A 56103-nucleotide genomic window follows, 5' to 3' on the forward strand; every position below is an offset into this window, starting at 1 on the left:
GTCTGACGAAGAAAAAGCAGCAGGCATTAAACAAGCAAAGAATACATATCTGTATAACTTAAAAAGAGGCTTTCTAGTCGTTAAAAATCATCATATTTTATTTGCACTGACCCTTTATTGTATTTTAATGAATGTCGCCGCAGCTCCGTGGCAGGCATTATCCGCTGTATATGTAGCAGAAGCGCTGCAAAGTGATTCAATGGTGTATTCCATTTTAAGAGGTGTCGCCGCAGTCGGTGCGTTTATGATGGGCTTTGCACTGGCGAAGGTGAAAATCAAAAGGTTTGGCTTGTTCTTTATTGTCGCAGGCATGATTGAAGGAGCTGCATTCTTTATCACTGGAATGAGTACATGGCTTCCAGTCGTTCTTCTAGCTTCCTTTATTTTTGGTGCAGCCGTCAGTGCAATCAATGTCCCAGAGATGGTCATTATTCAAACGTCTGTTGACCAAGAAGATCAGCCGCAAGTATATGCCGTGATCAATGCGTCATCAAATGTCTTTCTCCCGCTTGCAGCCGTCATATCGGGCGTCCTGGCAGAAAGCTTTGGAGCAGGACCTGTCATTGCGGGGGGTGGTGTGCTTGAAATTTTATCGGGCATCGCGATCTTCCTGTTCACAGGGCTAGCGAAAAGCCATTTGTCAGCAGACAAACAGAAGTCCGAAACGGTTGAGGTGTAACTCAAAAACCCCCTGTAATTGACGGCAGGGGGTTTTAGCGTGCCCTCTCAACTTCTGGTCATCATTCTGAAAAAAAGAAAAAGAGCTAACCTCAAATCATTAGCTCTTTTCCAGCAATATTAAGAATGTTCTGTTGAACTTTCTGTTTCTTTCATTGGACTTACTTCAGCAAAGATGAATAAAATAACCGTAAACACTATGGCAAGAATGGAAGTTAACGTAAAATCATAAGCAGCTCCATTCATAGATGCAACGATGTAACCAGCCATATGTGTCAGCAGAAAAGTCCAAATGAGGGTGATAATGTAATGCATTATTCCACCGTCCTTTATGTAACAATCTATTGACTATCATACCATAGATACGAGTTCAGAGAAAAGACTGTTTTCCGCCTTTATGTGACCATTTTGAGACCTTCTACTATAAAAATAAAAAGAATTCTTCTGTCTTTAGGGGATTTCCTTATTCCTACAAGAGTTGTTGTTCATATCATAGAAAGCAGAATCACTGAAAGGAGGCTGGCCATATGGGTGTAAGCGAACGTTTTTTCCAGCTTGGTTCCCAGTGGAACGTCATTCACCTTCCTCAAAAACCAAATGGCTTTGGCATTCTAATCCTCGGTGACCGAAATCACTTTGTGCAGGAAAATACATCATTCTGGCTTCAGCATTACGGAAGAAACCAGCTTTTAACTGCTTTAAAGGATGAAGGATATACATTGTTTAATAGTCATCTTCATGGGAATCACTGGGGATGTGAAGATGCTGTTTTTAGTGCGAAACAGCTTGTTCATCACACATTAAAACAAGAAATATTAAACCGGGAAATTCATGTGCTGGCAGAGGGAATGGGAGCACTTGTCGCCATGAGTCTTGCCGAAGAAATGCCAGAAGTGCTAAGGTCTATAGCCATGATGAATCCATGTTTACACCTGCAAGCACAAAGAGAAAGAGAAAAGGAACACAAATTTTTCTACAAACAGTTCATGAAAGAACTCGCACAGAGCTATGGGTGCTCTGCAAAGGAAGCGGAAACGTATCCACTTCCTTCTTGCCCCGTTCATTCAGCTCATGTACCGATTCATATATGGCAGAGACTAAACGGCGCACCGTATGCCTATGAACTACACGCAAAGCCTTTTATTGATCAGCATATGATGAATCCAGACCATTGTCAGATGGACCTTACCTTGCATATGTTTGATCATCCAAGAAGAATCTTTCAGTCCATTCACAAGTTTTATAAATCGCATGAAAGAGAATTGTAATGAATAGGATGATAACAGCCCTTCATGGAAAGGGCTCTTCTTTTTATTCGATATGCTAAAAAAGGGGACATGAACATGGAAACAGGACTGATCATAGGTGCAGATGAATTTTTTGGCCTGACACTTTGTGAATATATGATGAAAGAGGGCATACAAGTGGATATCACATATCCTAAGGAGCAGTCAGAGGAGCAAAAAATGTTATTAGAAGAGCGAATGATGTGGCTCGGCCGCAATGATCTTGTCCGCGTTCTTGATGGTCAAGATAGGAAAGAGGCATATGACCTGATCTTTTTTCAATCAGATGATTCAATGAACAGAGAGACAGACCTCGAAGCGAAGCATGGCATATACCACTTGTTTTACGAAGAACCCGAAAGCCATTCGCATGAACAAAGCGTTTCGGCTGTTATCCTTCCACGCATGTTTGGTCCGTGGACACTCCATGAAGAGAGACGAATAAAGGATGATCACACATTTTTTGTAGAAGATGTCGCAAAGGAGCTTTTAAAGTGGGCACGCACCGATCAAAGGCAGGAAATGATCCATCAATTAAAGGTAGAAAGACAAACAGGTGACAAACAAGCAGAAGAAATCATAGCAGAATGGAAAAGACAAAACTCAACATTTTTCGACAAAAAGCAAGAATGATCTTCCATCTTATCTTTTTTCAGTATAAAATAAACCTATATTTAACATACAGGTTCATGCCTGCGTGTTGCAAAGGGAGTTGAACATGGCATGAAGTACCAGCGGCTTGTCATGATCTTTTCGTTCCTTCTTCTTATGCTATCTGCCTGCTCGCAGGCGCCGTTAAAAGGACATATTGAGAAGGTGGGTTTACTCGTCCCCGATACGATTAATGATCAAGTTTGGGGAACGAAAGGTTATAAAGGCTTATTAAATATCCAATCAACATTTGGTGTAGATGTTTATTATAAGGAAGGGATGGTCGACAAGGAGAAAATCGTTGATGCCATTGAAGAATTTCATAAAAAAGGAGTCAATTTGATTATTGGCCATGGCAATGAATACAGCGAAATTTTCAACTTGATCAGTGAAGATTATCCGAAAACACAATTTATCACGGTCAATGGAGGCAAGCCTCAAGCTGATAATGTCACAAACGTCACGTTTAAAGGAGAAGCAATGGGCTTTTTCGGAGGCATGACAGCAGCACATATGTCCAAAACAAAAAAGATTGGTATTCTGGCTACATATGATTGGCAAAGTGAAGTAGACGGTTTTATCAAAGGTGCAAAATATCAGGACGAACATGTGCAAGTCCTAGCGGAATTTGTCGAAAACTGGGATGATGCTGACAAAGCGGTGAACCTCTATCAAAAATTGAAAAAACAAGGTGTAGATGTTGTGTATCCAGCAGGTGATGGTTATAATATCCCTGTCATTGAACAAATCAAAAACGACAATTTATCTGCGATCGGATATGTCACTGATCAATCCAACCTTGGAAGCCATACGGTGTTAACTAGCACAGTCCAGCATGTCGATAAAGCGTACAGTATCATTGCGAAGAAGTTTAATGAAGGCAAGCTAAACGAACAAGGTGAGTACTCCTTTGACTTTAAAGAAGGAGTGATCGAAATGGGGAAATTTAGCTCAACCATAGACCGCGCTTTTGTGAAAGACATTGAGAAGGATATTGCGAATTACAAAAAAACAGGCAAATTGCCAAATGAAAAGTGAGGACGTTGAACATGCAGCACGAAAAATCGATGGAGTTTTTGCAAATTGCGATGAAGTATTTTCCACAAGCAAAAGAAGAATTAGATAAAGCAGGAATTCAGCTTGATCCACAAGCACTTCAGCCGCTTCTCTCTTTGTTTACATCTGTCATGCAAGAGGCATATGAGCTTGGAAAAGCAGATGCAGCATCAGAAAAAGCCACAGAATAGTGGCTTTCAGCGTGTAGACAAACCCTCGCATTCTTTGTCAGTCCTGCGTGCTGGTGCTCACGAATGTGAAACTCGCTCCGCGCCAGTACTCGTCCTTCCTAGGGTTGCAAAGGTTTTCTATCACGCTGAGAAGAAGACAAAGGGCTAAAATATTTTAGCCCTTTGTCAACAATCAAAAAAAGCCACAGAATAGTGGCTTTTTTTTATGATAATTTTTTCTTAAAGGCACTGATCATAGGGCCGACATCTTTAAACACAGGCTTCAGCTCATCGATGGAGTTCATAATGTTTCCAATTTGATTCATGACATGCATGTAGTCAATGGAGTCATCACTTGAAGAAGTCTCTGCACGCTCCTCCTTTTTTTCTGTCTTGCTTTTCTCCTTTTCAAGCGGCTGACCAAACATCATTGCTGAGAAAATATCCTTTTGCGCCATATCACATGTTCCTTTCTACTATTGGTATATCATTAATCTATGAAAAAAGTGAGAGGAAAGGTTAGACGTTTGTATTGCCAAGGAGAAAAAAATAAGGTAAAATTAGTACCAGATACTAATATAAGATCACAATATCACATGCTCGTATGAGTAAAAGGAGTCTTATTCAATGAATGCTGGAATTATTGGCCTTGGCCGCTATATACCTGAAAAAGTATTAACAAATCGTGATTTAGAAAAAATGGTTGAAACTTCTGACGAGTGGATTCGTACTAGAACAGGTATAGAAGAAAGAAGAATTGCATCTGATGATGTCAATACATCTCATATGGCGCTTGCTGCTGCAAAAAAAGCATTAGCTGACGCAGATGTGGCTGCAGAAGATATTGATATGATTCTTGTAGCGACAGTTACGCCAGATCAAGCATTTCCGACAGTCGCTTGTATGATTCAAGAGCAGCTCGGTGCACATAAAGCATGTGCAATGGATATTAGCGCTGCATGCGCTGGCTTTATGTATGGGCTTGTTACTGGAAAACAATTTATCGAATCTGGCACTTACAAACATGTGCTTGTCGTTGGTGTAGAAAAGCTTTCTCGCATTACCGACTGGGATGACCGCAACACAGCTGTTTTGTTTGGAGATGGAGCAGGTGCTGCTGTACTAGGAACAGTCAGCGAAGGCAAGGGAATTCTATCATTTGAGCTTGGAGCCGATGGAAGAGGCGGGAAGCACTTGTACTTAGATGAAAAAGATCATACAATCATGAATGGAAGAGAAGTATTTAAATTTGCTGTGAGACAAATGGGCGAGTCAAGCGTAAACGTGATAGAAAAAGCTGGACTATCAAAAGAAGACGTAGACTTCTTGATTCCGCATCAAGCAAACATTCGCATTATGGAAGCAGCACGCGAACGCTTAGAGCTGCCAGTTGAAAAAATGTCGAAAACAGTCCATAAATATGGAAACACATCAGCAGCATCCATTCCAATTTCACTATGTGAAGAAATCGAAGCCGGAAAAATTCATGACGGCGATGTGATTGTAATGGTTGGTTTTGGTGGAGGATTAACGTGGGGCGCAATCGCTATGCGATGGGGCCGATAAAAGAGTGGGGTGCACAAATTAATGGATAAGAAACGAGTAGTTGTTACAGGATTAGGTGCTTTGACACCTCTTGGCAACGATGTAGAGACAACATGGAAAAATGCTGTAGCAGGTGTATCAGGTGTTGGCCCGATCACACGTGTTGATTCAAGTGAATATACAGCAAAAGTAGCAGCAGAACTAAAAGATTTTAACATCGAAGATTACATGGAGAAAAAAGAAGCGAGAAAGATGGCACGCTTCACACAATATGCAGTCGTTGCTGCTCAAAAGGCTTTAGAAGATTCACGCCTCGAAATTACAGATGAAAACGCACCTCGTGTTGGGGTATGGGTTGGATCTGGTATTGGCGGACTTGAAACATTCGAAGAGCAATTCGAAGTGTATTCGAATAAAGGAGCAAGACGCGTAAGCCCGTTCTTCGTTCCAATGATGATTCCAGATATGGCAACAGGCCAAATTTCAATTGCTCTTGGCGCAAAAGGGGTTAACTCTTGTACTGTAACAGCATGTGCAACAGGAACAAACTCCATTGGTGATGCCTTTAAAGTCATTCAGCGTGGAGATGCAGATGCGATGATTACAGGTGGAACAGAAGCACCGTTAACGAAAATGTCGTTTGCTGGCTTCTGTGCAAACAAAGCCCTTTCGACAAATCCTGATCCAGATACAGCAAGTCGTCCATTTGATAAAAACCGTGACGGATTTGTCATGGGTGAGGGAGCGGGAATTGTTGTACTTGAAGAATTAGAGCATGCGTTAAAACGTGGTGCGACCATTTATGCAGAAATCGTTGGCTACGGCTCAACTGGAGATGCATACCATATCACAGCACCTGCTCCAAACGGAGAAGGCGGCGTACGTGCAATGAAAGAAGCCATTCGTGATGCAGGTTTAACAGTGGAAGAAATTGATTATATCAATGCCCACGGAACAAGCACACCGTATAATGATAAGTTTGAAACAATGGCGATTAAAGAAGTGTTTGGAGAGCATGCGAATCAGCTTGCGATCAGCTCGACAAAATCAATGACAGGTCATTTACTTGGCGCAGCAGGCGGAGTAGAAGCGATTTTCTCTGTTCTGGCGATTAAAGACAGTGTCATTCCGCCAACGATTAACCTTGAAACACCAGATGAAGAATGTGATCTTGATTATGTAGCAAATGAAGCACGTTCAAAAGAAGTACAAGTTGCTTTGAGCAACTCACTTGGTTTTGGCGGGCACAATGCGACAATTATCTTCAAAAAATACGAAGCGTAATATGTCTTAAGAAGGCGGCGATCTATAAACAGATCGCCGCCTTTTTGCATATGATGAAAATGGAGGTGTTCAGCGGTATGGGTCTGATCAATACACAATATCTCATCCAACAATCATCATCATTTCAGGAGCTGGCGGCGCGTTTTGTCCCTTATTTTAAAGGAGCGGAGAAAAAAGAAGGATCATCTATTCTCGCCCATTTACAACATCACGGAATGGTTCGATCATGGAACGCCTGCCAGGAAATGATCGACAAGATCAAAGAAAAAGGGTATTTCAAGCTTGTGATGAAAGAATACAAAGCGTTGCAAAAAAAGTGGGGAGGTCCTGATGTCCCTGTCTTTATTTTCCCTGTTAATGAGAGCAGCAAAGAGATCAGAGAACAATTTTACTTTCAATCCGGCATGGCATTTGATGACAAAATCTTTCTTTTTTTATCCCCGCATGCACCGAAGGAGCGAATCGGTACGTTGCTGACGCATGAATATCACCATGTATGCAGGTTGCATTTTCTCACGAAAGAAGAAAAAGATTTTACATTCCTTGATACAATCATGATGGAAGGGCTCGCTGAATATGCTGTGTATCATAGATATGGAGAAAGCTATACAGCAAAGTGGACGACTTTATATGACGAATCGCAGCTGCAGCGCATGTACAAGAAATGGGTATCCAGTCACCTTTATCAGAAAGTGCAGGACGACGAAAGGCTGATACAGAATCTCCTTTATGGAAAAGGGAACTACCCCAAAATGCTTGGCTATGCCACTGGATTTTATATCGTGAAAAAGTATTTCGATGAGCACCGAATCAGCGAGGAGTCTATGATTGCGGAGCCAGCGGAAACGTTTTTAAAGGCGATAGAATCATAAAGACAATCATTCACAAAAAAAGTGACATATTACAATTTTACTAAATACTTCTTGATTTCGTCATGCTGATGTAATAATATACAAATATAAATTTTGATAATTCTTTTTATTCTAAAAAGACGGAATTTTTCGATTCGGTTCATTTGATCTATGGAGAAAGGGGCGAATGCATGAGCACACTGCTTGAAGTGCAAAACTTAAAAACCTATTTTTTTCGAAAAAAGGAACCAATACCTGCTGTTGATGGCGTTGATTTTAGTATCAAAAAAGGGGAAACAGTCGCATTAGTCGGTGAGTCTGGGTCTGGTAAAAGTATTACGTCTTTATCCATCATGGGTCTGATTAATGGGACTGGTGGGAAGATTATGGATGGTTCCATTATGCTTGATGGAAAAGACCTTGTTACATATAGTGAAAAGGAATTGTGCAGTATTCGCGGTAATGATGTATCCATGATCTTTCAGGAACCCATGACCTCACTTAATCCCGTCTTAACCATCGGGGAACAAATAACAGAAATCCTCATTTACCACAAAAAACTTTCAAAAAAAGAAGCGACCAAAAAAGCGATTGACTTGCTAAAGCTTGTAGGCTTTTCTAGGCCAGAACAAATCATCAAAGATTACCCGCACCGTTTATCCGGCGGTATGCGTCAACGAGTCATGATCGCCATTGCGCTAAGCTGTGATCCGAAGCTCCTCATTGCGGATGAGCCGACTACTGCTCTCGATGTGACCATACAAGCCCAGGTGCTGACCTTAATGAAAGATTTATGTTCGACCTTTGGTACATCTATACTTCTCATTACGCACGATTTAGGTGTTGTGTCGGAAGTAGCAGACCGTGTCATTGTCATGTACTGCGGACAGGTTGTTGAAAATGGAACCGTTGAAGAGTTGTTTGATCAGCCGCTTCACCCATACACAGAAGGACTGCTTGAATCCATTCCGGTCATTGACGGAGACATTCAGCCATTAACGGCGATAAAAGGAAATGTCCCTGCGCCAGATCAGCTTCCCGCAGGATGCCGTTTTGCGCCTAGATGCCCGAAAGCCATGGAACGCTGCATAGGTGAATTGCCCAAACTGACAACCTTTGAAAATGGTAGAAGCGTCAGGTGTTTCTTATATGAGGAGGCAAGCCAAACATGACACTTGCTGAAAATCAACCATACATGACAGATCGATCTGAGAAAGAAACCATCCTGGAATTAAAAAATATACGAAAACACTTTCCGATTAAAGCTGGCGTGCTGCAAAAGAAAGTAGGAGCAGTCAAAGCGGTTGACGGCATCGACTTAAACATTTATAAAGGCGAAACGTTAGGCATCGTTGGAGAGTCTGGATGCGGTAAATCCACATTAGGACGGACGATGATTCGTTTATATGAACCAACAGAAGGACAAATTCTATTTAAAGGGCAAGATATTTCTCATGTATCTGAATCAAAACTAAGACAATCAACAAGGAAAAACATCCAAATGGTTTTTCAAGATCCCTTTGCATCACTCAACCCTAGAAAAACACTTCGAAGTATCATCAAAGAACCCTACAAAACACATCACTTATATTCCTTAAAAGAAAGAAATGAAAAAGTAGAACAGCTTTTATCCAAAGTCGGCCTTCACCCAAGTTTTGCGAATCGATACCCGCACGAATTCTCCGGCGGACAAAGGCAACGGATCGGTATCGCTCGTGCACTTGCCATGAATCCTGAAATGATCATAGCAGATGAGCCTGTTTCAGCGCTTGACGTCTCCATTCAGGCGCAGGTCATCAATTTGATGGAAGAGCTTCAAGAAGAGTTTGACCTCACCTATCTATTTATCTCTCACGATCTCAGTGTGGTCCGCCACATTAGTGATCGAGTGGGCGTCATGTATCTTGGCAAAATGATGGAACTTGCGGATAAGCACAGCCTGTACGATGATCCGCTTCATCCGTATACACAGGCGCTTTTATCTTCCGTTCCAGTCACCCGTAAAAAAGGTCAGGTGAAAAGGGAACGGATTATGCTGCAAGGGGATTTACCAAGCCCTGCAAATCCGCCAAAAGGCTGTGTGTTTCATACAAGATGCCCGCATGCGAAAGAAGTCTGTAAAGAAAAAGTACCAGAATTTCAAGAATTAAAAACGAACCACTTTGTGGCCTGCCACCTCTACGACGCTTGATCACGCTTGTATGATCTCATCTTTGAGAGGGGGGATGAAACGGGCTTCTGTCATCATTTTTTAAAAAAGATAGGGGGAATTGTCTATGAAAGATAGAAAGAGAAAGTCCATTTTGGTCAGTTTGCTGCTGATCTTTACATTGATCCTTGCTGCTTGTTCTGGTGGAAATAAAACGTCTGGAGACAGTGAAAAGAAATCCACAGGTAAACCTGTACAAGGTGGCGATCTTGTCATTGGTTCGATTGCAGAGCCTACATTATTTAACTCACTTTACTCAACAGACGTGGCAAGTTCTGATATTGAAGAGAGAATCTATAGCTTTTTACTGCAAACAGATGGAAAGCTTAACCCACAGCTGGCGTTGGCAGAAGATATTAAAGAATCCGATGACGGCAAACAGTTTGATGTGACCATTAGAAAAGGCGTGAAGTTTCATGATGGAGAAGAACTGACTGCTGATGATGTTGTGTTTACATACAGCATTCCGATCAATAAGGATTACAATGGTGAGCGTGGATCAGGCTTTGAAGTATTAGAGTCTGTCAAAAAAACAGGGGACTATTCGGTCGAATTTAAGCTGAATAAAAAAGATCCATATTTTTATAACGTCACGCTAGGAAGCTATGGCATTTTACCAAAGCATATTTTAGGTGATGTCCCTATAAAGGATCTTGGCGAAAATGAATTTAACCGAAAAAATCCAATCGGCTCTGGCCCATTTAAATTTGCCGAGTGGAAAGAAGGAGACTATGTCAAACTTGAAGCATTTGATGACTATTGGGATGGACGGCCATACCTTGATACAGTCACCATTAAAACGATTCCTGATCAAAATGCAGCCATGGCTCAGCTATCCGCAGGTGATATTGATTTCTTTGCAGTGCCTGGAGCAGAACTGCAAACAGCTGAAAAAGTTAGTAACATCAAAATCGAATCTGATCTAGGGCTTAATTATTCATATATTGGCTGGAATCAGAAAAACGAACTGTTCAAAAGCAAAAAAGTCCGCCAAGCGCTTACCCATGCCATTGACCGTCAAACGATTGTCGATCAAGTGTTAGATGGAGACGGGAAAGTAGCCAACATCCCAGAAAGCCCGCTGTCATGGAACTACCCTAAAAATGAAAATGTCCCAGTATTTGAATTTGATCAAGAAAAAGCGAAAAAGATGCTGAAGGAAGAAGGCTGGGAGGATACAGATGGAGATGGTTATCTTGATAAGGACGGTAAGAAGTTCTCCTTCGTCTTGAAGACGAACCAAGGAAACAAAGTCCGTGAAGATATTGCTGTCGTTGTCCAGCAGCAGCTCAAAGAAATTGGCATTGAAGCAAAACCGCAAATTGTGGAGTTCAGTGCATTAATCGAACAAACAACTCCGCCAAAATGGGATTATGATGCGTTATTACTCGGCTGGAGCTTAGCGACATTCCCTGACCAATACAGCATTTTCCATTCAAGTCAGTCTGAAAAAGGCTTAAATAACATTTGGTATAAAAATGAAGAAGTCGATAAGCTGCTAGTTGATGCCAAAAACTTGAGTGATCGTAAAGAGTATTCAAAGGCGTATGAAAAAATTTATGAGCTGATTGCAGAAGACCAGCCGTATACGTTCCTTTATTATGCCAACTCACATCGCGCGATGCCATCTAATCTACAAGGCTACTCTTACCACCCGAAAGATGAATATTACAAAATCGAAAAATGGTGGATTGAACAGTAGTCTGCAAGTGAAGAAGGGGAGGTGTCTCCCCTTTTTTCATCATAGTATGGCCATCCGATGAAAAAGGAGTTGTGCACATGGTTACATATATCATTAGAAGGACATTGCTTTCCATCCCGATTTTGTTTGGTATTACGATTTTGTCCTTTGCGATTATGAAAGCAGCACCAGGCGATCCGATGTCACTCATGATGGACCCGACCATTAGTGCCGCAGACCGGGAAGCCTTTATTGATAAGTACGGCTTGAACGATCCTGAATATGTGCAATATATGAAATGGCTCGGTAATATGCTTCAAGGTGACTTTGGCACATCCATCGTAAAAAAAGGAACGCCCGTGGCTGATTTGATTTTTGCCCGGCTGCCAAATACCCTCATCCTCATGATCTTTTCTACATTAGTTGCCCTGATCATTGCCATCCCATTTGGTGTTCTTTCAGCAAAACGTCCGTATACAAAACTTGACTATGGTATTACGGTTACATCATTTATCGGACTGGCTATTCCGAATTTCTGGTTTGGCTTGATCCTTATAATGGTGTTATCAGTGAATTTAGGATGGTTTCCGACCGGGGGTGTCTCTACCTTAAATGCAGATTTTAATCTATTTGACCGGCTTCATCATATTATTTTACCGGCCTTTGTTTTAGCAACGGCTGATATGGCCGGCCTTACACGTTATACAAGGTCAAGTATGCTCGATGTGATGCGGCAGGATTACATTCGTACGGCGCGAGCGAAAGGTTTTAGAGAGAACAAAGTCATCTTCAAACATGGATTGAGAAACGGTCTCATGCCTGTTATTACGATCTTTGGACTCATGATTCCATCCTTTATTGGCGGCGCAGTCGTGGTGGAACAAATCTTCACATGGCCAGGGCTTGGGAAACTGTTTATCGATTCTGCTTTTTCAAGAGATTATCCCGTCATTATGGCGATGACTGTTATCTCTGCTGTGCTCGTGGTCGTTGGAAACTTAATAGCGGATATTCTCTATGCGATCGTTGATCCGCGTATTGAATATTAGAAGGGAGCTGAAGCACAATTGGCACAACCTAATATGGGAACACCTTCTGTTGATCTCAAATTAAAAGAAGGCCTTCCGCCAAAACCAGAGACGATGCTTCGTTTATTTTGCGAGAAATTTTTCAAAAATAAATTGGCGGTTGCCGGCTCCGCTATTTTATTGGTCATTATCTTTTCCGCTATTTTCGCCCCGGTGATCGCACCTTACGCACCGGAACAGCAAGACTTATTGAAACGGCTACAGCCTCCAAGTGCAGAGCATTTTATGGGAACCGACAAGTTTGGCCGAGATATTTTTTCAAGGGTGCTATACGGAGCGAGGGTGTCTCTATTAGTTGGCTTTGTCTCAGTAGTCGGAGCCATCACCATTGGTACCGTCATTGGGGCGGTAGCGGGATACTTTAAAGGCTTTGTCGATTCTGTGCTCATGAGAATGGTGGATGTGGTATTGTCTATTCCAGATATTTTTCTCTTGATCACGCTAGTGACAATTTTTAAACCGGGTATTGATAAATTGATTTTAATCTTTGCGCTGACTGGCTGGACAACAACCGCCAGGCTGATCCGCAGTGAATTCTTGTCACTTCGCACAAGAGAATTCGTACTCGCAGCAAGAACGATCGGAACGAAAAACCATGTCATCATCTTTTCGCATATTTTACCGAACTGTATCGGCCCTATTATTGTGTCTGCTACATTAAAAGTCGGTTCTGTTATTTTAGCTGAGTCGACACTTAGCTATCTAGGGTTCGGCATCCAGCCTCCAACGGCGAGCTGGGGAAACATGCTTCAAGATGCACAAAATTTCTCCATTATGGTGCAAGCATGGTGGTATCCACTGTTCCCAGGTTTACTGATTCTACTTACCGTTTTATGCTTTAACTTCTTAGGTGATGGATTGAGAGATGCCCTTGATCCTAAAAAGCTAAAATAAGGTTCTGCTTATAGAAAATCGTGAAAGGACTCTGCGAGACGTTCTCCTTTTCCCAGGAAATAAAGCCGTCCTTCCGTCAGGGAGAAGTTTTAATAAAGTTGGAATAATTTCTCTATCCCTTGCCCATACTGTGGACAACAGTTTTTAAAAAGTGAGGGATTGGTTATGTTATTTCTTCATGACGTATGGGTGAATTGGTTTGAAGGGGAAGAGAATGGCTATAATGTGTGCCATTTTCATGAGTGGCGCAAGGAGGACAGCGTGGAGCTGTTAGATCAAGTACCTTTACTCAAGGTGCAGAGTCCTTTGTTTGATTACATAGAGAATGATCTATCAGAGCTGCCGAAGACGCTGCTAGAGTCTGTATTTGAGAAATCATATATTCGAAAAAATCATGAACGCCGTAAATTAGAGTATTGCTTTGTGGTCACGGACGGGATTAGAATCATTGCTGTGGATACGATTGGTTATTCCATCCCTGTGAGAAAGAGCCGATTGATTCCAAGACAGGAGCAATTGGTGTATGAAATGGTGAAAGATGTGAAGGCAGAGGAGTATGAATTCACAACAGACAGCCTTGAATCGACGAAAGAATATCACATCCTATCATTACCACCGCAGCATATCAGCGGATTAACGAGAAAAGAAAGACAGCTGAAGCAGCTGATGTTTATGGCGTTAGATCAACTAAAGGGGCTTCAAAACCGGGCAGAAATTGCCTATTGGTATACAGAATGGAATCCGCGCATGTACAACCAGATCAAACGAATGTCTTTCGAGGAGATTTGGAACATGCTTTATAACGAAACCATTGATGGATGGTCAGAAAACCATTTAGCCTTTTGTGAAAAAATGATTAAAGGACAGCCATTTTTTGAAAAACTTTGGGAAATGGAAAACGAATCGAAAGTCAATTAGAAAAAGCTTGCAGCTGAATATGCTGCAAGCTTGTTTTATTTGCGTTTCCGGCCAAGACCCATCGCATTCTCCATTTTTTTCAGCATTTTGTTTGCCGCACGGTTAGCCTTTTCAGCACCTTCATCTAAAATGCGGTCAAGCTCATCTGACTCAATGAGTTCATAATAGCGATCTTGAATCGGTTTTAAAGCATCCACGACAACGTTCGCAAGATCTCCCTTAAATTCACCATAACCTTTGCCTTCGTATTTTTGTTCAAGCTCCGCAATCGATACGTTCCCTAATACAGAATAAATCGTCAGCAAGTTGGCAATTCCAGGTTTGTTTTCTTTGTCATATTTGACGATGCCTTCTGAATCAGTCACAGCACTTTTGATTTTCTTTTCAAGCTGCTTTGGCTCATCTAATAAGGTAATGAAGGATTTTTGGTTCGGATCAGATTTGCTCATCTTTTTCGTTGGGTCAGTTAAAGACATAATCCGAGCGCCTTCTTTTGGAATTTTGACTTCAGGTACAGTGAAGATGTCATTGTACTTTCGGTTAAAGCGTTCAGCAAGCGTTCTCGTTAATTCAAGATGCTGCTTTTGATCTTCTCCTACAGGAACTAAGTCCGTACCGTATAACAAAATATCGCCAGCCATTAATGGCGGATACGTTAATAGTCCTGAAACGACTGCTTCCTTACCAGCAGATTTGTCCTTAAATTGAGTCATTCTTTCTAATTCCCCAATATAAGCGACACATTGCAGCATCCATCCTGCCTGGGCGTGGGCAGGTACCTCTGATTGGATAAACAATGTTGCCTTCTCTGGATCAAGCCCCACTGCCAAATAAAGAGCGGCTAAGCTTCTAATATTTTGTCGAAGGGCTAAACGATCCTGACTCACCGTAATGGCATGCTGATCGACCACACAAAAGTAGCCGTTGTAATCATGCTGAAGATCGACAAATTGCTTCATCGCTCCAATGTAGTTCCCCAATGTCACAGAACCGCTAGGCTGAATGCCTGAGAAAATCGTCTTTTTTGTCATACTAAAACCTCTTTTCTTCAATATAAAAAGGCCCACCCATCACTTTTCAACAGAAAAGGGACGAATGAACCGTGGTACCACCCTTGTTATTTCAATCCGAAATCACTCAAGACGTTGATATCGGAGACTGCTCCGTCTAAGCCTACTGACTCTGTCAAGTGTTCGGTTAGCTGCTCCAAAGCCCATTCCATACATGCCATTATCTGCTTGCACCAACCGCAGACTCTCTGTAAATGGTGAATATATGTACTCTTCTTTTTCATCGCAAAAATGTAATTTCATTCATTATAAATAAGCAAAAATCAAAAGTCAAAACCTACATATAATAAATCAAGAGCAATATTAACATTTCAATGAGTAAACTCAAACCTAATGTTCTTAAGGTTGAAAAGTTACTTTGAAAAGATGATGATAAATGTTTGTTTAAACTGTCATCAACATGGTCCTTTTGCTTATTTAAAGAATCAAACACCTTTCGGAAGCTGTAAGATATTTGATCAAAAAATCCACTTTTTAAAGTGATGAACGATAACCACACTAGCAAAGTGCCAGAAGCTAAATAAAATGTGATGTTAATCATGCTTAAGAAAGATATGTGCCCATAAAAGAGGAAGCTTAAAATGAAAACAAGGCCATTAGAACTAAGTAAAAGAATAAAAAATCTAATAACAATCACTCCTGCGCATTAAAACTTTACTGTACTAAAATAGCAATAAAAACATTTAATTCAAGACTTTCACTATATAAGAAAAACGAAACAAGGAACGAAGCTGTTGTTTTAATCAATTTCTTGATATCAGTTTACAATGAATCATGAAGATTGCCAATTGTATAGACAGGATTACCTCTGATTAGGTATTTAAGATCACAAAATCTCAGAAAAATAACCAAATTATTTCAATTTTTTAATAAAAATATTAAAAAACAGTGGAAATATGAAAATTTTCTTAAAAAAATGAATGCACAATTACTTATTTGCTAGTATAATAGTTCCTGTAGTTCATTTATGAAGGGGAGGTCAACAACTAGATGAAAAAGTCTAAATTTTCACTGCTTTTAGTTTTTTTATTGGTGCTGACTATTTTTGTATCTGCATGTTCAGGTAAACAAAGTAGCGACAAGGGCACTGCATCCAAAGATTCAAAACAAGAGGCTACAATTTTAGAATCACAGGAAATGCCTGCAATGGATACAATCCAAGCGAGTGATACAATCAGTTTTACGACTATGAATAACGTGTTTGAAGGTTTGTATCGTTTCAACGATAAAGAAGAATTAGTGCCTGGTATGGCTGATGGGGAACCAGTTGCTAACAAAGATAAAACAGTTTACAACATCAAAATTAAAGATGCAAAATGGTCTAATGGTGACCCAGTTAAAGCTCAAGACTTCGTATATGCATGGCAACGTGCTTTAGATCCAGAACAAAAGTCTGAGTATGGCCCATATATGATGGTTGGTAAAATTAAGAATGCTGATAAAGTATACAACAAAAAAGCAAAGCCTGAGGAACTAGGAATTAAAGCTGTAAGCGATAAAGAACTGCAAATTACACTTGAAAAACCAATTCCTTACTTCCAATCTCTGCTTTCATTCCCAACATTCTACCCAGTGAATGAAAAGTTCGTTAAAGAACAAGGTGACAAATATGCGAAGACTGCAAAGAACCTTGTATACAACGGACCATTTGAACTTTCTTCTTGGGATGGCCCACAAGCAACTACTTGGGAATACAAAAAGAATGAAGAATATTGGGACAAAAAGAACGTCTCTATGACAAAACTTACTTTTAAAGTATCTAAAGATCCACAAGCAGCTGTTAACGCATTTGAAGCGGGAGAAGCTGATATTACACCTAAATTATCAACACCTGCCATCATCTCTCAATACGAAGGTGATAAGCGGATGAAAAGATTACTAGAACCTACTGTGTTCTGGTTGAAAATGAACCAAGGAAATAAATCTTTAAAGAATGAAAACGTTCGTCGCGCAATTGCAACGGCAATTGATAAAGAAGCGTTTGTAAATGATGTGTTGCAGAATGGTTCAGTTGCTGCATACTATCAAATTCCAAAAGATTTCGTACATGATGAAAGCGGAAAAGACTTCCGTGATGGAATGCCTAAATACTTAGAAACTAATAAAGATGAAGCGAAAAAGCTTTTTGAAAAAGGGTTGAAAGAATTAGGAACGTCTAAAGTAACGCTTAATTACTTAGGTGATGATTCTGAGACAGCTAAAACAATCGGTGCTTTCATTAAAGATCAGCTCGAGAAAACTTTACCTGGCTTAGATATCAATATTCAAAGTGTTCCTTTCGCTACTCGTATTGATCGTGATAAGAAAGAGGATTACGATCTTCAGATGGCTGGATGGGGTCCAGATTACCTTGATCCGATCACGTTCTCTGACTTGTTCATCACAGGTGGCGGAAACAACCACATGGGTTACTCAGATAAAAAATATGATCAGTTGTTAAAAGATGCATCTGGCAAATTAGCTGCAAAACCTGAAGAACGCTGGAAAGCTTTACAAGAAGCTGAAAAAGTATTATTACAAGATGACGCAGCACTTTCACCAATTTATCAGAGAGCAACTAACTATCTGATTAATAACAAAGTAAAAGGATTTGTCATTCACAAAGTTGGACCTGAATTCAGCTACAAATGGATGAAAATTGAAGGATAATTAACAATCTTATAGAAAAGAGAGTGTATTCTCTGAATATACTCTCTTTTTCACTGAGAGAAATATGTCGAAATATACAGAAAAGTCAGTTTTATCAGGAGGTGCAAGTATGCTGAAATACTTAATTAGACGGGTTGCCTACATGGTTGTTACCCTCTTCATCATTGTTTCAATCACTTTTTTCTTAATGAAACTTATTCCGGGTTCTCCTTTTGTTAATGCGCAAAAGTTGTCAGAAGCTCAACAAGCTGTACTTAATGCAAAATATGGACTAGATCAGCCAATTCCTGTTCAATATTTTCATTACATGATTAATACATTCACTGGGGATTTAGGTGTTTCATTCCAATTCAACAATACCTCCGTAACAGAACTTCTTTCATATCGAGTAGGACCATCTGCTGTCCTAGGCCTTCAAGCGATTATTTTAGGAACGATTGTTGGTATCTTTTTGGGAGTAGTTGGAGCTTTAAGACAGAACACATGGGTGGATTACTCTGCTACTTTCTTGGCAGTTATCGGTAAATCAATTCCGAGTTTTGTATTCGCTGGATTACTTCAGTACTATATTGCGGTGAAATTGGGGTTATTACCAACTCAATTTTGGAATGGGTTTGAATATACAATTTTACCTACTATAGCGTTAGCAATGTTCCCTATCTCCATTTGTGCTCGTTTTATGAGAACAGAAATGGTTGAAGTACTTGAGACAGATTACATTTTACTTGCAAAAGCAAAAGGAGCAGGCTATTTTGAGATCGCATTTAAACATGCAATGAGAAATGCTTTAATACCTGTTGTCACAGTACTTGGTCCATTGACTGTTAGTTTAATGACGGGATCACTAGTAATAGAAAAAATCTTCTCAATTCCTGGAATTGGTGAGCAGTTTGTTAAAGCCATTACAGTAAATGACTATCCAGTCATCATGGGTACAACTATCTTATTTGCCGTTCTTTTTGTAGTGGTTGTATTTATTGTCGATATTCTATATGGAATTATCGATCCTAGAATTCGTGTAGCGGGAGGTAACAAATAATGAAACAGCAAGAAGAAAATATTGATAAAAGTCTGTTTGAACCCGCTGGTGTTGATACATTATCTGCTGAAAAAATTGAAAAACCAAGTCTAAATTATTGGCAAGATGCATGGCTTAGAATTAAAAAGAATAAAGCCGCTGTTGTTAGTATGGTGATTTTATTTTTAATTGTATTCATGGCGCTCGTCGGACCATTAATTAGTGGCAAAGACTTTAGTACTCAAACAACGTCTGAAGCGAACTTACCGCCGCGAATCCAAGGGTTAGAGCATGTTAGTTTCTTACCTTTTACTGGTGAAAGAACATTAAAAAATGGTGATGTGGTCAATCCATATGAACAAAAAGGGATTGAACATTACTACTGGTTCGGTACCGATAATCTTGGGAGAGATCTATTTACACGTGTGTGGAAAGGAACTCAAATCTCACTGCTTATTGCTGTTGTTGCAGCTGTGATCGATTTAATTATTGGTGTTGCCTACGGCGCTATTTCTGGTTATTTCGGTGGGAAAATTGATAATGCGATGCAGCGTATTTTGGAAGTTCTAATGGGGATTCCAAACTTAATCGTTGTCATATTAATGATTCTCGTCTTAAAACCAGGGATTATTCCAATTATTATTGCACTAAGTATTACCGGGTGGATCAGTATGGCTAGGGTCGTGCGTGCTCAAGTCATGAAGCTGAAAGAACAGGAATATGTACTAGCCGCTAGAACTTTGGGATTAAGTAACTTTAAAATTATCTTTAAGCACATGTTGCCAAACTTAACAGGTGTGATGATTATTAATACAATGTTCACTATTCCTAGTGCGATCTTCTTTGAAGCTTTCTTAAGCTTTATTGGATTAGGTCTGCAAGAGCCGCAAGCTTCACTAGGGACATTAATTGAAGATGGGTTTAAATCAATGATCGCTTTCCCATATCAGATGGTTTATCCAGCAATTATCATTAGTGTTATCATGATCGTCTTTAACCTTGTTGCCGACGGTGTGAGAGATGCACTTGATCCAAAAATGAAAGATTAGTACGGGGCGGTGATGTTGATGAATAAACAAGAAACGATTTTAAAAGTAAATGACTTAAATATTTCATTCCACACATTTGCTGGCGAGGTTAAGGCAATTCGAGGTGTGAATTTTGAATTGAAAAAAGGTGAGACGCTTGCCATTGTTGGAGAATCAGGCTCTGGTAAATCGGTAACTTCTAAATCAATCATGGGTCTGCTTCCTAAATCTAACTCCGAAGTGAAAAAAGGAGAGATTTTGTTTCAAGGTAAAAACCTAACAAAACTTTCTGACAAACAGATGCAGAAAATAAGAGGGAAAGATATTGCCATGGTCTTTCAAGATCCAATGACATCTTTGAATCCGACTATGACAATTGGCAAGCAAATTATAGAACCCATCTTAAAACATCAAAATGCAAGTAAAGAAGAAGCTAAAAAAAGAGCACTTGAGCTTTTGAGTCTTGTAGGTATTCCGAAACCGGAACAGAGGTTCAAGCAATACCCTCATCAATTTTCTGGTGGGATGCGACAAAGGGTTGTCGTTGCAATAGCTCTTGCTTGTAATCCGAAAATTTTAATTGCAGATGAGCCAACTACTGCTTTAGATGTAACTATTCAAGCCCAAATCTTAGAACTGATGAAAGATCTTCAAAAGAAGATTGAAACATCTATCATCTTTATCACACATGATTTAGGGGTCGTTGCGAATGTAGCAGATCGTGTAGCAGTTATGTATGGTGGTCAAATTGTTGAAATTGGCACCGTAGATGAGATCTTCTATAACCCAAAACATCCATATACTTGGGGATTACTGAGCTCTATGCCAAGTCTTGATGCAAAAGAGGAGAAATTGTTTGCCATTCCAGGCACGCCGCCTGATTTGCTGAATCCTCCAAAAGGAGACCCGTTTGCGGCTAGAAATCAATTTGCAATGAAAATTGATTTTGAACAGCAGCCGCCTTTATATCAAGTATCAGAAACTCATTTTGCAGCTACATGGCTTTTACATCCTAACGCACCAAAAGTAGAACCTCCTGAATCAATTAAGCAAAGAATGCGACAATTTAATGCGCAAAAAGGGGGGGATCACATTGAGTGAAAAAGATGTTATTTTACAAGTGAAAAATCTTAAGCAATATTTTAATGTGGGTAAACCTAATGAAGTAAAAGCTGTTGATGATGTCAGCTTTGACATTTATAGAGGTGAAACATTGGGCCTTGTAGGTGAATCTGGTTGCGGGAAATCCACTACTGGGAGAACCATCATTCGTCTATACAATGCAACAGGTGGCGAAGTTATTTTTAACGGGCAGAATGTGCATGATAAAAAATCAACAACAGATCTTAAACAATTTAACCGAAAAATGCAAATGATCTTTCAGGATCCATATGCCTCCCTCAATCCAAGAATGAAAGTTGTGGATATTATTGCAGAGGGTATCGATATTCATGGTCTTGCAAAATCAGCACAAGCACGTAAAGACCGTGTGTATCAATTGCTTGAAACGGTTGGTTTGAATAAAGAGCATGCGAATAGATACCCGCATGAATTTTCAGGCGGTCAAAGGCAGCGTATTGGGATTGCTCGTGCGTTAGCTGTTGAACCGGATTTCATCATTGCCGATGAGCCAATTTCTGCACTAGATGTGTCGATCCAAGCGCAGGTCGTCAACTTAATGAAAGAACTGCAAGAAGAAAAGGGCTTAACGTATTTATTCATTGCCCATGACCTTTCCATGGTGAAATATATCAGCGATCGTATCGGTGTGATGTATTTTGGGAAATTGGTTGAGCTGGCACCAGCGAATGAATTATATGAAAACCCGCTTCATCCATATACAAAATCATTACTATCTGCGATTCCGCTTCCAGATCCTGATTATGAGCGTAACCGCAAACGGATTAAATACGATCCATCTGTTCATAAAGGAACAAATACGGAATTTCGTGAAGTTAAGCCAGGTCACTTTGTCAGCTGTACTGAGGAAGAATTCAAAGAGATCAAAGCAAAACAATAAGAACAGAGAAGAAGCACTGCGATATCAGTGCTTCTTTTTTTATTTTACAAAAAAACAAGTTGATGGTAATTTTTATGTAAAATGAGTAAACCAGGAGGAAATCAAATGTTGTTATGGAAGACGTTTCGCTATTCCTGTCTTCACTTTTTTATCGTCACGATGCTTTTCTCAATGTCTTTTTTAACGAAACCAAACGGAGGAAAGTGGATGATCGCATTTTTAGTGCTCATTTGCATCATTTCGTTTTCGGTTGAATTTGCTGTGTATCGGCGCACGAATAAACAGAAGGAAGAAGTCCGGCGTATGAAGTACCTTTATTTCATCATGTTTCAGGTCGCAATGACACTTCTTTTGTTTGCTTGCTTTCAAATGCTCATGAATCGTTCGATATAAAACTTTTTTGCTTTCTCTTGAAAAAAAGTGAAACCACCAATGGCATTGCTGCGTCTTACTAGTACAGGCGTTTAAATAGCAAGAAATCGGGAATAGATAAGGAAGTGGTTCTTAACTACATCATAAGGAGCGGATCCATGAATTGGTATGAAAAGCTCAGTGAATACTTCCCGATAGAAGAAATGAAGTCAAAAGAGCATATGGAAGCTTTATTAAAGGAAAGAAGTGATATTTATCATAAAGAAGAAGGGCCTCATCATGTGATGATGTACGCTGAATTTGATTCTTTCATCTTTATTGATTATTTATTTGTTTCCAAGGATGCAAGAGGTGAAGGCCTCGGCTCAAAGCTCATTCATAAGCTGAAGGAAAAAAGAAAACCGATCTTGCTTGAGGTCGAGCCTGTAGATGAAGATGATGCAGATACTGCAAAACGCCTAAAGTTTTATCAGAGAGAGCACTTCAAGCATGCTGAATCAATTGGTTATAAACGCAGGTCACTTGCAACGAATGAAGTGAACCGCATGGAAATTCTTTATTGGTCGCCTCGTACAGATAATGAGGAAGAAATGATGGAGGCCATGAGAAAGACGTACGAAAGAATCCATACGTATAAAGACGAAGAATGGTATGGACAATCGTATGAGGATGTTGACGATGTGCTGAAGGTCATTGAAAATAAAAAACAAAAAAATATTTTCGATCACTTCGACTAAATGAGAATGTTCAGACTTCAAACATCAGCACAAAAAGAATGAAATTGTCTAGTTTTTGTCACAAAAATTGCAAGAAAATCTGTTCACACTTACTTTTTTATAGTATAATCACTATAAAGATTACTTATTTAGAACAATTTTAATTTAAGAATACAGATCAATATTCATTCTACAAATTGAGGAGTGAAGATTTATGGTAACATTATACACATCACCAAGCTGTACATCATGTAGAAAAGCAAGAGCGTGGTTAGAAGAGCACAATATTCCATACCAAGAGAGAAATATCTTTTCTGAGCCTCTTTCAATCGATGAAATCAAAGAGATTCTTCGTATGACGGAAGATGGTACAGATGAAATTATCTCAACACGTTCTAAAGTATTCCAAAAACTAAATGTAAATGTTGAGACAATGCCACTTCAACAATTGTATAAACTAATCAATGAGCACCCTGGTCTTCTAAGACGTCCAATTATTTTGGATGAAAAAAGACTGCAAGTTGGGTACAACGAAGATGAAATTAGACGTTTCCTTCCTAGAACGGTTCGTACATTCCAACTTCGAGAAGCTCAGCGACTTGCTAACTAATAGACAACACGAAAAGCTGCCGATCATTTGGCAGCTTTTTTTATTTATTTTCAGCCGTTTGTTCGTAAAAGAGACTGGCTAAAATAACGGTTGCGACGGTTAAAAAAGGAAGCAACAATTCAAGTGTAGTATGCTGCGCCATAAATTCATTCAGTTTTACATCACGGACAATCATTTCTCCGCCAGTAAAAGCTAAAAGGGCACTCCCTCCGTATAAAAGAATCGGAAACTTGGTTAGTGCTGCATGAATCAGCTTACTCCCCCAAATAATAATCGGGACTGAAATCATTAAGCCAAAGGCAGTGAGCACCATGTTCCCCTTAGCTGCCCCTGCAACAGCAATCACATTATCAAGTGACATAAAAAGATCTGCAATCACGATGGTCTGAACAGCACGCCAAAGGGAGCCGCTGCTTTTAATCCGAATGGATTCTTTCTTTTGTTCTATTAACAAATTGTATCCGATATAAAGGAGAAAGAGACCGCCGATAAATTGCAAATAGGGGATGGTCAATAAATAAACGGCAGCACCAGTCATGGTGATTCTCATCAGCACTGCCAAAAGTGTGCCGATCCATATGGCTTTGTTTCGTTTTTCATTTGATAAGCTTCGACTGGCCATCGCAATGATTAATGCATTATCTCCGCCTAATATGAGATCTATGCCAATAATCATCAGTAAGGATACGATCCACTCTGTTTCCATCCAGTTCACCTCATTTCACTAAAATAGCTCGTACAACCAATATATGAGGACAATTCAAATATATGTTTCTGCAAGTTTTCTCTGCAAAAAATGCGTTTTTATTTCTTTTATTCATGTTTTATCATAAAATAGACAGTACACAGCAATACCTCATTTCTTTAAATGGTTAACATGTAGACGGAACGGGTAAAGTGTAGTAAAGTACTATTAATTGGGAGCTTGTATGTCCCTTCAACATCTTATATAGAAGGGAAGGTTGGCAAAATGGAAATCGAAAGAATAAATGAACATACAGTCAAATTTTATATTTCCTACGGTGATATTGAAGATCGCGGTTTTGACCGTGAAGAGATTTGGTATAATCGTGAACGCAGTGAAGAGCTGTTCTGGGAAGTGATGGACGAAGTGCACGAAGAAGAAGAATTTGCAGTAGAGGGACCACTTTGGATTCAAGTACAGGCACTTGATAAAGGTCTTGAAATTGTCGTGACAAAAGCCCAACTTTCTAAAGATGGACAAAAGCTCGAATTGCCGATTCCAGAAGATAAAAAAGATCAAACAGATGAAGAAAGTTTAGATGCTCTGCTTGATGATTTTCATAAAGAAGAGCAAGATCAAGAAGATCATAATGAGAAGGACAAAAAACTTCAACTTCAGTTCGTATTGAAAATGGATGACTTTGAAGATTTGATTGCACTTTCTCAATTAAATATGCAGGATTTTACGACAAGTTTATATTCGTTTGAAAACCGTTATTATCTATATGTTGACTTCCACGAGGATTTGTCAGATGAGCAGGTGGAGAATAAGCTTAGTATTCTGCTTGAATATGCTCATGAATCAGTGGTCAGCATCTACAGACTGCAAGAATACGGTCAGCTGATTGTCAAAGAGAATGCGCTTGAAACGATTCAACAGCACTTCTCGTAACAACCAAAAGTCGATTTCTATAGAGGAATCGACTTTTTTATCTGAATGAAAAAGTAAACAAAGTGATCGGCAAGGAGAAAATGAAATGAGAAATGTAGTCAAAGTTCTATTTTTTCTTATCATTACGATAGGTGCTTATTTGATTATCCAAATTTTTGCCGGTGATCTAGCGGTAAGTGTATTAAGTTCCGTCAGTGTTCTATTCACTTTATCGATTATCTTCATCGGGTTTGTCATTTTCTTAGAAAACAGAAACCCCTCTCAAACGATTACGTGGCTTGTGCTGCTTGGGAGCTTTCCGCTTTTCGGGTTTTTGTTTTATATTTTCTTTGGACGCAATATTAAAAAGCGCAGACTGTTTGAAAAGAAAGCGGTACTAGACGAACAGCTTGTCCAGGAAGATGAACGTATCCACAGAGAAGCGATTGAAAAAATGACTCATATGGGTGACCATCAGCAGCTCTTATTTAAGCTGGCCCACAGACTTGGACATACCCCTATTACGTATCGCACATCCTCTAAAGTTCTGACCAATGGAGAAGAAACGTTCTCTCATATTTTTGAAGAAATCAAAAAAGCAACACATCACATTCACCTAGAATATTATATTCTCCGTCATGATGATCTGGGACAAGAATTAAAGGACATTTTAATCGAGAAAGCAAAAAGTGGTGTGATTGTCCGCTTTTTATATGACGATGTAGGCAGCCTAAAACTTTCCCGTCAATATATTGCTGACTTAGAAAAGGCTGGCGTGCAGATCGTTCCGTTTTTACCAGTGAGACTCCCTTTATTAAATAATAAAATCAATTTCCGAAATCACCGGAAAATCGTGGTGATTGATGGAGAAGTAGGATTTGTCGGCGGGCTAAACATTGGGGACGAATATATGGGCAGAAGCAGACAATATGGATTTTGGCGTGATACCCACCTGATGATTAAAGGTGAGGCCGTTCGTGATTTGCAGCAGATTTTTATGCAGGATTGGTATTACATGACCAATGAAAGATGCTCGGGTGTGGATTATTTTAAAGATTTCAGCCATATGGAGAGTCGAGCAGAAGGCGTACAAATGATTGCGGGTGGTCCTGATAAACAGTGGGAAGTCATTAAAAATCTCTTTTTCTCCATGATTATCTCCGCCAAAAAATCAATTTGGATTGCTTCACCATATTTTGTACCTGATGATGATATTTTGTCCGCACTGAAAATTGCTGCTTTGAGCGGAGTCGATGTGCGAATCATTGCGCCGAAAAATCCAGATAAACGCATCGTATTTCATGCGTCCCGTTCATACTTCCCCGAACTTTTAGAAGCAGGTGCGAAGGTATACGAATATGATCAAGGCTTTATGCATAGTAAGTTTATCATTGTGGATAGTGAGCTAGCATCAATTGGTACAGCAAATATGGATATGAGAAGTTTTCATCTGAACTTTGAAGTGAATGCTTTCCTCTATAAAACAAAAAGTACAGAGAAGCTGGTCAACGACTTCTTAGGTGATTTAGAGCAGTCGCATGAAATTGTTCCAGAAGAATTTGCGAAGAGACCTTTGAGGGTGAGGTTGTTTGAATCAACAGCAAGATTATTATCACCTCTTTTATAAAAATTGTATTTCCCCCCTTTTCTAAAAGGGGGATTTTTTATTTTACTAAGGGAAGGTAGGTTAAAATCGTGTTTTGATACGATAAAAATTCATTTTCGATATTCGCTTCCTGATGAGAGAAAAAGCTATAATACGGTCATCAAAGAACAAGGGGCGAAAGATATGAATGCAGCGATCATGGAGAATGGCAAGCTGATTCGCATCACACAACATCTGACTAAAAGGCGGCTAGAGCATGTAAGAGCTATGTGCAAATTTTACTGTCCTGAATGTAGGCAGGAGGTTCTATTAAAGCTAGGTGAGCATCGTGTCCATCATTTTGCACATAAACAGCTCTCGGCATGTCCATTAGCGTCCACCGGTGAAACAGCTTATCATCAGGCAGGGAAAATGGCTCTTAAGGATTGGCTCACGCAGCTTGGATATGAGCCGTTACTAGAGAAATATGTTTCAAACATTCAGCAGCGCCCTGATGTGACCGTCGCTATAGAAAATAAAAGCTATGCCATCGAATTTCAATGCGCAAATATTTCGTGGAAAGAGCTGCATAAACGAACGGAAGGTCTCCGTGCTGCGGGGCTCTATCCTATATGGGTCATAGGGGCGAATCGTTTAAAACGAATGGGTGGCCAGCTCTTTTCATTCTCCTCCATTCATTGGGGAATTTTAAGGCAGTCAAAGAATAGGAGACTCATTTTTTATTGTCCGATCCAAAATAGATTCATCCACCTGGATCAACTTCTCGTGTTTCAGCCAACGAAAATATGTGCTTCAATGACCGTTAGACCGCCTTCAGCTTATCGCCAACTACCAGCACTCTTATCTGTTTCCTCGAGCAATCATCAATTGTATAAAGAGTGGCTCAAGTGTATTCGGCAATTTAGGGAGCGGCCACCCCGCATTTTAGCAAATGAAAGCAAGCGTTTAAGAACCATTTTTTATGAGCATCATCAAACAGCATGGCCATTTCTACCGACAGAATTATTTATCCCCCTGACAGAAGCATATATCTTTTCAAGCCCTGTTTATGTGTGGCAAGGATGTCTTTATGATTGGATGGTTCGAAAGGGAAAAGAACAAGTGACCATTCATCTTCTTTTAAAAGAAATTGAGCGATGTGTCCAGCATAAAGAAGTGAAGCTCCGATATGCCGATGTCACAATAGAAGAAATCAAAGAGGTGATCATTTCATATGTACGGGTGCTTGTGAATCTAGGGTTTTTATACATGACGAAAGAGGGTAATTATCAAGTAACGTCGAATCAAAAGCCTATACGAACAGCAGATGAAGCGATAAAACGAGATGCTTTCTTATTTCATTAGCATGTTTCATGCCCACTTTGATCATGATAAGAAAAAGGTGGTGCTGCTATTGAATAGAAAGAAACGCTTTTTTCTCATTTTTTTAGTTTGTTTGGTATTTATTTCTGCATATGATTTGACAAATATAGTTCAAAACAAAGAAGATAAATACAACACCAATTTCTTTCACTTTCCGAAAGGTTGGTTCAACACAACTCATGCAAGGGGGATTCATATGACTTCACAAAATAACAACAATCATTTACCAGACAGAAGCGAAGTAAAAGAAGAAAACAAATGGCGCCTTGAAGATATTTTTGAAAGTGTCGATTCTTGGAATAAGGAATTCGAAGCTGTAAAAAAAGAAATTCCGAAGCTCGCCCAATTTAAAGGCAAGCTGGCCCATTCTGCTGATGTCTTGTATGAAGCCCTAACATTTCAGGATCAACTTTCTGAAAAGCTTGGCAAGCTTTATACATATGCGCACATGAAATACGATGAAGATACAACAAATTCATCATTTCAGGCTTTAAATGATAAAGCATCCAATTTATTTACACAGCTGTCTAGTACATCTGCCTATATTGTTCCGGAAATTTTATCTATTCAAGAAGATAAGCTGCAACAATTTATTTTGGAAAAAGAAGAATTAAAACTTTATTCTCACGCTCTCGAAGAAATTAACAAAGAGCGTCCGCATATTTTAAGTGAGGAGCAAGAAGCTTTATTAGCTGAAGCCTCTGAACCTTTATCAACATCATCCACTACGTTTAGTATGTTTAATAATGCAGATATTTCGTTCCCTTCTGTTAAGGATGAAAATGGAGAAGAAAAGAAAATTACTCATGGCAACTTCATTACCTTTTTAAACAGTGATGATCGTGAAGTGAGAAAGAATGCTTTTAAAGCCGTTTATAAAACGTATGATCAGTATAAGAATACTTTGGCGTCTACACTCAGCGGCTCGATTAAAAAGGATAATTTTTATGCGAAAGTACGTCATTACAAATCGGCAAGAGAAGCAGCGTTATCACGAAATAGTATTCCTGAAGAAGTGTATGACAATCTAATTGATACAGTTCATCAATATTTACCGTTATTACATCGCTACATTGAATTGCGTAAAAAGGTATTAAAGCTTGATGAAGTGCACAATTATGACTTGTATACACCATTAGTAAAAGATGCTGGCATGAAGCTGACCTATGATGAAGCAAAGGATTATATGCTGAAAGGGTTAGCGCCATTAGGAGAAGAATATGTTTCGGTATTAAAAGAGGGACTCGAAAATCGCTGGGTAGACGTTTATGAGAATAAAGGGAAACGAAGCGGCGCGTATTCTTCTGGAAGCTATGGCACGAACCCTTATATCTTAATGAACTGGCAAAATAATATTGATAATTTATTTACGCTGGCTCATGAATTTGGTCACTCTGTTCATAGCTACTATACAAGAAAGCATCAGCCATATCCGTACGGAAACTACAGCATTTTTGTAGCAGAAGTGGCTTCTACAACAAATGAAGCATTACTAGGTGAATACTTACTCAATCATTTAGAGGACAAAAAGCAGCGCTTGTATGTGCTCAATCACTTGTTAGAAGGATTTAGAGGGACGGTATTCAGACAAACGATGTTTGCAGAGTTCGAGCATCTCATTCATGTGAAAGCGCAAGAAGGGGAGGCATTAACGCCAGAGTTTATGACGAACCTGTATTACGACCTGAATAAGAAGTATTTTGGCGACGGTATGGTTGTGGATAAGGAAATCGGATTAGAATGGACGCGAATTCCGCATTTCTATTACAACTATTATGTGTATCAATATGCAACAGGCTATAGTGCGGCTCAGGCATTAAGTAAACAAATTTTAGAAGAAGGGAAACCTGCGGTGGAGCGCTATACAGATTTCCTTAAAGCAGGAAGCTCTGACTATCCAATCAACGTGCTGAAAAAAGCTGGTGTAGATATGGCATCAAAAGAACCAATTGAGGCAGCATGTCAATTGTTTGAAGAAAAATTAAAGGAAATGGAAGAGCTCATCTCAAAGACTGGTGAGTAACGAGAAGACTTCTGTCAGATGTGTGAGTGCAAACTCACCTTTTGGCAGGAGTTTTTTCTTGAAATAAAAAAGACCAGATTGTTGACAAAGGGCTAAAATGAACTTGATTTTAGCCCATTGACTTCTTTTTAGCGTGATAGAAAACCTTTGCAGGCTAGGAAGGCCGAGTTACTTGCGCGGAGCGAATTTGACATTCGTGAGCACTAGCACGCAGGACTGACACCGAATGCGAGGGTCGCCTACACGCTAGACCTCGTCTATATGAACGAGGTTTGTACATTCAATGATTACGCTTTAAAACCTTTGAAGGTTTTTCGGTGATTCATTCGATAGAGTGTAAAGAGAATGGAAGCGAATAGGAGTGGAGATGTCAGGTAAAGAGGTAACATCTTCATTAAGCCTAATATATTTAAACAGAAACATAAGCCAATGGCAACAAGTCCAATGGTTGTGCTGCGCATGCAGATCCCCCCATTTTTTTGTTACTTTCACTATATGAAAGTGACAGTCCTCTTATGTTTTGTGACAAAAATATGAACATATAGTATATCGGTTGTCATAAGTCGACAAAATTTGATATACTACAGATGTGAAATTAATCACATACAAACATTACCCCTTTGTTTGACCGTGAAAAATTTCTCCCATCCCCTTTGTTGTCGTTAAGACATAGTGAAACCGCGCTTATCCCGGCGCGGTTTCTTCGTACTTACAAATAGAACAAGTGTTCTTTTTGGGGTAAAGAAAAAACATGGGTCAGCACCCATGTTCATTCTCACAGCGGTAGACATCAAGATCTGAATGATTGTCTCCTTCTGTATAACGCCAAAACATTTCCTGATGTACTTGTACACGTTCTACCTTTTTAGCAAATGCGAGTTTTTTCATCTCGCGTTCAACTTCTTCAAGGGTCAGGTCATATACAACGGCAATTTCTTTTGCTGATGCAAATTGAAAGTAAGCGATAAACCATTCAATTGGCGGTCGTTCTGAAGGTGTTGGTTTTTCGCCAATCATTTCAAAGAGAATTTCCTCGTAAATATCATAAGAATATGCACCTGAAATCTTTAATCCTTCTTCACCATTTATCGTATTAAAAAAGGCGAAAGTGGGAAGCTCAGACACATCCATTTCAGCTGCGATTTTCATATCACATTGGAGCGCTTTGACAGCACTTTGAGAATGGATATCTCGCTGGAACTCTTCAATGTCCAGTCCAGCCGTTTTTGCATTTTCTAGCAAGACTTGTTCACTGGTGACGTCCTGCTGATGGCAAAAAAGCGATTCTTGAATGAGTCGTAAAAATTTCATTCCGCATTTTCTGCCCTGAAGTTCAGCTGCTTTTAATGCAAGAGAGGCGAGATAAGGTGATGTCACAATTTGTTCAGACAACATTTGTTCTTTTTTGGTCTGAGTTTTCGTGGCAAATTTCCCCCACGCTTCGGTTAGTAAATGTTTTTTTCGTTTCCGGTTCAAAGCATTAATACTAGAACTTGTAACCGTTCGTAAAGTGAAGAAACGGCCATATTTCATTTTCAACTTTTTAATTGATGGCTCTAATAACCAGCAGTCCGGGCTGAGAGGATCAATGAATACATAGATTTCAATCGGCTTTTGAGGATGTCCGTGACAATGTGAGAAATATTGCTCATGCGGATTGCAGCTCAAGATCGTCCGTCCTTTTCAGGTATTTGGTTGACCATGTGACGAGCCGTCAAAGACAGTCGCTCAAATAAAAAGTCACGAATATCGCCGGTTAGTCCTACTTGATCCATTGCATCCTCCATGCATTCAAGCCATGCGTCCGCTCGCTCCTCAGTAATCGGAAAAGGGAGATGTCTCGCCCGTAGCATTGGGTGACCATGCTCCTCAGTATAAAGCGGCGGTCCGCCTAAATATTGAGTTAAGAACTGTTTTTGTTTTCTTGCTGTTTCTTTTAAGTCATCCGGGAAAATAGGATGAAGCAAAGGATGACACTTTACATTTTCATAAAAAGTATCAACAAGTTGCGATAGAAGTTCCTCTCCAACCGCTTCGTAAGGTGCGTTAAACGATTGTACCATGTTGACTACTCCTTTAACTCGTAGCTAATAGGATGGCTCACCCTATTGCGAATTTCATGTATTTCAAAAGTGATATTCAGTTTGTTCTATTTTGTTGTTTCTATTATTGTATACTTATTTTAACAACCTCTACTCAATTCCACAAACAAACCGCTTTGGTCCTTTGGGAAAAGTGAGGGAGACAGGTTCCGTGTTCAATTGACCATATCATAACACATTCAGTCAAAAAAGGGTGAAAAGCGACATACAAAAAACCGAAGAGGTTATTCTCTTCGGTTTAGGCGAAATATTGAGCTGTGATTTTCTTTACATAATTTTGTGTTTCTTTAAATGGAGGAATACCTCCGTACTTATCTACATTCCCTGAGCCTGCGTTATAAGCGGCTAAGGCGAGTGAGACATTTCCATTATATTTTTGAAGCATTTGTTTTAAATACTTCGTTCCGCCTTCAATGTTTTGGGCTGCATCAAAGGCATTGTTCACGCCAAGTGATTTAGCAGTAGACGGCATTAGCTGCATCAGTCCAAGTGCACCTGCATGGCTGACAGCATTCGTGCGATAACCGGATTCTTGCTTGATCACTGCATGGATCAGTTTTTCTGGAACTCCGTGCTTTTGAGCCATTTGTGAGACGATTTGATTAATCTCTTTTGATGAAGAGCCTGAAACAGCTTTTTGAAGGGGCGGTGTGTAGCTGTTATTTAAGACGTTTCCAATACCATTTGCGGTATTCAATTGGCTGTCATTTGCATAAAGAGACTGAGATTGAAGCTGTTCACTGCCCGCTATCGCAGATAAATATGGATTCATTCGTGCATATTGCGTGTTCGGAGACGTTGATGGGTCCGATCCCATGAAAGCAGAAATGGAAAGCGGGAGTCGAGATAATTCTGATCCGCCTAAAAAATCTTGCAACAGCGACTGGAATGAAGTCTCAGCGCTTGATTCTTGTCCAGCTGTGAGTTGTGTTTGTCCATTATCAGATTGTAACGTTTTGAGTGCTTGAAGCTGCATAAAGGATTGAAGTTGATTGACGTTCATCATGTTCCTCCTTCAAGGAATTCATCTATTCTTTTGTTTTCATTTTTTCTTCATAAAAACGTACGACTTTGTTTTTCGTGTGTCTTGGTGGGATCTGAAATTGCTGAAGCAATGCTGTGAAAGCAGCTTGTCCAATGTCTAAATCACTCACTTCAAATTCAAGTTCATAGTCCTCTACTGTTAAATATCGGCTGTGATCCAAAACAATTAAGCCTTCTTTGATCATTTTTTCTGCTCTTGACGTTTCCAGTGAACCAAAATAGACGATTTGATCCTTTTGAATGTGAAGGTGTACTAATCTGTCTGCCACTTCACCTTCTGGCAGTTGGAAATGTTCAAGACTAGCGGGAGGATCGATCGTTTGGTGGGTTTCCAAAAGGCCAATCTCATGCGGTTCCTTTAATGTGAGGACCCACTGCCCACCTTTTTCTCTCATTCGTAATGCAGCGAATTTGGATTTTATATCAAATTGAGGTGTATCAAAATAATAGTTGGTTTGAGTGAGGAAGTCCTCGTCCTTTAATTGGAAATATTCTTTTAGCTGTTCAAATTCTTTTTTCATTAATAATTGTTTTAGTTCTATCTCAATTTCCTGTGCCATTTTGACATCAACCTTTCATTTAGAGGAAATATGATTATTGTACATGAAAAGCTTCTTTTTTTCTTATTTATTCCTTAAAAAGAGACGTATATAGATGCTAAATGAGGCAAAATGAACAACGAAATGGAGAAATCAAATTTTCTCAAAAAGTTCGGTTTATCAATATTGAACTTGATATGATAAAATAAAGCTGTACTTTGTTGTAAAGGAGATCATGATGCAAAACAGAATTGAAATCACAGAAGCAACTTTAAAAGAAGACAGGCTGATCTTGACGGTCCAGTCAGATGAGCAAATTCAAAAAGCAAAAGCATCAGGACAAATGCTTGTTGATTCTGATCACTTTGCGTTCGTTTACATACTTGAGACTGAGGAGTCTTTTACGTATCTTATTTTAGGAGAACATACATGGGCTCCATTAAAAGAAGCAATGAATCGTGAAATCCCTGTCTATTTGGCGGCGGAAGAGCAAACGCTAGAACTCATTCAACTTCATCAGGAATTAAACTATTTAATCGACAATATTAAAGACAATGCCAATTACGGAGATATGGAAGAGAAAGTGAAGAGCACATTCCTCTGAAATAATTAGGTATTTGGAATTGGGGGAAGTTTCATGGACAAAAAACAATGGGATCAATTCCTCGCACCATATAAGCAAGCAGTCGAAGAATTAAAAGTGAAACTAAAAGGCATTCGAAAACTGTATGAATTTGAGGATGACCATTCACCAGTAGAATTTGTCACTGGCCGAGTGAAACCCGTTGCCAGCATATTGGAAAAGGCAAAGCGTAAAAACATCCCGATGCATGAGATTGAAACGATGCAGGATATTGCAGGGCTTCGCATTATGTGCCAATTTGTAGAAGATATACAAGTCGTCAAGAAAATGCTTCAGTCACGAAAAGATTTCGTGGTTGTAGATAAACGCGACTACATTGCAGAACATAAAGAAAGCGGATACCGCTCGTACCACCTTGTTGTGTTATATCCGCTGCAAACGATCAATGGAGAGAAGCAGCTCCTCGTCGAAATCCAAATCCGTACATTAGCCATGAATTTTTGGGCGACCATCGAGCATTCTCTGAATTATAAATATAGCGGGAATATCCCGGAGAAGGTCAAGCAGCGCCTTCAAAGAGCTTCTGAGGCAGCATCTCTTCTTGATGATGAGATGTCTGAAATCAGAGGGGAAATTCAAGAAGCGCAAGTGGCATTTTCCCGGAAAAAGAAAAACGATAGCTGAGCCTAAGCTTGATCAAATATGATGCTGCTTTCTCGTCGCAGCAAGGTGGAAAAGGAGAAGAATTCATGAAATTTGCAGTTTCTTCGAAAGGGAATTCTGTATCTGACACACTTAAAAATAAAATACAGACCTACTTATTGGATTTTGGAATGGAATTAAATGAAGAGGAACCCGATCTCGTCATTACAGTTGGCGGAGACGGAACCCTTTTATACGCTTTTCACCGGTATAGCAACCGTCTGAACGAAACCGCTTTTGTCGGCGTACATACAGGCCATCTTGGTTTTTATGCGGACTGGGTCCCGAGTGAAATTGAAAAGCTTGTGTTAGCCATTGCCAAAACGCCTTATCATATTGTGGAATATCCGATTCTTGAAGTCATCGTCAGGTACAACGATGGGGGCAGGGAAGAAAAATATTTAGCAATGAATGAATGTACGATTAAAAGTATGGAAGGTACACTTGTGGCAGATGTTGAGATTAGGGGTCAGCTTTTTGAAACATTCAGAGGAGACGGTCTTTGTTTGTCTACACCATCTGGCAGTACAGCCTATAATAAGGCACTTGGCGGGGCTATTATTCACCCATCCATTAGGGCGATCCAGCTGGCAGAAATGGCTTCAATCAACAACAGAGTGTTTAGAACGGTCGGTTCGCCGCTCATTTTGCCGGACCACCATACGTGTGTGATCAAACCGATTAATGATGTGGATTTTCAGGTGACGATAGATCATTTGTCGCTGCTGCATAAAGATGTGAAATCCATTCAATGCCGAGTGGCAGACGAGAATGTCCGGTTTGCCCGATTTAGACCATTTCCGTTTTGGAAAAGGGTGCAAGATTCCTTTATCGGCAAAGGAGAATAAGAAAGAGGTTGTTCTCGCTGGAATACTTTAAGATAAACAAAACCATATCAGCCAAAGAAGAAGGCAGGCTGCTGAAGGACTACTTAATCGATCTTGGCATTTCAAAAAGAATGCTGACAGATATTAAATTTGATGGCGGTGACCTTCTGATTAATGGAGAGCATGTGACCGTGAGATATGAGCTGCGCGAGGGAGACAGGCTCACCATTTTATTTCCCGAGGAAAAAGTGAGTGAAGGGCTAAAACCTTCGGCCATTCCACTTGATATTTTATTTGAGGACGAGCACGTGCTTGTGCTGAATAAAAAGCCGTATATCCCATCGATTCCTTCTCGAGAGCACCCTGAGCATAGTATTGCAAATGGGTTGCTTCACCATTATGCTGAGCAGTCCGTTCGGCTGACTGTCCATTTGGTGAACCGTCTTGATCGTGATACTTCTGGTGTCATGTTAGTCGCTAAACATCGCTTTGCACACAGCCTTTTATCAAAGGCGCAGAAAAAAGGGGAAGTCAAGCGAACGTATAGAGCCATGACACATGGCATGATCACGCAAAAGGAAGGAACGATTAGAGCAAAAATTGCTCGAAAAGGGGACAGCATTATTGAACGAATGGTGGATGAGTCTGGTCAGGAAGCCGTAACACATTATACAGTGCGGGCGGTACATACTCATTTAGACATGTCTGATGTGTCCCTCACCCTTGAAACGGGAAGAACTCATCAAATTCGTGTTCACATGCAATTCCTTGGTCATCCGCTTGTTGGAGATACGCTATATGGTGGAACAAGCGAGAGAATAGGCAGGCAGGCACTTCATAGTGAGACCCTTGTTTTTCCGCATCCGATAACAGGGGAGTCCATGACATTTTCGGCTCCTTTGCCGGATGATATGACATTATTGCTTCAGTAAACAAGTAAACCCGGTCACCTGTCATGGTGGACCGGGTTTTTTATTGCGTGAAATGCTGAAACCTTGAATCATCATATGGCATAGATGAAGGAACAGATACTGTCTCAAGTTCTGGGTATCTAAGAGCAGAGAGCTGGTGGCCAAAGACGCAGCCTGTATCAATATTAACCGTTCTACCGATAAATCTTGGTTCTTTTACGGGTGTATGCCCGTACACAATCCATGGTTTTCCGTGATATTCCTTTGCCCAGTCCTTCCTGACAGGTCGACCATCCGGCCATGTTTCTCCGGTGACTGCTCCAAATAATAGATAGGACCTCATCTGCTTGTTCGGTTTTTTGCCAATATCCTTTTCCTTCATCGCTGCGTGTGCAATGATCAGTTCATTCGGAATGAGTACATCATAAAGCGGCGCCTTTTCAAATAAATGTTTAAATTCACGTGATAAAATGGTTTGTTCATCATGTGGCAGTTTTTTGATTTCGTTCACCGTTGTTTCAATGCCGTGCAGTAATTTAACGGGATTTCCTTTCAAATAGCGATACAGCTTAAAACAATGGTTGCCAGGCACATAGCGGATTGCGCCCTTAGAATAGGCGTGTATGACAAATTGCATGACGGCAACTGATCGAGGGCCGCGGTCTGTTAAATCACCAACAAGGGCCAGTGTTCTCTTATCAGGGTGGACAGGTAGTCCATGTTTGAGTTCGTATCCTAGTTTGTGTATGAGGGTAAGCAGCTCTTCGTAGCAGCCATGGATATCGCCTATGATATCGAATTTCATAAAGGTTCCTCCTGATTTTTTCATCCATTTATCGGATATAAAGAAGTTTGAATTTTAGAAAATATAACGAATGGCTTTCATTTCATTTGGGCAATTGTTAGAATCAATGCTTTAACGTAAAACTTAAAAATTAAACATGAATGTTAGGAGGCTTTAGCCAATGGAGCATACATCTGTTTCATCACTCGTTGTCGTTATTATTGTAGCCTTTTTCACCCCCATTTTATTGCACCGATTTAAGCTGACCATCCCGGTCGTTGTCGCTGAAATCATCATGGGGCTCATCATTGGAAAAAGCGGTCTTCAACTAGTTGTTGAACACGACGCATGGCTAGATACGTTATCCATGCTAGGTTTTATTTTTCTTATGTTTTTAAGTGGACTTGAAATAGATTTTTCTTCTTTTGAATCAAAGAAGAAAGCGCGAGAACTGCCAAATGGTTTAAAAGAACCGAATACATTTAAAACAGCGACCATTATTTTTGTTGGCGTATTTTGTATGTCCTTTATCCTGTCTTATGCGTTTGTCCTTGCAGGATTTATTCAAAACGCCTTTTTAATGACGCTTATTATTTCCACCATCTCATTGGGTGTGGTAGTTCCTACCTTAAAAGAGGAAAAGTTGATGCAGACGAATATTGGTCAAATCATTTTGCTTGTAGCCGTCATTGCTGATTTGGTGACAATGATTTTACTTGCTGTGTTTTCCTCCATTTATGGCGATGGAACAGGGAACATGTGGTTGCTCTTATTATTATTTGCGGCAGGTATTCTTCTTTATTTATTTGGCCGGGTATTTAAGACAAAGTCCATTTTTCAGTCCATGTCAAAAGGAACGGTGCAAATTGGGACAAGAGCCATCTTTACTCTCATTATAGTCTTAGTTGCCTTATCTGAATCACTCGGTGCTGAAAATATTCTTGGGGCTTTTTTAGCAGGTGTGCTTGTGTCGCTTCTTTCGCCTAATAAAGAACTCGTACAGCAGCTGGACTCGTTTGGCTATGGATTTTTAATTCCGATCTTTTTTGTGATGGTCGGTGTGGACCTGAATATATGGTCACTCTTTAAAGATCCAACCATCATGATCATGATTCCGCTGCTGTTTATCGCATTATTGCTTAGTAAACTCGTTCCGATTCTTTATTTAAAAAAATGGTATGACATGAAAAAAGTCATCGGTTCTGGTTTTTTATTAACCTCGACGTTATCCCTTGTCATTGCTGCTGCAACGATTGGTGAGCGGCTTGGTGTCATTGATCATAAAATGTCAGGAGCTCTTATTCTAGTCGCTGTGCTCACGAGTATTTTAACACCTGTTTGGTTTAAGGCGTTATTTAAACAAGAACGTGAAACCAATCATAAAAAGCGTGTGACGTTTATTGGGGCGAATCAGCTGACGTTACCTGTGACGCTTGATTTGCATCAGGATGAATATGACATCCGTATTTTGCACGTCTTTCAGGAAAATAAAGAAGCCTTGCTTGCTGACTCCATCTTTGAAGTTGAAGCGATTGAACAATATGACGATGATACGCTCAGGCAGGCTGGCATCGGGCAAGAGGATGTGCTCGTTGTGGCTACAGGCAGTGAAACGAAAAATAAGGAAATTGCTTTATTTGCAAAAGAAGAAGGGTCTAAACAAGTCATTGCAAGTGTTAACAAAGCGGAAGCCGAGCTGACTTTAAAGGAAGCAGGGATCGATACCTTTTCTAATTTCTTATCATCTAAAACGGTGCTGAGGGCATTGATTGAAGCACCTGATGCGATTCGCTTGTTAACAAATGAGGATTCTTCTTTGTATCAAATTCAAATGAACAATCATCGGTATCATAATGTCATGCTGCGGGAATTTCCTTTTACCGGCGATTTGGTGTTTGTCCGTATTTTTAGAGGAATTGACAGCTTAGTGCCGCATGGGGATACGACGCTTAGAAGCGGTGACCGCGTGCTTGTGTCTGGCTCCCGGGAGTATGTGGCAGGACTTAGAGCCCAATTAGAGTTGCAATGAACCCTTGACCGATGAACAATTCCTGATTAAGATAGAGGTACAACAATATATGTTTGATCCACTAGGGGAGTCCTTTAAAAGGGCTGAGATAAAAGTGTAGACTTTTAGACCCTCATTACCTGAACAGGTTCATACCTGCGTAGGGAAGTGGTGCGGTGTTTGACTATGCTTTTTACAAATTCCAAACCACTTTCCACGCGGAAAGTGGTTTTTTTATATGGAAAAACAGGAGGAGAGGAACATGACATTTTCGAACGAATGTAAAGAAGCAGCAGCTAGATGGTGGAATGGGAGCTTTACACACCCTTTTGTGAAAGGGATTGGTGATGGCACACTTTCACTCGATCGTTTCACTTATTATGTGATGCAGGATTCGTACTATTTAACTCATTTTGCAAAAGTACAGTCGTATGGAGCCGCCATTAGTGAGGACTTACATACGACAGGCAGAATGGCATATCATGCGCAGGGTACGTATGAAGCAGAGCTATCACTGCATAGAAAGTTCACAGAACTGCTCCAGATCTCTGATGAAGCGCTGGCAAACTTTAAACCTTCTCCAACTGCTTATGCATATACCTCGCATATGTACCGATCTGTGAAAAGCGGTCGTTTTGAAGAAATTTTAGCCGCATTATTGCCGTGCTACTGGCTTTATTATGAGGTAGGAGAAAAACTGAAACAAACAACTCCTGACCATCCGATTTATCAAGAATGGATTTTGACATATGGCGGGGATTGGTTTAAAGAGCTTGTTTTTGAACAGGTGAACCGTTTTGATGAACTTGCAGAAAAAGCGCCAGAACATGTGCGGGCTAATATGAAAGAAAATTTCGTGATTTCGAGCTATTACGAATACCATTTCTGGGAGATGGCGTATGAAAAAGAAATGTGGCAGACAGCATGCTTAGATGGGGTTGGTGCAAATGGAACTCCATGCAGTGACAAATGATACGCTTCCTGTCAGGGAGCTCATCAAGCAAATAAAAGACATTGCGTCTGAAGTAGACTTTATTCATATTCGTGAACGATCGAAGGCAGCAGGTGAGCTGGTTCACCTCGTGAAACAACTCCTAGCAGAAGGTGTTCCGAAAGAAAAGCTGATTATCAATGACCGAGTTGACGTTGCGCTGCTGACCAATATTCACCGGGTTCATCTTCCAGGACACAGCTTTTCGCCAAAGGAATTAAGACAAAAATTTCCTCACCTCCATGCGGGGGTATCGGTTCATTCGATAGAAGAAGCCAAAGCAGCAGAGAAGAACGGGGCAGAGTATGTCATGTTTGGGCACGTGTATGATACCGCATGCAAACCCGGACTTCAGGCGAGAGGCATAAAGGTTGTGGAGGACATGACTTCTACGCTGTCCATTCCAGTCGTTGTCATTGGTGGAATCACACCAGAACGATTGCCAGAATTGATGCATGTTGAGTTAAAAGGAATAGCCGTCATGTCGGGGATTTTTGCTCATCCTCAGCCGCGCAAAATGGCGCAAACATTTTCTAAAAAGCGAAAGGAGAATCCTTATGAACAAGCATTATGATGTTGCAATCATTGGTGGTGGAATCATAGGGATGTCGATCGCTTATCACCTTGCAAAAGCAGGAAAGCAGATTGTCTTATTTGAGGCAAATGAGATCGGGAAGCAAACGACAAGTGCGGCTGCTGGCATGCTGGGTGCACATGCTGAAGGAGAAGGTGATGAAGATATTTTCTTTCAAGTAGGCAGACAAAGTCAGGCTTTATATGAAAAATTAACGGTTGACCTTCAGCATGAATCGGGCATTGATATTCGGACATCAGTGGGCGGGATTATGAAGGTGGCTTTTACAGAACAAGAAAAGCGAGCTCTTTGCCGGATGCAGCATTTGCCCACATTTGAATGGCTTGAAGCAAGCAGCGTAAAAGAACGTATGCCTCAAATAGCAGATGACATCGTAGGAGCAGGCTTGATAGCAGATGATGTACATGTCGAGCCATATGCGGTGTGCAGAGCTTTTTGGCAGGCGGCTGTTCGGCACGGAGCGGATGTGAAGGAGTTTACCCCCGTTATCGATGTAAAGAGGGGAAAAGAAACATTGACAGTCAGTACAGCTAAAGGCATCTTCACATGTGATCATCTGACTGTAGCAAGTGGTGTATGGTCAGGCCGTTTTTTAGAAGAACTGGGGTTATCACATTCTCTCTATCCCGTAAAAGGAGAATGCGTGTCTGTTTGGAATAACGGTCCAGCGCTTGCACACACCATCTATCATGATCATTGTTATATCGTTCAAAGGGATAGCGGTAAGCTAGTGATTGGTGCAACGATGAAGCCGAATGACTGGCAGGCCATTCCGACACTTGGCGGTATTGAAGAAGTTATTCACAAAGCATCTCAGCTCATGCCTTCTATTCGAGAGATGCCGATTGATCAATGCTGGGCAGGTCTTCGGCCAGCGACAAGCGACCGGCACCCCTATATCGGAAAACATCCAGAAGACGAGCGTATTCTTTTTGCAACGGGACATTACCGAAATGGCATCTTACTTGCGCCAATTACGGGGGAAATCATTCGCGGCTTAATAGCGGGCGAGTCTGTTCACAAGGAATGGCTTCATGCGTTTCGTATTGGGCGAAAGGAGGCATTGTTCGTATGAAAATTCAATTGAATGGAAGAATGGTTGATTTCGATAAGGAAAATGGCACGATTTTTGATCTGCTATCAGCCTATCAACTTGAAAACCGAGTGGTGATCGTTGAAAAAAATCAAGAAATTATAGATAAAGAAGCCTTTCAACAGGTAAAAATTCAACCAAATGACACGATTGAAATCGTTCACTTTGTAGGAGGAGGATGACACCATGCTGCGCATTGGCGGAAAAACATTTACATCAAGACTATTACTAGGGACAGGAAAGTATCCATCATTTGAAGTTCAAAAAGAGGCGGTCAACGTATCAGAAGCTGAAATTTTGACCTTTGCTGTGCGAAGAATGAACATATTTGAACCATCACAGCCCAATTTTTTAGAGCAGCTTGATTTATCAGCCTATACATTGCTGCCAAATACTGCAGGGGCAAGTACAGCGGAAGAAGCGGTGCGGATTGCTCGTTTAGCGAAAGCTTCTGGACTGTGTGACATGATCAAAGTAGAAGTCATTGGCTGCTCAAGGTCTCTTCTGCCAGATCCAGTCGAAACGTTAAAAGCATCTGAAATGCTATTAGAAGAAGGTTTTATCGTGCTGCCATATACGTCAGATGATGTGGTGCTGGCAAGGAAATTAGAAGAACTTGGTGTTCATGCCATTATGCCAGGTGCTTCTCCAATCGGTTCAGGTCAAGGGCTTTTAAACCCTCTGAATCTATCGTTTATTATCGAACAGGCAAAGGTGCCAGTTATTATTGATGCGGGTGTAGGTTCGCCGAAGGATGCTGCTTATGCGATGGAATTGGGCGCTGATGCTGTATTACTGAATACAGCCGTGTCTGGCGCAAAGGACCCTGTGAAAATGGCTAAAGCGATGAAGCTGGCGATTGAATCTGGAAGACTCGGTTTCGAGGCAGGCCGTATTCCACTCAAAAACTATGGAACAGCCAGCAGTCCGCAAGAAGGAATGCCAGCATTTTGAGCACACGTTATTCACGCCAAGAGCTTTTTAGGCCGATCGGTACAGAAGGACAAAAACGGCTAAATGCCTCAAAGGCCGTCATTATTGGGGCTGGGGCACTTGGAACAGCGAGTGCTGAAATGCTCGTCCGTGCCGGCGTAGGATCTGTCACCATTTTGGATAGAGATTATATTGAATGGAGCAACCTGCAGCGTCAGCAGCTATACACAGAGCAAGATGTTCTTGATCGGCTGCCAAAGGCTGTGGCTGCTGAGAAAAGACTCAAGCAGGTGAACAGTGACGTTCATGTGAGAGGAATCGTCATTGACGTGACCGCTCAAAATATTGATGAGTACGTCAGCGGGGCATCCATCATCGTGGATGCAGCGGATAATTTTGAGGTGAGAATGATTGCGAACGATGCGGCCGTCAAACATCAAATTCCGTTCCTTTACGGGGCCTGTGTAGCAAGCTATGGTATTCAATTCACAGTGATTCCTGGTGAAACACCATGTTTACACTGCCTGCTTGAGCATTTACCTGCACAAGGCATGACATGTGATACAGCAGGAATTATTAGTCCAGTAGTGCAGCAGGTTGCGGCCTATCAAGTGGCGGATGCACTGAAGCTTTTAACAGGACACCAAATCACGCCGGTATTAAGATCGTTTGATTTATGGACAAACGAGCGATCTGATATTCGATCCGTTACGTCTTTAAAAAAGAAAAAATGTCCAAGCTGCGGTCTTAAGACATATCCATTTCTCTCATATGATCAAAGAGCAAAAGCAGATGTATTATGTGGACGAAATACTGTACAAATTCGCAGTGCACTAGGGGCACCCCCAGCGCTGCATGAAGTAGCCCGTCAGCTAAAGAAAGCAGGAATGGATGTGCTGGAAAATCCTTATTTGCTTTCGTGTCAGAAGGATGAGTACAAGCTTGTTTTATTCAAAGATGGCAGAGCGCTTGTCCATGGGACAAATGATATTGCGAAAGCGAGAACGATTTATCATCAATGGATTGGCTAATGAGAGGGTGAGATGACATGACGATTAAAAAAGCATTAACCATCGCAGGTACTGATTCTGGCGGTGGAGCAGGTATTCAAGCAGACTTGAAAACCTTTCAGGAGCTTGGTGTGTACGGAATGTCCGCCATTACGGCCATTACAGCGCAAAACACACTTGGCGTTCACGGTATTTATCCTCTGTCTATCGAGGCACTCGAAAGTCAAATTGATGCAGTAGCAGAAGACTTGTTGCCAGATGCCGCTAAAACAGGGATGCTGTGGAGTGCTGAAATGATCAGTGTCGTTGCTGAAAAAACGAAGCAATATGACTTGAAACTAATTGTCGATCCAGTCATGATTGCCAAAGGGGGCGCCTCTTTATTAAATGAAGATGCGGTCTCTGCTATGAAAACACAGTTACTGCCTGTCAGTTATGCAGTCACACCGAATCTCCCTGAGGCAGAAGTGCTGACAGGCATGCGCATTCAGACAAAAGAAGATCGCCATAGAGCAGCAGAACGACTTTATGAGCTTGGCACGTGCTATGTTGTGATCAAAGGAGGTCATAGTCCTTCAGGCGGCCTCATTACAGACCTTTTGTACGATGGAAAAAGCTTTTTTGAACTCAGTAATGAACATATTGATACACCACATACACACGGAACAGGCTGTACATTTGCAGCGGCATTAACGGCAGAAATAGCAAAAGGTCGTTCCATGAAGGAAGCCTTTGAAACGGCAGAAACCTTTGTCCATGAGGCGATCAAATTTCCTCTGAATATTGGCGCTGGGCACGGACCGACTAACCACTTTGCTTATCAGCAAAACAGAGTCAAAGCATAAAAAGAAGACTGTCTTCACTTGTGAGGACGGTCTTTTTTCTGAAATAAAAACTTTCTTTCAACGGAAATTGTCAATATCTCATGATATGTGATAAGATTATGATCAGGTACTAATACTATGTCTTGAAAAAATAGGAGGCTTTAATACATATGAACTTTTCTTTAGAAGGCCGTAATATTGTGGTGATGGGTGTTGCCAATAAACGAAGCATCGCTTGGGGGATCGCTCGTTCACTTCACGAAGCAGGAGCTCGTTTGATTTTTACTTATGTTGGAGATCGTCTTGCAGAATCAGTAAAAGAACTAGCAAGCACGCTAGAGCGTGATGATTCCATTATTCTTCCTTGTGATGTGACAAGTGATGAAGAAATCGAAAAATGTTTTGCAACGATTAAAGAAAAAGTACAAGTCATCCATGGTGTTGCACATGCGATTGCATTTGCGAACAAAGAAGAGCTTGTCGGTGAATATTTGAACACGAACCGTGAAGGTTTCCTTTTAGCGCACAACATTAGTGCCTATTCACTAACAGCTGTAGCAAAAGCAGCACGTCCGCTCATGACAGAAGGCGGAAGCATTGTCACACTTACTTACCTAGGCGGAGAGCGCGTTGTCTCTAACTACAATGTCATGGGTGTAGCAAAAGCAGCCCTTGAAGCAAGTGTGAAATACTTAGCAGCTGATCTTGGAGCGGAAGGCATCCGTGTGAACAGCATTTCTGCTGGTCCAATTCGTACGTTATCTGCAAAAGGAATCAGCGGCTTTAATACGATCCTGAAGGATATTGAAGAGCGTGCACCGCTTCGCCGTACAACGACTCCTGAAGAAGTTGGCGATACAGCACTATTCTTATTCAGTGATTTATCCCGCGGCATGACAGGTGAGAATCTTCATGTTGATTCTGGCTTCCATATCATTGCCCGCTAAACGAATAATTGATTTGCAGCATACCAATCACTGGTATGCTGTTTTTTATTTTTCTTCTGATTTGGGGTGTCCTCTCATATATATAAGGAATGAATCATTCGGGAGGGATTAGTATGTCAAATAAAGGTGATGAGAATCAAAAGCCGCTTATGTATATTGTTCAGCCGAGCTATGATGAATCAGCGCCGGCCATGCAAAATATTGTGAGAAAGCGCAAGAAGTCAGAAAAACCTTCAGAAACCAAAAAAAGCGCCAAAGAGGATGCAATCGAAGAGAGCGTGCAAGAACCTGTATCACAGGAAGTAAAGCAGAAAAAAGAAGAGCCGCCTGCGCTACAGCAAGAGCGGGAGGTCAATCAAGAAAAAGAGCGTTCACAAAATCGAGAGCCAGTACAAGAACAAGAAAAACAGCCAGAAGGCGTATTTCATGAAACAAAAGAAGAACCAAGAAGAAAACGAGTGAAGAAGCCGTTAAGCCAAATGAATATCGAGGAGAAAGTCGATTTTCTTACAAGTCTGCCGCATAATATGCCGAGAGCGCTTTGCCTCATTGAAGCCGATGGAAAAACATATAGAGGGATCATCATGGAGAGAAAAGACAATATGGTGGTCATCCGCACGGCAGGCGGCGGTAATCCAGTGGAATTAGCAATTGGTGATATTTCTTCTATTCATCCACTTGGTTTTTAATGAACATAAAAAAAGTCCCATAATGGGACTTTTTTTGTTAGCAGCTACGGTTGATGAGTCTTGGATTTAAGCACTCGATTGCGCAGAAGCAGTCAAGGTCTACTTCAATGCAATACTTTGATTTTTCTAAACGGAACACATCACATACGGAATCTTTATCTGTAAAATCTAAAATATGACGATCTTTGTCAAATGCAATAAGCAAGCTGAGTGTTGCGCAGTGATCAGAGATGTGTTCGACTCTGAAAAATGCAGTGCTGAAGCAAGGGCCAGCATCTACTTCTCCGACGTTTCCGAATGCGACGAATGGTTTTGATTTTGAGGTAAATAGAACAAACGGAACAGTGTCACCTAATGAATGTGATGGAGAAAGGAGATTGCTGTAACAGCTGGTCGGGCAATCTTCTTCGACGGCATTTTGTAAGTCGTTTATGTTTTCAACAGCCTCTGCTACACAGTTCCATGAATGTTTGCGGCTCATATTCAACCCTCCTATACAAGGAAATTTGTTTGAGTGTTTGAGCACTGTCATCATCATCTATAAGCTTTATGAAGTGTCTCGCCGGTTGATGCATCTAATGTCAATCAATGCGGAAGCGGCCGCCTTTTGCTGACTGCTCCGCATGATTGGTTGTCATTCGTGAGGAAGGGGATGCTTTGACTCATGACAAGTTAGATGAGCGGGCGATTGGTTTAGCCGTGGTGATGATGCTTTTTATCTTTTGTTGGCATGACTCTGTCGACAAGTTCTGGATTTAAACATTGGATCGCGCAGAAACAGTTCAAATCAACTTCGATACAAAAGTCCGCTTTTTCTAAACCAAAGAAGTCAGGATCGCAAGGGTGACAAACGCTTAGCGTATGTCCGTGTACATCAACAGGTCTTAACACAGATAATGTGGCACAGCAGTCATGCAATTTTTCAACCCGGAAGAAAATGGATTCGAAGCATTGGCAATCGTCAACAAATCCTCCAATGTTTCCGAAAGTAGAGAACAATCCGCCCTTTTTATCAAAAAGTAAAAACGGAATCGTATCTTTTCCAGAAACTGTCGGGCTTAATAAATTACTGTAGCAGCTCGTAGGACATTTATCTTCTACAGCTTCCTGCTCTGCTAAAATCTTATCAACCGCATCGCATACACAGTTTTCATCATGTCGGCCATGGTGTTTTCCGCAGCTCATGGATTTCAGCTCCTTTAACAAGGTATTTGACTTTAGTCCTTAACAACATATGTATGCGCCCTCTAGTTGGTGTGGGTAAATGACTATTTATCTTTGTTGTATTTTTAGAAAAAGGAAAAGCAGAGCTTTTCGCTCTGCTTTTGTACATTAGAGGATACCAATTGCAACGATCGTCGCAACAAGTGTCTGTGTAAGCGTTTGGATGGCAATAGAGATGTCCGCATCGATTGTAGAGACTGTAACGTTTCTAGAGTTTTCGATGACAAGTTTCTGGCGATTTGTTTGTTTGTGGCTAGCTGCTTGTAAGAGATCTTGCGTGACGCGGTCAGCTAGGTCACCATCAGCGATTGAGATGTTTGTAATGGTGATGATCGCTGTTTGAACAGCTGCTTGGATAGATGCTGCAACCTGTGCATCAACAGAAGAGACGTTAATGTCACAAGAATCTCTAACGATAATGACTTCCTCAGATGTCTGCTTTGTGACACTCACTTGATCAAAGTCTTGTAAAACATCTTCATCATCATAATAGTGGCCGTCACAAACTGCTTTTCTTTCGTAGTTATGATGGTAATCGCCGTGGTGTGTACAGTTACGATCTAGAGCGACCCAAGAGTATGGTTTAGAATCCATTTCTTTTCCTCCTTCCGTTTACTTTATTAAATGCTGGAATGATTGGTTTTGTCTCGGGCATTTATCCTAGCAGGCAACCCATTTTTATTTAATCGTTATTTTGCTGCGCTTGACGGCGCTGCTGGATACGATCTCGAAGTGAATTTCGTTTAGGGCGCACTTGCGGTTCAGGCTCGACCTCTTCTGCATGTTTTGCTGCCTCTGCCTGACGCTTTTTCTCCTGCTGCTGCTGTACGAAATCATCTGCTTTCTTTTGTAAATCCTGAACCAGCTTCAAAATCATTCTTCTTTGATCTTCTGAAAGGTTTGCTTTCTGATCATCTGTGACATTATTTTTGTTTAAAATATCACTCACAAGAAGGCTTGTTAATGGATCAACATCAGTGTTGATTTGAAACTCCTTTTTTTCGTTCTCTTCAGCCACGATTATTTCACCTCTTTCATACGTGATGTTAGAAAAAGAAAGGGTCAAAGAATGCCGGCTTCAACTAAAAGTACATTCAGTGTTTGAGTGAGAATTTGGACGGAGTTCATAATGGATGCATCAGATAATGTAATCGTGACGTTATAACAATTGATGATTTGAATCACTGTTTTCTTTTGAACTGTCACTTGTTGTGCAGCTAAAAGCTGTTCTGTGATGTCTGCAGCCAATTCATCATCTGGTACAAGAATTTGAATTAAAAGAGTAATGATTGTCGTTACGGTCGCTTGAAGGGAGAGTGCGGCTGTTACATCTGTTTTATGAATCGTGACATTTTCGGAATCCTTGATCTCGATGAAATCATCATAATTGCTGATTAATTCGTTTAACAGTTGTGTGTATAATAAATCAGCACTTTCTTCAATAGACAATACTTTCACTCCTTTCTTATCTATACATTATTTAATGCAGCAGAGGCTCAAGGTGGAATCGGAAAGCATGAAAAAGTACAACCCAATTTTATTTGCACTCGATTCATCATGGTGGTCTTTCTTTTTGCATATATAAAGAAAGGACGGAAAAAGAAGAATGAAGGAGGTGGAGGTTCCATGAGCGGCGCTTTGTCATTTGCTATATTTGCCCTCGCATCCTTTAGGCTGACGAGATTGATCGTGTTTGATACGATTACAGCCCCCTTTCGCCGTCTATTTCATGAAGAGCAAGAAGAGGTGAACGAACAAGGCGAAGTCGAGACCTATATCGTCATTAAGGGGAAGGGACTGCGATCTTGGATAGGAGAGCTGTTAAGCTGTTATTGGTGTACGGGTATATGGTGCACTGCTGCTTTACTTGCGATATACATATTTTTTCCTGTCATCAGCATGTGGCTTAATTTACTATTAGCGATTGCCGCCGCAGCAGGCTTGATTGAAGCAGTCGTGTCGAAGCTTGTGAAATAAACAGGCATTCTGATCAGACACGCTTAAAGAAAATGCATATACTAACATGGAATAGGAAAGGAAGGGTTGCGATGAAACCAACTGAAACACCGTCACATATGCTTCAAGGGTATCCAGCGCAGTCAAATCAACAATCTGTATATACGAAGAAAATCAAGAAGACTGGCTGCGGCTGCGGGAAGAAAAAGAAACCTCAATAGGGAAAAACAAAAGCCGGATTTATCCGGTTTTTTTGTTGCCCTTTTTTTGGGTGATGCATATGTAAGAGAGAAGGGGTGACCAGAATGGATGCATTCGAACAATTAATCGGTTCCTTGTTCACTAAACCCCATGATGGGAAAGAGCAAGCGCACGAAAAAGCTGAAACGGATCTAGCGAATAAAGCGAAGGATCTTGAAGAGCACTTAAAAGCATTTGGCGAGAAAATGGATACTTTTGCGAAAGAAACAGAAGCATTCATGATCCGTCATGGAGAGGCAGATTACGTCTTTAAACAGCAGAAATAAAAATTCCGCACTTTTTTATGTGATCGTCCAAACCATTTCATGTATTTTTCATATTTTGTAAGGGAGAAGAGGAGGTGCTTAAATATGAGTTGTTACGGTTACGGTGGCGGTTATTGCGGAGGTTATGGTGGCGGCTACGGCGGCGGTTATGGTTCAACTTTTGTTCTTGTCGTCGTGCTTTTCATCCTTCTAATCATCGTTGGTGCTTCTTTCTTTAACTAAACAGTAAGAAGGTGAGGGAAGCAATAGGGAAGCCTTTTGCTTTCCTTTCTCTTTGCTAACAAGGCAGCAGGATAGGCACATATCTCGCCTATTTTCATATAGTAAGGTGATTACTCCACAAAGAGGAGGCAAAGGAATGGATAATAAATTCTTTAAAAGCGTGGAAAATAAAACAGGTGTAAATATGAATGATGTCTTTAAGCTTGCAGGTTCTTTGCAAAACGCGAACTTTAAAGATGAGAATACCGTTCGAGGTGTCATTAAAAAAGTGGCGCAGCTTGCAAACAAACGTGTACCTAAAGAAATGGAAGACAAAATCGTTCAATCGATTACAAGTGGAAAAGAAAAGCTTGATTTTAATACAATCGCTAAAATGATGAACAACAAAAAATAAACAACAGGCTCTCCATTTAAAGGGGGGCCTGTTGTTTTTGTGTGAATAATTCACGATTTTTCTTTAAAAGAGGGTACAAAAAGCGGGAGCGGTGAGCCGTTTTTCCTCTTCTATATGATGGAACGGATAGATAAAGGGATTGTTCTGCTCTCGTCATGGCAACGTATAATAAGCGCCGCTCCTCTTCGATGGCTTCTTCATCACCGCTTCTCAGCTCATCAAGTGCAAAGTCATGAGGGAGCGCCCCATCAACCACGCTCGTGATGTACACTGTTTGGAATTCTAGTCCCTTCGCACGGTGGATCGTCATGAGCTGAACGCCTGGTTCATCTGATTTTTCCTTTTCAGCAGATTTCATATGTTCGGCATGAGCGAGGAAGGCTTCAATCGTTTCAAAACGTTTCGCCGCTGTTTTCACATCTCGTACATCATCAGTTCCTTTTTCAAGCACATTCGTATCACTCACACGTTTTTTTAAATAATCACCAAGTCCCATCCTTTGTTCAATAAACGCTACAGCTTCAGATGGCTTTAACGATTTTAACGTACGAAACAGGGGAACGATCGATTGCAGTTTTTTGCGCTGAAACGGCTGAATGTCTGTTAGCTTTCCAAGTGCCTCTACCATAGAACAATCTTCCGTAATGGTCAGTGCCTTCATGGTATTCAGTGTTTGCTGCTTTAAAAAGAAAACGGGCAGCAGCAGCTTCATTGCGGCGACATCATCTGCATCCTGACTGAGCGAAAGAAAAGCGAGCAGCACCCGAACAATTCTTCTGCTATAAAAGGCTTTTACGCCAGCATCAGTTTGATACGGAATCGCCGATTGATGAAGACGTTCATAAATCGCGCGGCCTCCTGTATTCGTTCTAAACAGCACGCAAAAGTCATTCGGTTTTGCACCGTTTTTAATTTTCTCCTGAATATCTGCTACGATCATGGTCGCTTCCTCTTCCTCGTCATATGGATAAAAAAGAGTCGGCGGAATTTTCTCCACGCGTACGGCTTTTAACGTTTTCTCGTAACGATGCTGGTTCTTCTTAATAATGGCGTCTGCACTTGCGACAATCGTATGATGAGAGCGGTAATTTGCATGTAAATGGACGATCTCGGCCGAAGGATAGTCCTGTTTGAAGTCAAGAATAAAAGCAGGATTGCTTCCTCTAAATGCATAGATGGCTTGATCATCATCGCCTACACAAAATAACTGCTCGGATTCTCCAGCTAAAAGCTGGATTAATTGATATTGTACGGGATTAATATCTTGAAATTCATCTACTAAAATATACTTGAATCGTTCTTGATATTGTTTGAGCAATTTTGGCTGCTTAGTCAGCATGTGTAAACAGGCAATCGCCATGTCATCAAAGTCAAATTGTTGATTTTCACGCTTTTGCTGTTCGTATGACTGATAGATTGTCCACATTTGCTTTTCCTTTTCATCTTTCAGCTCAGGAAGTTCGTTTGGTAAAAAAGCATTTTTCCAATAGCCGATTGATTGCAGCACTTGATCGGTTGGATAGTCTTTTTCATCAAGTCCTTCATGCATGATCGCTTTGCGAATATACTGCTCTTTTTGCCAGTCGAATTTAATCAAATGCTGTCCGTTCCATTTGCCCCGATCATCGTGAAGCAACATTTTATAAAATAGACTGTGGAATGTGCCTGTCACAACTTGGCTCGCCTGTGAAGGATGAAGCTGATACTGCATACGTAGTCTTTCTTTCATTTCACTGCTTGCTTTTGTGGTGAAGGTCACGAGCAGGATATGGTGAGCAGGGATTTGATGGTGCGACATCAGATAAGCAGCTCTTGCTGTCAGTACCCTTGTTTTCCCGCTGCCGGCGCCAGCCAGCACAAGCATCGGACCGTCTTTGTGTGTGACAGCTTGGAGCTGCGGTGCGCTAAAGGTGATGTGTGGAAAGAGGTCAATGGTATGCACTTCTTCATTCTTTTCTAAATGAAAGGTTTCGCCAAATTGAATGGATCGTGGTTCCTGCCAGTCATCCGATTCTTCTGTTTGTGAGATGATCTGTTTGCCGGTTGGAAAGCGAAAGCCGCCAAGTTCTTTGTAGGATGCCTCTTCCTCTCGTTCAGCCGGTTTCTTTTCCTCTTGTTGTTCTCTTTTTTCGCAAATCTCTTGCTGAGATATTTGCTTATGGATAAAGGCAGGTTCTTCATGTATATTTAATCTGAAAAAGACGGGTTGTCCGCAATATGGGCAAGATAAATGCCCTTTTTTGCCCTCATCATGGAGGAATTGATAGTGTTCTCTCGAATATGTATGTAATGAGATCGTTCGATCATGTCGTCGTGCGCATTTCAAAGCTAGTCCTCCAATAGTCAATCAATCTTAAAAAGAAACACATCTAATCATATCAAATGAGGCGTGTTTCAAACAGTCATAATTAGGGAATAGTAGAGTAGAAGAGAAGCAAAGGAGGCGTTCTTGATGGGATATATAGCCCCGATTCAGCCGGATCTGTATTTTCAATATATCAATCGTCCTGCTCCTCAGGATAAAGAAGACTATGCGAAAGTGACGAAGGTCACCCGCACCTTTCATGACAAGGTATACAGAGAGCTGGAGAAAAAAGAGGACTTAGTGACAGAAGCGGAAACGAAAGTACAGCAAAAAAAGCGGGAACGCTTTGTACGAGATATGTTTATGGAAGAAGGTAAGGGCGTTCATATCAATACTTACGTCTAAATGACTGCGCTTTCTTCCTGAGCGAACGAGATGGAATCAATAAAAAGCCAGAGCATCCATGATGCCCTGGCTTTTTATTTTCGTTAAACGGATAGTGTTTTTGTCATTTTGACATGTGTAATCCCTGCTTCTTCAAACGGTTCTGAAACGGCTTTGTAGCCTTTCTTTTCGTAGAAGGGAAGAGCTTGGACTTGTGCATGCATGACAGCTTCTTTCGCCCCGTTTGCCATCGCTTCAGACTCAAGTGCTTCTAAAAGCTGGTGGCCAAGGCCGAAAGAGCGCGCCTCTTTTAATACACAAATTCGTTCAAGCTTTGCCTTATGACCTTCAATTATGCGCAGTCTAGCAGCAGCTTGTGGTTTGTTGTCATCATTATAAATGACAAAGTGAATGGCTTCGTCCTCAAGTTCATCAATTTCGATCTCTAACGGGACTTCTTGTTCTTTTACGAAAACTTCTTTTCGAACATAATAAGCATCTTCTCGTTGTGTTTGTTCTTTTACGATGACTGTATTCAAATGTCTTTAACCCTCTTCTCCTAAGATAAATGTTTCATAAACGGTCCAAGAACCGTTCTCTAATTGATATAAAAGGTGGAAGCGGTCAACCGTTTCCTCGTGGTCAATTTTTCTCAGCTTCAATGTGCCTAGAACGTCTGAATGCTCATCGTCTGATAACTTTTGAGCCACTGTCACATGCGGGACGAATGCATATTCAGGTGTACCAGCAAGCGGATCAGTGTATAACTTCTCATTGAGAGCCATTAATTCTTCGTTCGGTTCTACTTTCATATAAATCACGTTGTTTACAGGAGCGAATGAACTGAATTTTTTAATACGTAACGTAATAGGAGAAGCATTTTTTGCGTACTCTCGCAAGGTGGAGACGACCTCAGCTGCTTCTAGATCCGTTAATTCAAAAGGTGTTCTTAATGTTAAATGAGGTGGTATGAGTGCATAGTTCGGATCATAACGTTTCCGATAAGAGTTCGCAATGTCTTGCAATTTTTTTGATGGAAATAAAACAACTCCGTATTTCATCATGTTCCCTCCTGATTAAGAAAGTATTTATTATTTTTTATTATAACAAAATTCAGTTGATTAACGAATATGGGAGCATTCTTTTTAACGAAGGCGAAATGAGCGGCTGCCAAAACGTCCATTTATGATCGCCTTCGAATGTCTCAAATAAATAATCCGCACCGGACTTCTCCAAAAGGACCTTTAATTCTTCGTTCGGCTGAATAAAGTCTAGTACTTGACCATCTGTCGTTTTCACAGCGGTTTCTTCTAACCCGATTTGATGGATAATGGCATAATGAGCAAGGGATGATGACTGTTCGACTGCTTGCAGGACCGACTCATCAACGTAAGGAGACTGCAAAATCAGTCCGCCAAATAACGAAGGATAATCAAGGGCTGTCATAAGTGAGATCGTAGCACCTAATGAATCACCAATAAATGTACGACCTGATCCAACTTGATACGTTGGATAGTGTTCATCAATATAGGGAACTAGTTCATTTGCCAAAAAGCGTTTATACGCCTCGAACTTTGGTCCGTCTGGATGATACGTATTTCGCCTTTCAGTCACATTTTCATATGGGACACCAATGATAATCGAGCGTTCCATTTCTTTGTTTTGCATTAATTCTTCCGCTTGTCTGCCTATTTTACCTAAGCGGAAATAATCATGACCATCTTGTGCAATGATGACATGATATGTATAAAGGGGGGAGTAATTGACTGGTAAATAAATTAAAATGTTCATATCTGCCCCAAGTTCTTTTGACTGTAAGGTTTCTTCTTGAATGATGCCTGTTTTCTTCACCATAATCCATTCCTCCAGCTAACCAAATTCATCATAAGTGAAACGTTTCCATTCATTGTAACACGAAAAACAGCGTTGTTCCTATATGCTAACATGCAATCAAATTGGCTGACATCCAATCTAGTGCAAAATACAGAAAATTTTAATTAATCGTTACATTTCCCCTTGAAAAATGAGGTTTAATGCGTTACAGTATTAAGAATTAGAACAGACAGACAACACATTCTTATCGTGAGAGGTGGAGGGACTGGCCCTTTG

66 protein-coding genes, 2 riboswitches and 1 other annotated feature (2 of these 69 only partly in view) are annotated in these 56103 nt (G+C 40.7%); of the genes, 46 read left to right on the forward strand and 20 right to left on the reverse strand.

The annotated features are described in order from the left end of the window. A protein-coding gene (locus MHI41_RS05575; RefSeq protein WP_342494626.1) for an MFS transporter crosses the window boundary here: on the forward strand, positions 1-679 show its 3' portion. 587 nt of this gene lie to the left of the window's left edge; only the last 679 of its 1266 coding nucleotides appear in the window; its start codon lies off the left edge, out of view; its stop codon occupies positions 677-679. 119 nt (positions 680-798) lie between these two features. Here MHI41_RS05575 and MHI41_RS05580 read toward each other — a convergent pair whose 3' ends face one another. Beyond that, a complete protein-coding gene (locus MHI41_RS05580; protein ID WP_008348514.1) occupies positions 799-993 on the reverse strand; it encodes a YjzD family protein in 195 nt (64 codons plus the stop codon). 212 nt (positions 994-1205) lie between these two features. Here MHI41_RS05580 and MHI41_RS05585 point away from each other — a divergent pair, with 212 nt between their 5' ends. From MHI41_RS05585 to MHI41_RS05600, 4 genes are all read left to right on the forward strand, one after another. Further along, a complete protein-coding gene (locus tag MHI41_RS05585; protein WP_007499048.1) occupies positions 1206-1946 on the forward strand; it encodes a hypothetical protein in 741 nt (246 codons plus the stop codon). A gap of 75 nt (positions 1947-2021) precedes the next feature. Next, a complete protein-coding gene (locus tag MHI41_RS05590) occupies positions 2022-2597 on the forward strand; it encodes a nad binding enzyme (protein WP_224559526.1) in 576 nt (191 codons plus the stop codon). 90 nt (positions 2598-2687) lie between these two features. Beyond that, complete coding sequence (locus MHI41_RS05595; RefSeq protein ID WP_008348509.1) at positions 2688-3653, forward strand: BMP family ABC transporter substrate-binding protein; 966 nt, start codon at positions 2688-2690, stop codon at positions 3651-3653. 11 nt (positions 3654-3664) lie between these two features. Continuing rightward, positions 3665-3862 (forward strand): ComZ family protein, encoded by a 198-nt coding sequence (locus MHI41_RS05600; RefSeq protein ID WP_008348507.1) that lies wholly within the window; start codon positions 3665-3667, stop codon positions 3860-3862. 203 nt (positions 3863-4065) lie between these two features. Here the strand turns inward: MHI41_RS05600 and MHI41_RS05605 are convergent, their stop codons facing one another. Further along, the gene (locus MHI41_RS05605) at positions 4066-4299 is read right to left on the reverse strand and encodes a hypothetical protein (protein ID WP_008348506.1); all 234 of its coding nucleotides are present in this window, start codon (positions 4297-4299) and stop codon (positions 4066-4068) included. Positions 4300-4468: 169 nt separating this feature from the next. Here MHI41_RS05605 and MHI41_RS05610 point away from each other — a divergent pair, with 169 nt between their 5' ends. The 9 genes from MHI41_RS05610 to MHI41_RS05650 all read left to right on the forward strand — a co-directional run bounded on the left by MHI41_RS05610 (position 4469) and on the right by MHI41_RS05650 (position 14311). After that, positions 4469-5407 (forward strand): beta-ketoacyl-ACP synthase III, encoded by a 939-nt coding sequence (locus tag MHI41_RS05610; protein WP_024720058.1) that lies wholly within the window; start codon positions 4469-4471, stop codon positions 5405-5407. Between the two features lie 21 nt (positions 5408-5428). Then, a complete protein-coding gene (fabF, locus tag MHI41_RS05615; RefSeq protein ID WP_008348501.1) occupies positions 5429-6670 on the forward strand; it encodes a beta-ketoacyl-ACP synthase II in 1242 nt (413 codons plus the stop codon). A gap of 77 nt (positions 6671-6747) precedes the next feature. Further along, on the forward strand, positions 6748-7542 hold the full coding sequence (locus tag MHI41_RS05620) for a DUF2268 domain-containing protein (RefSeq protein ID WP_342494627.1): 795 nt from the start codon (positions 6748-6750) through the stop codon (positions 7540-7542). Positions 7543-7712: 170 nt separating this feature from the next. Next, positions 7713-8693 (forward strand): ABC transporter ATP-binding protein, encoded by a 981-nt coding sequence (locus tag MHI41_RS05625; protein WP_216894896.1) that lies wholly within the window; start codon positions 7713-7715, stop codon positions 8691-8693. 23 nt (positions 8694-8716) lie between these two features. After that, the gene (locus tag MHI41_RS05630; protein ID WP_025207148.1) at positions 8717-9712 is read left to right on the forward strand and encodes a dipeptide ABC transporter ATP-binding protein; all 996 of its coding nucleotides are present in this window, start codon (positions 8717-8719) and stop codon (positions 9710-9712) included. Positions 9713-9797: 85 nt separating this feature from the next. Further along, entirely contained in the window at positions 9798-11432 is a 1635-nt protein-coding gene (locus MHI41_RS05635) for a peptide-binding protein (RefSeq protein ID WP_008348494.1), read from the forward strand. 77 nt (positions 11433-11509) lie between these two features. Next, entirely contained in the window at positions 11510-12460 is a 951-nt protein-coding gene (locus tag MHI41_RS05640; RefSeq protein WP_007499031.1) for an ABC transporter permease, read from the forward strand. A gap of 33 nt (positions 12461-12493) precedes the next feature. After that, positions 12494-13393, forward strand: a complete 900-nt coding sequence (opp4C, locus tag MHI41_RS05645) for an oligopeptide ABC transporter permease (RefSeq protein WP_081114822.1) — start codon at positions 12494-12496, stop codon at positions 13391-13393. A gap of 165 nt (positions 13394-13558) precedes the next feature. After that, positions 13559-14311: a YjbA family protein gene (locus MHI41_RS05650; RefSeq protein ID WP_008348490.1), complete on the forward strand. Its 753-nt coding sequence runs from the start codon at positions 13559-13561 to the stop codon at positions 14309-14311. Between the two features lie 35 nt (positions 14312-14346). On the opposite strand, the gene trpS is transcribed toward MHI41_RS05650, so the two are convergent. Beyond that, positions 14347-15342 carry a tryptophan--tRNA ligase gene (trpS, locus tag MHI41_RS05655; protein WP_008348488.1) on the reverse strand — a complete coding sequence of 332 codons (996 nt, stop codon included), beginning with the start codon at positions 15340-15342 and terminating at the stop codon, positions 14347-14349. 53 nt (positions 15343-15395) lie between these two features. Beyond that, positions 15396-15614, reverse strand: a binding site (T-box leader). A gap of 44 nt (positions 15615-15658) precedes the next feature. After that, on the reverse strand, positions 15659-15922 hold the full coding sequence (locus MHI41_RS05660) for a DUF3899 domain-containing protein (protein ID WP_223255625.1): 264 nt from the start codon (positions 15920-15922) through the stop codon (positions 15659-15661). A 449-nt stretch (positions 15923-16371) separates the two neighbouring features. Between MHI41_RS05660 and MHI41_RS05665 the strand changes: the two genes are divergently transcribed. From MHI41_RS05665 to spxA, 8 genes are all read left to right on the forward strand, one after another. Then, positions 16372-18030, forward strand: coding sequence for a peptide ABC transporter substrate-binding protein (locus MHI41_RS05665; protein ID WP_035392439.1), 1659 nt, complete (start codon positions 16372-16374; stop codon positions 18028-18030). A 109-nt stretch (positions 18031-18139) separates the two neighbouring features. After that, positions 18140-19069 (forward strand): oligopeptide ABC transporter permease, encoded by a 930-nt coding sequence (gene opp3b, locus MHI41_RS05670; RefSeq protein WP_035392438.1) that lies wholly within the window; start codon positions 18140-18142, stop codon positions 19067-19069. Continuing rightward, a complete protein-coding gene (opp3C, locus tag MHI41_RS05675) occupies positions 19069-20097 on the forward strand; it encodes an oligopeptide ABC transporter permease (protein WP_035392435.1) in 1029 nt (342 codons plus the stop codon). The genes opp3b and opp3C overlap by 1 nt, the downstream gene beginning before the upstream one ends. An 18-nt stretch (positions 20098-20115) precedes the next feature. Beyond that, a complete protein-coding gene (locus MHI41_RS05680) occupies positions 20116-21177 on the forward strand; it encodes an ABC transporter ATP-binding protein (protein WP_035392433.1) in 1062 nt (353 codons plus the stop codon). Beyond that, the gene (locus tag MHI41_RS05685) at positions 21170-22096 is read left to right on the forward strand and encodes an ATP-binding cassette domain-containing protein (RefSeq protein WP_035392432.1); all 927 of its coding nucleotides are present in this window, start codon (positions 21170-21172) and stop codon (positions 22094-22096) included. The genes MHI41_RS05680 and MHI41_RS05685 overlap by 8 nt, the downstream gene beginning before the upstream one ends. A gap of 105 nt (positions 22097-22201) precedes the next feature. Next, positions 22202-22489 (forward strand): hypothetical protein, encoded by a 288-nt coding sequence (locus MHI41_RS05690; protein ID WP_113747596.1) that lies wholly within the window; start codon positions 22202-22204, stop codon positions 22487-22489. 137 nt (positions 22490-22626) lie between these two features. Further along, positions 22627-23205, forward strand: coding sequence for a GNAT family N-acetyltransferase (locus MHI41_RS05695; protein WP_057079699.1), 579 nt, complete (start codon positions 22627-22629; stop codon positions 23203-23205). A gap of 193 nt (positions 23206-23398) precedes the next feature. After that, positions 23399-23794 carry a transcriptional regulator SpxA gene (gene spxA / locus MHI41_RS05700; protein ID WP_003211421.1) on the forward strand — a complete coding sequence of 132 codons (396 nt, stop codon included), beginning with the start codon at positions 23399-23401 and terminating at the stop codon, positions 23792-23794. A gap of 40 nt (positions 23795-23834) precedes the next feature. On the opposite strand, the gene MHI41_RS05705 is transcribed toward spxA, so the two are convergent. Continuing rightward, complete coding sequence (locus MHI41_RS05705) at positions 23835-24500, reverse strand: TerC family protein (protein ID WP_007499010.1); 666 nt, start codon at positions 24498-24500, stop codon at positions 23835-23837. Between the two features lie 264 nt (positions 24501-24764). Here MHI41_RS05705 and mecA point away from each other — a divergent pair, with 264 nt between their 5' ends. The 4 genes from mecA (at position 24765) to pepF (ending at position 30400) form a co-directional block, all read left to right on the forward strand. Continuing rightward, positions 24765-25430 carry an adaptor protein MecA gene (gene mecA, locus MHI41_RS05710; RefSeq protein WP_008348474.1) on the forward strand — a complete coding sequence of 222 codons (666 nt, stop codon included), beginning with the start codon at positions 24765-24767 and terminating at the stop codon, positions 25428-25430. A gap of 85 nt (positions 25431-25515) precedes the next feature. Then, entirely contained in the window at positions 25516-27036 is a 1521-nt protein-coding gene (gene cls / locus MHI41_RS05715; protein WP_008348473.1) for a cardiolipin synthase, read from the forward strand. Positions 27037-27198: 162 nt separating this feature from the next. Beyond that, positions 27199-28359: a competence protein CoiA family protein gene (locus MHI41_RS05720; RefSeq protein ID WP_272511399.1), complete on the forward strand. Its 1161-nt coding sequence runs from the start codon at positions 27199-27201 to the stop codon at positions 28357-28359. A gap of 214 nt (positions 28360-28573) precedes the next feature. Next, positions 28574-30400 carry an oligoendopeptidase F gene (gene pepF, locus MHI41_RS05725; RefSeq protein ID WP_282706805.1) on the forward strand — a complete coding sequence of 609 codons (1827 nt, stop codon included), beginning with the start codon at positions 28574-28576 and terminating at the stop codon, positions 30398-30400. 287 nt (positions 30401-30687) lie between these two features. Here pepF and MHI41_RS05730 read toward each other — a convergent pair whose 3' ends face one another. The 5 genes from MHI41_RS05730 to MHI41_RS05750 all read right to left on the reverse strand — a co-directional run bounded on the left by MHI41_RS05730 (position 30688) and on the right by MHI41_RS05750 (position 34106). Further along, entirely contained in the window at positions 30688-30861 is a 174-nt protein-coding gene (locus tag MHI41_RS05730) for a hypothetical protein (protein ID WP_008348466.1), read from the reverse strand. 295 nt (positions 30862-31156) lie between these two features. Further along, complete coding sequence (locus MHI41_RS05735; RefSeq protein WP_007499002.1) at positions 31157-32068, reverse strand: ClpXP adapter SpxH family protein; 912 nt, start codon at positions 32066-32068, stop codon at positions 31157-31159. Continuing rightward, a complete protein-coding gene (locus MHI41_RS05740) occupies positions 32065-32463 on the reverse strand; it encodes a thiol management oxidoreductase (protein ID WP_007499001.1) in 399 nt (132 codons plus the stop codon). The genes MHI41_RS05735 and MHI41_RS05740 overlap by 4 nt, the downstream gene beginning before the upstream one ends. Before the next feature lie 277 nt (positions 32464-32740). Further along, positions 32741-33505 (reverse strand): lytic transglycosylase domain-containing protein, encoded by a 765-nt coding sequence (locus MHI41_RS05745; protein WP_008348461.1) that lies wholly within the window; start codon positions 33503-33505, stop codon positions 32741-32743. A gap of 25 nt (positions 33506-33530) precedes the next feature. Further along, positions 33531-34106 carry a CYTH domain-containing protein gene (locus MHI41_RS05750; protein WP_048001687.1) on the reverse strand — a complete coding sequence of 192 codons (576 nt, stop codon included), beginning with the start codon at positions 34104-34106 and terminating at the stop codon, positions 33531-33533. 217 nt (positions 34107-34323) lie between these two features. Here MHI41_RS05750 and MHI41_RS05755 point away from each other — a divergent pair, with 217 nt between their 5' ends. The 4 genes from MHI41_RS05755 to MHI41_RS05770 all read left to right on the forward strand — a co-directional run bounded on the left by MHI41_RS05755 (position 34324) and on the right by MHI41_RS05770 (position 37129). Continuing rightward, the gene (locus MHI41_RS05755) at positions 34324-34689 is read left to right on the forward strand and encodes a hypothetical protein (RefSeq protein ID WP_008348459.1); all 366 of its coding nucleotides are present in this window, start codon (positions 34324-34326) and stop codon (positions 34687-34689) included. Between the two features lie 33 nt (positions 34690-34722). Then, positions 34723-35352 carry a GTP pyrophosphokinase family protein gene (locus MHI41_RS05760; RefSeq protein ID WP_008348457.1) on the forward strand — a complete coding sequence of 210 codons (630 nt, stop codon included), beginning with the start codon at positions 34723-34725 and terminating at the stop codon, positions 35350-35352. Between the two features lie 65 nt (positions 35353-35417). Continuing rightward, positions 35418-36218: an NAD kinase gene (locus MHI41_RS05765; protein ID WP_008355343.1), complete on the forward strand. Its 801-nt coding sequence runs from the start codon at positions 35418-35420 to the stop codon at positions 36216-36218. A gap of 17 nt (positions 36219-36235) precedes the next feature. Further along, the gene (locus tag MHI41_RS05770; protein ID WP_060781631.1) at positions 36236-37129 is read left to right on the forward strand and encodes an RluA family pseudouridine synthase; all 894 of its coding nucleotides are present in this window, start codon (positions 36236-36238) and stop codon (positions 37127-37129) included. A 40-nt stretch (positions 37130-37169) separates the two neighbouring features. On the opposite strand, the gene prpE is transcribed toward MHI41_RS05770, so the two are convergent. Further along, complete coding sequence (prpE, locus tag MHI41_RS05775; RefSeq protein WP_113747594.1) at positions 37170-37913, reverse strand: bis(5'-nucleosyl)-tetraphosphatase PrpE; 744 nt, start codon at positions 37911-37913, stop codon at positions 37170-37172. Positions 37914-38073: 160 nt separating this feature from the next. Between prpE and MHI41_RS05780 the strand changes: the two genes are divergently transcribed. From MHI41_RS05780 to MHI41_RS05825, 10 genes are all read left to right on the forward strand, one after another. Further along, a complete protein-coding gene (locus MHI41_RS05780) occupies positions 38074-39921 on the forward strand; it encodes a monovalent cation:proton antiporter family protein (RefSeq protein WP_046527497.1) in 1848 nt (615 codons plus the stop codon). A 53-nt stretch (positions 39922-39974) separates the two neighbouring features. Continuing rightward, positions 39975-40084, forward strand: a riboswitch (TPP riboswitch). A 78-nt stretch (positions 40085-40162) separates the two neighbouring features. Continuing rightward, on the forward strand, positions 40163-40873 hold the full coding sequence (tenA, locus tag MHI41_RS05785; protein ID WP_017367022.1) for a thiaminase II: 711 nt from the start codon (positions 40163-40165) through the stop codon (positions 40871-40873). Further along, on the forward strand, positions 40848-41465 hold the full coding sequence (tenI, locus tag MHI41_RS05790) for a thiazole tautomerase TenI (protein WP_342494628.1): 618 nt from the start codon (positions 40848-40850) through the stop codon (positions 41463-41465). The genes tenA and tenI overlap by 26 nt, the downstream gene beginning before the upstream one ends. After that, positions 41449-42561 (forward strand): glycine oxidase ThiO, encoded by a 1113-nt coding sequence (thiO, locus tag MHI41_RS05795; protein ID WP_282833522.1) that lies wholly within the window; start codon positions 41449-41451, stop codon positions 42559-42561. Before tenI ends, thiO begins: the two co-directional genes overlap by 17 nt. Next, positions 42558-42761 carry a sulfur carrier protein ThiS gene (gene thiS, locus MHI41_RS05800; protein WP_017367025.1) on the forward strand — a complete coding sequence of 68 codons (204 nt, stop codon included), beginning with the start codon at positions 42558-42560 and terminating at the stop codon, positions 42759-42761. The genes thiO and thiS overlap by 4 nt, the downstream gene beginning before the upstream one ends. Positions 42762-42765: 4 nt before the next feature. Next, complete coding sequence (locus MHI41_RS05805) at positions 42766-43533, forward strand: thiazole synthase (RefSeq protein ID WP_007498979.1); 768 nt, start codon at positions 42766-42768, stop codon at positions 43531-43533. Further along, on the forward strand, positions 43530-44543 hold the full coding sequence (locus tag MHI41_RS05810) for a thiazole biosynthesis adenylyltransferase ThiF (protein WP_254001165.1): 1014 nt from the start codon (positions 43530-43532) through the stop codon (positions 44541-44543). The genes MHI41_RS05805 and MHI41_RS05810 overlap by 4 nt, the downstream gene beginning before the upstream one ends. A 17-nt stretch (positions 44544-44560) precedes the next feature. Next, complete coding sequence (gene thiD, locus MHI41_RS05815) at positions 44561-45367, forward strand: bifunctional hydroxymethylpyrimidine kinase/phosphomethylpyrimidine kinase (RefSeq protein WP_025207163.1); 807 nt, start codon at positions 44561-44563, stop codon at positions 45365-45367. Between the two features lie 149 nt (positions 45368-45516). Further along, positions 45517-46293, forward strand: a complete 777-nt coding sequence (gene fabI / locus MHI41_RS05820) for an enoyl-ACP reductase FabI (protein WP_003211867.1) — start codon at positions 45517-45519, stop codon at positions 46291-46293. A 113-nt stretch (positions 46294-46406) separates the two neighbouring features. Continuing rightward, positions 46407-46982: a CotO family spore coat protein gene (locus tag MHI41_RS05825; RefSeq protein WP_342494629.1), complete on the forward strand. Its 576-nt coding sequence runs from the start codon at positions 46407-46409 to the stop codon at positions 46980-46982. A 37-nt stretch (positions 46983-47019) separates the two neighbouring features. Here the strand turns inward: MHI41_RS05825 and MHI41_RS05830 are convergent, their stop codons facing one another. The 5 genes from MHI41_RS05830 to MHI41_RS05850 all read right to left on the reverse strand — a co-directional run bounded on the left by MHI41_RS05830 (position 47020) and on the right by MHI41_RS05850 (position 49655). Next, positions 47020-47463, reverse strand: coding sequence for a CotY/CotZ family spore coat protein (locus MHI41_RS05830; RefSeq protein ID WP_008348434.1), 444 nt, complete (start codon positions 47461-47463; stop codon positions 47020-47022). 212 nt (positions 47464-47675) lie between these two features. After that, positions 47676-48167, reverse strand: coding sequence for a CotY/CotZ family spore coat protein (locus MHI41_RS05835; RefSeq protein WP_008348432.1), 492 nt, complete (start codon positions 48165-48167; stop codon positions 47676-47678). Between the two features lie 147 nt (positions 48168-48314). Continuing rightward, positions 48315-48800: a spore coat protein gene (locus tag MHI41_RS05840; protein WP_008348431.1), complete on the reverse strand. Its 486-nt coding sequence runs from the start codon at positions 48798-48800 to the stop codon at positions 48315-48317. An 88-nt stretch (positions 48801-48888) separates the two neighbouring features. Continuing rightward, positions 48889-49224 (reverse strand): hypothetical protein, encoded by a 336-nt coding sequence (locus MHI41_RS05845; protein ID WP_008355377.1) that lies wholly within the window; start codon positions 49222-49224, stop codon positions 48889-48891. A 44-nt stretch (positions 49225-49268) separates the two neighbouring features. Further along, positions 49269-49655 carry a spore coat protein gene (locus MHI41_RS05850; RefSeq protein WP_007498962.1) on the reverse strand — a complete coding sequence of 129 codons (387 nt, stop codon included), beginning with the start codon at positions 49653-49655 and terminating at the stop codon, positions 49269-49271. A 177-nt stretch (positions 49656-49832) separates the two neighbouring features. Here MHI41_RS05850 and MHI41_RS05855 point away from each other — a divergent pair, with 177 nt between their 5' ends. The 5 genes from MHI41_RS05855 (at position 49833) to MHI41_RS05875 (ending at position 51305) form a co-directional block, all read left to right on the forward strand. Next, the gene (locus MHI41_RS05855; RefSeq protein ID WP_008348424.1) at positions 49833-50183 is read left to right on the forward strand and encodes a DUF1360 domain-containing protein; all 351 of its coding nucleotides are present in this window, start codon (positions 49833-49835) and stop codon (positions 50181-50183) included. Between the two features lie 71 nt (positions 50184-50254). Next, the gene (locus tag MHI41_RS05860; RefSeq protein WP_008348422.1) at positions 50255-50383 is read left to right on the forward strand and encodes a hypothetical protein; all 129 of its coding nucleotides are present in this window, start codon (positions 50255-50257) and stop codon (positions 50381-50383) included. An 84-nt stretch (positions 50384-50467) separates the two neighbouring features. Beyond that, the gene (locus MHI41_RS05865; RefSeq protein ID WP_342494630.1) at positions 50468-50689 is read left to right on the forward strand and encodes a hypothetical protein; all 222 of its coding nucleotides are present in this window, start codon (positions 50468-50470) and stop codon (positions 50687-50689) included. Between the two features lie 84 nt (positions 50690-50773). Then, a complete protein-coding gene (locus tag MHI41_RS05870) occupies positions 50774-50911 on the forward strand; it encodes a YjcZ family sporulation protein (protein WP_008348419.1) in 138 nt (45 codons plus the stop codon). Positions 50912-51047: 136 nt separating this feature from the next. Next, a complete protein-coding gene (locus MHI41_RS05875; protein WP_008348417.1) occupies positions 51048-51305 on the forward strand; it encodes a stage VI sporulation protein F in 258 nt (85 codons plus the stop codon). Between the two features lie 16 nt (positions 51306-51321). Here the strand turns inward: MHI41_RS05875 and MHI41_RS05880 are convergent, their stop codons facing one another. Further along, on the reverse strand, positions 51322-53631 hold the full coding sequence (locus tag MHI41_RS05880; RefSeq protein ID WP_138825556.1) for an ATP-dependent helicase: 2310 nt from the start codon (positions 53629-53631) through the stop codon (positions 51322-51324). A gap of 126 nt (positions 53632-53757) precedes the next feature. Between MHI41_RS05880 and MHI41_RS05885 the strand changes: the two genes are divergently transcribed. Further along, positions 53758-54015, forward strand: coding sequence for a hypothetical protein (locus MHI41_RS05885; protein WP_008348414.1), 258 nt, complete (start codon positions 53758-53760; stop codon positions 54013-54015). 83 nt (positions 54016-54098) lie between these two features. On the opposite strand, the gene MHI41_RS05890 is transcribed toward MHI41_RS05885, so the two are convergent. From MHI41_RS05890 to MHI41_RS05900, 3 genes are read right to left on the reverse strand one after another with little or no spacing between them, the layout of a single operon-like run. After that, complete coding sequence (locus MHI41_RS05890; protein ID WP_008348412.1) at positions 54099-54533, reverse strand: GNAT family N-acetyltransferase; 435 nt, start codon at positions 54531-54533, stop codon at positions 54099-54101. A 6-nt stretch (positions 54534-54539) separates the two neighbouring features. Then, on the reverse strand, positions 54540-55055 hold the full coding sequence (locus tag MHI41_RS05895; protein WP_017359656.1) for a YjcG family protein: 516 nt from the start codon (positions 55053-55055) through the stop codon (positions 54540-54542). Between the two features lie 52 nt (positions 55056-55107). Continuing rightward, entirely contained in the window at positions 55108-55848 is a 741-nt protein-coding gene (locus tag MHI41_RS05900; RefSeq protein ID WP_282833525.1) for an esterase family protein, read from the reverse strand. Between the two features lie 220 nt (positions 55849-56068). Continuing rightward, positions 56069-56103: riboswitch (SAM riboswitch) on the forward strand; it runs 87 nt beyond the window's last position.

This window comes from Bacillus sp. FSL M7-0307, from assembly GCF_038627835.1.
Taxonomy (GTDB): Bacteria; Bacillota; Bacilli; order Bacillales; family Bacillaceae; genus Bacillus; species Bacillus altitudinis.

Bases quoted from the DNA above. Each gene is read 5' to 3' on its own strand.
- MHI41_RS05580 (WP_008348514.1), bottom strand. From the start codon at position 993: ATGCATTACATTATCACCCTCATTTGGACTTTTCTGCTGACACATATG.
- MHI41_RS05585 (WP_007499048.1), top strand. From the start codon at position 1,206: ATGGGTGTAAGCGAACGTTTTTTCCAGCTTGGTTCCCAGTGGAACGTC.
- MHI41_RS05590 (WP_224559526.1), top strand. From the start codon at position 2,022: ATGGAAACAGGACTGATCATAGGTGCAGATGAATTTTTTGGCCTGACA.
- MHI41_RS05595 (WP_008348509.1), top strand. From the start codon at position 2,688: ATGAAGTACCAGCGGCTTGTCATGATCTTTTCGTTCCTTCTTCTTATG.
- MHI41_RS05600 (WP_008348507.1), top strand. From the start codon at position 3,665: ATGCAGCACGAAAAATCGATGGAGTTTTTGCAAATTGCGATGAAGTAT.
- MHI41_RS05605 (WP_008348506.1), bottom strand. From the start codon at position 4,299: ATGGCGCAAAAGGATATTTTCTCAGCAATGATGTTTGGTCAGCCGCTT.
- MHI41_RS05610 (WP_024720058.1), top strand. From the start codon at position 4,469: ATGAATGCTGGAATTATTGGCCTTGGCCGCTATATACCTGAAAAAGTA.
- fabF (WP_008348501.1), top strand. From the start codon at position 5,429: ATGGATAAGAAACGAGTAGTTGTTACAGGATTAGGTGCTTTGACACCT.
- MHI41_RS05620 (WP_342494627.1), top strand. From the start codon at position 6,748: ATGGGTCTGATCAATACACAATATCTCATCCAACAATCATCATCATTT.
- MHI41_RS05625 (WP_216894896.1), top strand. From the start codon at position 7,713: ATGAGCACACTGCTTGAAGTGCAAAACTTAAAAACCTATTTTTTTCGA.
- MHI41_RS05630 (WP_025207148.1), top strand. From the start codon at position 8,717: ATGACAGATCGATCTGAGAAAGAAACCATCCTGGAATTAAAAAATATA.
- MHI41_RS05635 (WP_008348494.1), top strand. From the start codon at position 9,798: ATGAAAGATAGAAAGAGAAAGTCCATTTTGGTCAGTTTGCTGCTGATC.
- MHI41_RS05640 (WP_007499031.1), top strand. From the start codon at position 11,510: ATGGTTACATATATCATTAGAAGGACATTGCTTTCCATCCCGATTTTG.
- opp4C (WP_081114822.1), top strand. From the start codon at position 12,494: ATGGGAACACCTTCTGTTGATCTCAAATTAAAAGAAGGCCTTCCGCCA.
- MHI41_RS05650 (WP_008348490.1), top strand. From the start codon at position 13,559: ATGTTATTTCTTCATGACGTATGGGTGAATTGGTTTGAAGGGGAAGAG.
- trpS (WP_008348488.1), bottom strand. From the start codon at position 15,342: ATGACAAAAAAGACGATTTTCTCAGGCATTCAGCCTAGCGGTTCTGTG.
- MHI41_RS05660 (WP_223255625.1), bottom strand. From the start codon at position 15,922: ATGATTAACATCACATTTTATTTAGCTTCTGGCACTTTGCTAGTGTGG.
- MHI41_RS05665 (WP_035392439.1), top strand. From the start codon at position 16,372: ATGAAAAAGTCTAAATTTTCACTGCTTTTAGTTTTTTTATTGGTGCTG.
- opp3b (WP_035392438.1), top strand. From the start codon at position 18,140: ATGCTGAAATACTTAATTAGACGGGTTGCCTACATGGTTGTTACCCTC.
- opp3C (WP_035392435.1), top strand. From the start codon at position 19,069: ATGAAACAGCAAGAAGAAAATATTGATAAAAGTCTGTTTGAACCCGCT.
- MHI41_RS05680 (WP_035392433.1), top strand. From the start codon at position 20,116: ATGAATAAACAAGAAACGATTTTAAAAGTAAATGACTTAAATATTTCA.
- MHI41_RS05690 (WP_113747596.1), top strand. From the start codon at position 22,202: ATGTTGTTATGGAAGACGTTTCGCTATTCCTGTCTTCACTTTTTTATC.
- MHI41_RS05695 (WP_057079699.1), top strand. From the start codon at position 22,627: ATGAATTGGTATGAAAAGCTCAGTGAATACTTCCCGATAGAAGAAATG.
- spxA (WP_003211421.1), top strand. From the start codon at position 23,399: ATGGTAACATTATACACATCACCAAGCTGTACATCATGTAGAAAAGCA.
- MHI41_RS05705 (WP_007499010.1), bottom strand. From the start codon at position 24,500: ATGGAAACAGAGTGGATCGTATCCTTACTGATGATTATTGGCATAGAT.
- mecA (WP_008348474.1), top strand. From the start codon at position 24,765: ATGGAAATCGAAAGAATAAATGAACATACAGTCAAATTTTATATTTCC.
- cls (WP_008348473.1), top strand. From the start codon at position 25,516: ATGAGAAATGTAGTCAAAGTTCTATTTTTTCTTATCATTACGATAGGT.
- MHI41_RS05720 (WP_272511399.1), top strand. From the start codon at position 27,199: ATGAATGCAGCGATCATGGAGAATGGCAAGCTGATTCGCATCACACAA.
- pepF (WP_282706805.1), top strand. From the start codon at position 28,574: ATGACTTCACAAAATAACAACAATCATTTACCAGACAGAAGCGAAGTA.
- MHI41_RS05730 (WP_008348466.1), bottom strand. From the start codon at position 30,861: ATGCGCAGCACAACCATTGGACTTGTTGCCATTGGCTTATGTTTCTGT.
- MHI41_RS05740 (WP_007499001.1), bottom strand. From the start codon at position 32,463: ATGGTACAATCGTTTAACGCACCTTACGAAGCGGTTGGAGAGGAACTT.
- MHI41_RS05745 (WP_008348461.1), bottom strand. From the start codon at position 33,505: ATGAACGTCAATCAACTTCAATCCTTTATGCAGCTTCAAGCACTCAAA.
- MHI41_RS05750 (WP_048001687.1), bottom strand. From the start codon at position 34,106: ATGGCACAGGAAATTGAGATAGAACTAAAACAATTATTAATGAAAAAA.
- MHI41_RS05755 (WP_008348459.1), top strand. From the start codon at position 34,324: ATGCAAAACAGAATTGAAATCACAGAAGCAACTTTAAAAGAAGACAGG.
- MHI41_RS05760 (WP_008348457.1), top strand. From the start codon at position 34,723: ATGGACAAAAAACAATGGGATCAATTCCTCGCACCATATAAGCAAGCA.
- MHI41_RS05765 (WP_008355343.1), top strand. From the start codon at position 35,418: ATGAAATTTGCAGTTTCTTCGAAAGGGAATTCTGTATCTGACACACTT.
- prpE (WP_113747594.1), bottom strand. From the start codon at position 37,913: ATGAAATTCGATATCATAGGCGATATCCATGGCTGCTACGAAGAGCTG.
- MHI41_RS05780 (WP_046527497.1), top strand. From the start codon at position 38,074: ATGGAGCATACATCTGTTTCATCACTCGTTGTCGTTATTATTGTAGCC.
- tenA (WP_017367022.1), top strand. From the start codon at position 40,163: ATGACATTTTCGAACGAATGTAAAGAAGCAGCAGCTAGATGGTGGAAT.
- tenI (WP_342494628.1), top strand. From the start codon at position 40,848: ATGGAACTCCATGCAGTGACAAATGATACGCTTCCTGTCAGGGAGCTC.
- thiO (WP_282833522.1), top strand. From the start codon at position 41,449: ATGAACAAGCATTATGATGTTGCAATCATTGGTGGTGGAATCATAGGG.
- thiS (WP_017367025.1), top strand. From the start codon at position 42,558: ATGAAAATTCAATTGAATGGAAGAATGGTTGATTTCGATAAGGAAAAT.
- MHI41_RS05805 (WP_007498979.1), top strand. From the start codon at position 42,766: ATGCTGCGCATTGGCGGAAAAACATTTACATCAAGACTATTACTAGGG.
- thiD (WP_025207163.1), top strand. From the start codon at position 44,561: ATGACGATTAAAAAAGCATTAACCATCGCAGGTACTGATTCTGGCGGT.
- fabI (WP_003211867.1), top strand. From the start codon at position 45,517: ATGAACTTTTCTTTAGAAGGCCGTAATATTGTGGTGATGGGTGTTGCC.
- MHI41_RS05825 (WP_342494629.1), top strand. From the start codon at position 46,407: ATGTCAAATAAAGGTGATGAGAATCAAAAGCCGCTTATGTATATTGTT.
- MHI41_RS05830 (WP_008348434.1), bottom strand. From the start codon at position 47,463: ATGAGCCGCAAACATTCATGGAACTGTGTAGCAGAGGCTGTTGAAAAC.
- MHI41_RS05835 (WP_008348432.1), bottom strand. From the start codon at position 48,167: ATGAGCTGCGGAAAACACCATGGCCGACATGATGAAAACTGTGTATGC.
- MHI41_RS05840 (WP_008348431.1), bottom strand. From the start codon at position 48,800: ATGGATTCTAAACCATACTCTTGGGTCGCTCTAGATCGTAACTGTACA.
- MHI41_RS05855 (WP_008348424.1), top strand. From the start codon at position 49,833: ATGAGCGGCGCTTTGTCATTTGCTATATTTGCCCTCGCATCCTTTAGG.
- MHI41_RS05860 (WP_008348422.1), top strand. From the start codon at position 50,255: ATGAAACCAACTGAAACACCGTCACATATGCTTCAAGGGTATCCAGCG.
- MHI41_RS05865 (WP_342494630.1), top strand. From the start codon at position 50,468: ATGGATGCATTCGAACAATTAATCGGTTCCTTGTTCACTAAACCCCAT.
- MHI41_RS05870 (WP_008348419.1), top strand. From the start codon at position 50,774: ATGAGTTGTTACGGTTACGGTGGCGGTTATTGCGGAGGTTATGGTGGC.
- MHI41_RS05875 (WP_008348417.1), top strand. From the start codon at position 51,048: ATGGATAATAAATTCTTTAAAAGCGTGGAAAATAAAACAGGTGTAAAT.
- MHI41_RS05885 (WP_008348414.1), top strand. From the start codon at position 53,758: ATGGGATATATAGCCCCGATTCAGCCGGATCTGTATTTTCAATATATC.
- MHI41_RS05895 (WP_017359656.1), bottom strand. From the start codon at position 55,055: ATGAAATACGGAGTTGTTTTATTTCCATCAAAAAAATTGCAAGACATT.
- MHI41_RS05900 (WP_282833525.1), bottom strand. From the start codon at position 55,848: ATGGTGAAGAAAACAGGCATCATTCAAGAAGAAACCTTACAGTCAAAA.